Below are 57051 nucleotides of genomic sequence, written 5' to 3' on the forward strand. Positions count from 1 at the left end.
CAACTGCGCGCGGCGGGCACCAAGGGCCCGGACCTGATGGCGCTTCTCGATCTGGTGGCGCTGGCGACCGTTGCCGATGTGGCGTCGCTTTCGGGGGTCAACCGTGCCTTCGTGCGTCAGGGCCTGCGTGTAATGGCCCGGCGCGAACGGCCCGGCCTTGCCGCGCTGGCCGATGTGGCACGAATGGATACCACGCCCGCAGCCTATCACCTTGGCTTTCTTCTGGGCCCTCGCATCAACGCAGGCGGGCGCGTGGGCAAGGCGGACCTCGGCGCGCGCCTGCTGGCCACCGATGATCCGCACGAAGCCGCCGCGCTGGCCGAGCGGCTGGACACACTCAACAGCGAACGCCGCGAAGTGGAAAACGCGGTGCGCGCCGCCGCACTGGCGCAGGCCGAAGAGCGCGGCTTTGACCGCCCGTTGGTCTGGGCGGCGGGCGCGGGCTGGCATCCCGGCGTGGTTGGCATCGTCGCCTCGCGCCTGAAAGAAGCGTCCGGCCGCCCCGCAATCGTGATCGGCCTCGAAGACGGCATCGGCAAGGGGTCCGGCCGCTCGGTCAGCGGAATCGACCTCGGCGCCCCGATCCAGAGGCTGGCGCGCGAGGGGCTGTTGGTAAAGGGCGGCGGCCACAAGATGGCGGCGGGGCTGACGGTCGACGAGGCAAAACTCGACGCCGCGATGGCACGGCTGTCCGAATTGCTGGAGAAACAGGGCGCACATCTGCTGGGCCCTTCCGATCTTCGGGTAGAGGGGCTGTTGATGCCCGGTGCCGCCAGCGTCGAGTTGACCGAGCAGATCGAGGCCGCAGGCCCATTCGGCGCCGGTGCCGCCGCGCCCCGCTATGTTTTTTCCGACATGCGCCTTTTCTCTGCCCGCCGCGTCGGGGAAAGCCATCTCAAGATCAGCTTTGGCGACGGGATTGGCCCCAAGCTCGATGCGATCTGCTTCGGCGCCTTCGATACCGCCCTCGGACCGGCGCTGGAATCGCACGGCGGCGCACGGTTTCACCTTGCCGGGCGGCTCGACATCAACACGTGGCAGGGCCGGCAAAGCGTGCAGCTGCGGCTCGAAGACGCAGCTCCTGTCTGACGAAAAGAAATTCTGAAAAAACCGCAAAAAGCTTCTTGCGCCCGCCGGTCGGATTATTTAGAGAAGCGCTCACGACAGAGTGGCCCGTTCGTCTATCGGTTAGGACGTCAGGTTTTCAACCTGAAAAGAGGGGTTCGACTCCCCTACGGGCTGCCACTTCTCTCCAGACCATTTCGCCTTATCCGTGAAACGCCTGAAGCGTATACTCTCCCCAAATACATCCAACGCAGAGCTGATCGGCCCGACCCGAAGGTCAAGCCCGCTCACGCCCTACCTATGCTTTCCAACAGATCGTTCGGGAACGCGGGAAAGCCGTGAGTGGATCCGCAGGCACGGCAACGGCTGTCGATGAAGTGACGCAGTTGCGGGGAAAATTCCACGGTAGCGGCGAAACGCCGGTATCGGATGACGGGCGAGTTGGCCTCCGCCGGTGCGGGCACTGGCGATTATTCATCTCTGTGGAAATGACGCTGCGTCAACGATCCTCCGGATGCGCTGCGACTGTCTGACTTCAATTGACAATTTGGCCGAAATAAGGCATCAAAAAGAACAGCTTGATGTTCCTTTTCTAGCGATCTTTACGCGCTGAGTATTCCCCAAAAAACAAACCAAGCCTTTGAAACTATAGAAAATGTAAAACGTGCCTTGCGTATGGGCCGGAACGGTCGAAACAGTTTGTTTCGAAAATTCCCCCTCAATTGTGACCAAATTCTGTTATTCAGAAGGCGTGGCAGAGGCAGCGCTCGCATCTGCAACATTCTCCCGGACCAGAGGACCGGAACGAACGAGAAGAACGGCGTCTCATGTGAGGCGCCGAAAAGTAACGAGTTGGCCGCCTGATCCCGACTGCCATCAGGAAACAGCGGCTTTTTGAGTATGGCGCACCCGTTGGTGTGACCGAGTAAAAGCAGAGCCCCGGGGGGTTTGAGAAATGATGAAGTCCGATCCGGACCAGACAGGTTTCGTCGTGAGCCGCGCACTGTCTTTGCCGCTTGACCTGGAGGGCCGCCTTGCAATGGTGCGCACTGCCGAAGCCCTGCTCGAACCTGTCGGACAAGCCGGGCGGGCGTCTGCCTACCGTCTTTTCGGCAAGCGCGTTTTCGAGACGGTTCTGGTCCTTCTTGCGCTGCCGTTCTTCGTGCCTGTCATGGCGCTGTGCGCCATCGCCTTGTGGCTGGAGGGCGGCAATCCTTTCTACCGTCAGATCCGGCTGGGCCGGGGGGGCGATCGTTTCGCGATCCTCAAACTGCGCACGATGACACGCGATGCCGATGCGGTTCTGGAACAGTATCTGGCCGCGAACCCGGAAATGCGCCGCGAATGGGACGAGAAGCAAAAGCTTATCAACGATCCGCGTGTGACGCGGATCGGATCGATCCTGCGCAAGACGTCTCTGGACGAGCTGCCGCAGCTGTGGAACGTGCTGACCGGCGAGATGAGCCTGATCGGCCCGCGCCCCATGATGCCCGACCAGCTGCCGATGTACGGCGACCCGACCCATTATTTCGCGCTGCGCCCCGGCATCACCGGTCTGTGGCAGGTGTCGGCCCGCAACGAAAACAGTTTTGGCTACCGCAACGAGGTCGACGCCGCCTACAGCCGCAGCCTGTCGCTGCGCAATGACATTGTCCTGATCTTCAAAACCGTGTGGGTGATGGCCCGCCGCACCGGATGTTGATGGCCCGATCTTTGATAAACCCCTTGCATTGCCTATATTCCGGTTATGCCCAAGACCCGAAAGCCTGAGCCCATGAAGGACACCTTCACATCTTCGCTGTCACAGGCGACGGACAGGATGCTGCCCTCTGACGGCAGCTTTACGCGGCCGCGCCGGTTTTCCGACCTGGCAGAATCCGACTTGGCAGAAGAGGTCACGGATGCAGATATCGTGATCGAGGATCTGGCAGAGCCCTTTCCGAGCCCCGCAACAACGCGCGGCCGTGCCCTGCCACAGGTTCAGACCGATCTGTGGCCCCTGCTGCACCAGCAGGAACCGGGCAAGGACCAGCATATTCTGCCCGGAAGCCAGGCCGAGGAGGATTTCCGCGAAACTGACGTATCGCGGGCCTTCGATCTGCTTCGCACGCGGTTGCGCCAGACGGTCAAGCAGCACGGCTGGACCAATATCGGTGTGGTATCGCCCACCGGCGGATGCGGAAACACCTTCACCGCCGCCAATCTTGCGGCCAGCCTTGCGCGGATCCCGTCCTCGCGGATCGTGCTGATGGATATGAACATGCGCGCGCCCGGCCTTGCAGCGGCGCTGGACATGGATGCGTCGGCGGCGGCGGACCTGTGCGATTTTCTGGCCGGTGACGTGGCGATCAGCGACTACCTCTTGCGCGCGTCGGACAGTCTTGCGGTTGGCCTGAACGCCCAGGTCCAGCCCGATGCCGCGGAGATCCTTCAGGATCCAGCGACACTGGACAGCATTGCGCATATGCAGTCGGCGCTGAAGCCCGACATGGTCATCTACGACCTGCCGCCCCTGCTCTGCCACGACGACGCGTCGGCGTTCCTGCCCCAACTCGACGGCGTGTTGCTGGTGTCGGACGGGACGCAGACCATGGCAAAACACCTCAAGGAATGCGAACGTATCCTCGAAGGCCAGACCGCGCTGCTCGGCGTCATCCTGAACCGCGCGCGTGCGTCGAGCATTGAACGTTTCTAGGCGTCTGTTGCCGCTTTGTCGCGGTTGTGGTTTGCAGTCATAGTATCGCCTGATTTCCACGGTATCCGCCCATTCTGCCGCACGGACGCAGATCCGTAGAACGGCAAGGGCAGGACGGAGCGAGGCACCTTATGGGTCCGATTTACACATGGCAGGATTTCCTGGACATGATCCGGCGTCGGCTGGGTCTGATCGCGTTCGTGGTTATCGCGGGATGTATCGCGTCGCTCTATTGGGCGTCCAGCTATGTGCATGTCTACAGATCGTCCGAGGTTATTCAGGTCGAACAGCCTAAGATCGACGACGAACTGGCCCCCTCGACCGTGGGCGCCTCTTCGGCGCGGCGCCTGCAACTGATCGAACAGAAGCTGATGGCGCGCGCAAACCTTCAGAACATGATCGACAAATACGGCCTGTTCTCCAACCTCGAAGCGCTGCGCCCCAGTGAAAAGGTCAATCTGCTGCGGCAATCGGTTTCGATCACCGGCGTGGCTGCCGCGCGCGAGGGATTTGCCGACGATGGCACCATTTCGGTCCTGACCATCACGGTCGATCTTGAGGATCCGGTCATCGCCCGTGATGTGGCCCATGACTTCGCCGAAAGAACCCGCGCGCTGATGCGCGAACAGCGTCAGGAACAGACCGCCGCCACCCTTGCCTTTTTCGAACGGCAGGAAGAACAGATCCTCACGGCACTCGCAGCCCTCGAAAACGAGATCGAAACCTTCCGCAAGGACAACGACATCACCGTCGAGGGCGGGCTGCAATTTCGCCTGACCGAGATCGGCCAGCTCAACGAAAGCATTCTGGAACTCGACCGCGGGATCATCGCGGCCCAGCTTGCGCGCACGCAAATCGACCGCAGCGCGCGCCAGTCCACGATCGAACGCGCCGAGCGTGATATCGACACGCAGCTTGCCACGCTGACAGAACAGCGCAGCCTTCTGACCGAACGCCGCGACGCGCTGCGCGCCAGCGTCCAGAGCTCGCCCGAAACGCAGCGACAGCTTGACGCCTTCGAGCGCCGCCGCGAGCAGCTTCAGGCGCAGCTCGAAACGATCTCGGCGCGTCGGAGCGACGCCGAAGTAGGCGCGACGCTGGAAGCGGCATCGCAGGGCGAGCGGCTGACGACGCTGGAAGAGGCGCAGGTGCCCGATTATCCGATCACCATGAGCCGCAAGAAGCGCGCGATACTGGGCGGCGGCGCATCTGTGGCGCTGGCGATCATGCTGGCGTGGCTGCTGGAATTGCGCCGCCCCGTGATCCGCTCTGCCCGCCAGATGGAGCGGGAGACCGGCGTGACGCCGGTGGTATCCATCCCCGAACTCGAAGCGAAATTCGGCAGTTCGAAATGGCGCCAGCGCCGCGAGAAGCGCCGTGCGGCAGGCAAGGCCGGACGCGCAGCGCGCATCGCCCGGCAGACGTCCTAGACCGCCGTCAAGTCCATCAAGGCATCAACAGCACCAGGGCGTCGCGGTTGATCCACAGCGCCAGCGCAATCAGGGCCGCACCCGCGCCCGCGGCAACCGCGTCATGGCGCATGTCCCAGACGCCGTGGCACCGCGCGAGCCAGATCACCGCCGCATGCGTCACGACCTGGGCGATCCCGATCCCCACAATCGCGCCCACGATTCCGTAGGCGCTGACACCGGCGATCAGCAGCGAAACCTGAAGCACCGCCCGCACGGCCGTTAGAACAAAGAACCGTCTGGAATCGCCAGCGGCAAGGGCGGCCTGATCGTAGGTAATTCCGATCACCTGAGGCACCAAGGCGACGGCCAGCAGCGTGACGATCCCCCCCGCCTGCGCATAGCGCGCATCGTAGAGCACATCGACGAGCCAGGGGCCGAAGATCGCCATCCCCGCCAGCAAGGCGATGATCCCCCCGCTCAACCCGTATCTGAGCCGCGCGATCTTGGCCCGCTGCTCCTTGGCGTCGCGGTAGACCGGGATCATCACCCGGCCCGTCACCGCAGAGCCGAGGAGCAGCGGAAAGCTCGCAAGGAAATACCCGATGTTGTAGATGCCCAGACTTTCGAGGCTCAGGAACTTGCCCAGAACGGCCTTGTCGCCCTGGCTGGCGAAGAACCAGCAGACGGTGCTCATGAAGATCCACTTCCCGAAACTGACCAGTTCGCGCACCGCGGCAGGCTCCCAGCGAAAGCGGTTGGCCTGCCCCGGCAGGAACGCCCAAGTCAGCACCAGCTTTGCCAGTGCCGAGATCACGCCACCCACCACCAGTGCTGCCACCGATTGCCAGACCAGTGCCAGCCCGATCATCGCTGCGATGCCTATAGCCTGCGACAGAAGGTCAAGCACCGTGAGGCGGCCCATCAGAAGATGCCTGTGCGCGGTTTCGATACGGGTCGGGTTGAAGCCCGCGATCACCAGCATCAGTGCAGCGACCGGCAGATAGACCTGCAAGTCCGGCGCATCGTAGAACCACGCCATCGGCACGGCCAGCGCCACCGCGATCCCCCACAGGATGATCCCGCGGATCACCTGTATAGACCACGCGGTGTTCAGGAAGTCTGGATCGTCACCGCGCTTGCTCTGGGCGATGGAGGGCGCGATGCCCACGTCCGAGAACAGCGTCAGCCCCACCGTCACAAGGCTGATCAGCGCCATCAGGCCGAAGGCTTCGGGAAACAAAAGCCGCGTCAGGATCAGGTTCGACGCCAGCCGCAGGATCTGGCTGCCGCCATAGCCCAACACGATCCATGCCCCGCTGCGCATCACCCGCGCCATCAGCGCGCCACCACGCAGACGCTGCAAAAGACCATTCATTTGCCGCATTGTTCTCCGGATCAGACCCTAAGTCCTACCTAGCCGCCGAACCGCAGTTGTGCCAGCATCCACAGCACTTGCACGAAGGCCGTGACTGGAAGGACACGACGTTGAACCTCGCCTATATCCTCAACAGCTACCCGCAGCCTTCGCACAGTTTCATCCGTCGCGAGATCCGCAGCCTCGAACGTCAGGGCCACAGCGTGACCCGCCTTGCCATGCGCGCGGGCGATGCGCCGCTGGTGGACACGCAGGATGTGGAGGAGGCCGCCGCCACCACATATGTGCTCAAGGCGGGCGGCCTGGCCCTGCTGCGGTCGGTGGTGCAGCGCCTTTCGGCGGATCCGCGGGGTTTCGGCAAAGCGCTGGGTCTGGCCCTGTCGTGCGGCAAACGTTCCGAAGCGGGGATAGTGAAACACCTGATCTATCTGGCCGAGGCCGCTCATGTGGCGCAGATCTGCGCTGCCGCAGGGGTGACGCACGCGCACGCGCATTTCGGCACGAACGCGGCCGCCGTCGCGATGCTGTGCAATGCGCTGGGCGGCCCGTCCTACAGTTTCACCGTCCACGGTCCCGAAGAATACGACGCGCCCCGCGCCCTGTCGCTGGGCGAAAAGGTCACCCGCTCGAAATTCACGGTGGCGATCAGCAGTTTCGGTCGCAGCCAACTGGCGCGCTGGGCGGGGCCCGCGCATTGGGACAGGATCGAGGTCGTCCATTGCGGGATCGACCCTGCCCGCTTTCCCGATCCCTCTCCGTTGCCGGAGGGCCCGCCGCGTTTCGTGGCCATCGGGCGGTTCGTCGAACAGAAAGGCCAGTTGATCGCGCTGGACGCGCTGGAGGCGTTGAACCGCGCGGTCCCCGGCGCCCATCTGACCCTGATCGGGGACGGCGAAATGCGCCCCGAGATCGAGGCCCGTATCGACGCGCTGGGCCTGACGGCGCAGGTCACCCTGACCGGCTGGGTGGACGAGGCGCGCATCCTCGAAGAACTCGGCGCCGCGCATGCGCTCTTGATGCCCAGTTTTGCCGAAGGGCTTCCGATGGTGATCATGGAGGCGATGGCTGCGGGTCGGCTGGTCATCGCGACCTATATCGCGGGCATCCCCGAGCTTGTGCAGACGGGCGAAACGGGCTGGCTCGTTCCCGCCGGAGACGCCGCAGCGCTTGCTACGGCGATGCAGGAGCTGGCCGATCTGGCCCCGGCCAGACGCGACGAAATGGCCAAAGCGGCGCGCGCCCGCGCCCTCGCCCGTCACGACATCGACCGCGAGGCCGCCAAGCTTGCCGCGCTGATGGCCCGCTAGCGTCCGCGCGCCCAGCGCTCTTCGCCCGGTCTGGGCAAGCGAACGGCGAGGGCCACCACTGCAAAGGCTGCAAATCCGAGCGGGTCGCGCAACGCGCGCCGCCACAGCGGCACCTGATCGGGTGCGGGCGCATCGTGATTGGCCCAGAGCGCCGGAAACAGCGCCTTGACCTCGGCCACACCGATGTCCTGACGCCTACGCACCCGCACCAGCGGACCGAAGCCCTCGATCATCGGCCAGTCGTAGCGCGCGGGAACGCTGTGGCGCTCGCCCGGCCTGAACTGAAGCCGGACAAAGGTGTCGTCCGAAATAATGTCGGGAAACGCGCCCCAGCGCTGGCGCCCCGCCGCATTCACCGCAAAGACGCCAAAGCCCGGCACACCGTGGGTCAGAAACGGGATGCCCACCCAAAAGCGGGTATAGACAGCCGAAAACCCGCCGTCGCTGACCGTTACGTTGGGGATACCGCTGGCATAGCGCGGCGCGTCACTGTCCAGAACCTGCGCAAGCTGCGCAAGCAGCGGCGGGCTCACCACCACATCGGCGTCGATGAAGGCCTTCGCGCCGTAGGTGGCCGCGGTGTCTCCTGCATTGAGCGCCCCGATCTTGCCTCCCTCCGGCAGATCGATCACCCGCAGAGCCCATCCCCGGGTCTCTGCCCGGCCGGCATAGCCGCGCGCGATTTCTGCGGTGGCGTCGGTGCAGCCGTTCGCCATCACGATCACTTCGACAGCGGCGCCGGTGTCTTCGCTTGACAGCAGCGCCTCGAGGCACGGTTCGATGTATCCCACTTCGTTATGCGCGGGGATCAGGACAGACAGATCGACGGTCATTGTGCGGCCACCAGCGCGTCCCAGCGCGGATTGGCATCGTCCAGATGCCGAAGCGTGCCCCAACTGCCCCATTTCGTCGGCGCGTAGACATCCGCGTAGGCGTTGAACAGCCGCCCGCCCACCTCGCGCCATCCCGTCAGCAACGCGGCATAGAGCGCGCCCATTTCCGGGGAGTAGTTGAAGTGGTGAAAGAATTCCGTCAGGCGGGCGTCATCGACCTGCGGTCCGATACCCACAACGTGGGTGCCGCCCTCGTACATTATCAATTCCAGGCCCTCGCGGGCGGCCACGGCGGCGTGGTAGGGCCAGACCCGGCTGACCAGATCGTCCACGGTATCGATGTTCTGCCCGCTGACCGATCCGTTGCTCAGCTCCTGCGCAGCCAGCGTGCTGGCATAGTCGTGGCGCGTGGCCGTGATGGCGTCCGCGCGTGCCTGACCTGTCAGGCCCTGCGCATCGGCGCGGCGCGTCGCGCGAGCAAGGCTTTCGTCCAGCCAGCCGTGCATCTCGTCGCGCCGCGCCTCCAGCCCCAGAACACCGCCGAAATACCCCGTTACGGCATAGGCATCGAACGACAGCGCGGGGCGCGCCCGGCCTTCTGCCACGACAAGCGGCGCCTCCAGAATGGTCTCCTCCAGTCCCAGCCAGCCTGTCTGCGTCGAGATCACATTGACCAGCCTGTCCCTCTGGCCTGCGAATGCGTCCGAAAACATCTCGGCGATCTCGGCCGCGCGCAGAGCGTAGAATTGCGTGCCCGTCTCGGCCTGCTGCCACCGCGCTTCGGCTTGTTCCTGTGCCCAGCGGGCCTGCGCGAACTGGAAGTTCCAGACTTCGTTGGAATACTCCACATAGGCCCGCCGTGATGGCGGCAGCTCCTCCGCAACCATTCTGGCGAACGCGCGGACATACCCGTCGTCGGCGAGGTGCGGAATGTTGAACCACGGATCGGCCTCCAGCTGCGCCACGAGATCGAGCATGACTTCGAGCGGCACTCCCTTCACCGCCCAGCTTGCATCCTCGCGCCTGGGCCTGTCGCCCCATGCGGACTGGGTGGAATCATTGGTATCCATCCAGTCCATGAAGCGCAGGGCGTCAAACCCTTCCATCCGGCGCAGCCAGTCCGGATTGAAGACGGCACCGCCTTGCCAAAGCGCGAGCCTGTCCTCGCGCACCACGCTGATCCGGCGCACCGGGTCGCTGGCCGAAGTCCGCTGGATGCGGATCTCGACCGGACCGGGCCCGGGGGTATAGTCGAACCGCACCTCGTTCGTTCCGTAACGGATATTCGTGGCGCGGCCCAAAGGCTCTACGATGCCCTTGCCCTCGAACCGCAGCACATAGCGGCCCGCAAGCGATTGCGCCTGTGGTGGCATGTCAGTCAGGATCAGCGTGCCGACCGATGCCGCGTCTCGCGGCAAGGTGGTGACCCACCCGTCGGCGTCGATATGCCCTCCGGCCACCAGCGCGTCATGGTCGATCCCCCCGAACTGCCCGGCGCGGTGCCCGATCCACGGGCGCGCGGTTTTCATCACGTCGAGGAACGGCTGCTGCGTGCTCCAGTCGGTGACCGGTGCCAAGCCGATGGCAACCGGGCCGGCACCCGCCGAGGCCCCTTGAACGGCAGCCGGTTGTGCGCCCTGCCCCGCAGGCGGTGCGCGCGGCTGGCGCGGCTGCGCCTTCACCGCAGCCGGTGCATCGGCCAGCGTACGGCCCCGGTACTGCTGGACGGTGTCGCGGGCTACGGCTTGAAGGCTGGCGGCAAGGGCGGCATCCGGCGTGTCGAACGCTGCGCCGAACCGGTCCTTGACTTCATGCGGCAGGCCGACCGGATCAGCCCCCGTGAGGGTCGCGAACTGCACCATCGAGACAAAATAATGGCCGATGTCGTTCAGGTGGATGTCGTCGGCAAACACATCCTCGATGCTATCCAAACTGGGAATATCCCCCGAAGCGATCGCATCTGACAGCGCCCCAAGGCCCTGACCTGCGGGGATCAGCTGGACCTGATCCATCCCCGCGCCCGCGCCGCTGCGCAACTGCGCCACGATCTGCTCCCACTCGGAGAGGTCGGTTTGCAGGCGCACGCGCCATTGTTGATCCGCCCCGTCGTCGTATTCGACCTCTGCACCGGTGCCGCTCTTTAGGCTGTGCCAACCTTCCTGAACGAAGATCCGGGCCTCGGGATTTGCACCCAGCGCCAGTCCGGCAAAGGCCTGTGCGTAGACTTCGGTCTCGCTCCAGCGAAGGTGGTTTGCCAGCGGGATCGCCTCGGTCAGGATCAGGTCCGTCACGCCGCCGCGCGGCAGGATGCGGCGCGCATCGATGCCTTCGGCGGCGGCTGAATTGTCCCAGTTGTACTTCAGCGGTGCGCCGTTGATGATCTGCGCCTGCACCGTGGCCTCGGCCGCACGGGGCTGAAGGGCTGCTTGCAGCATGTCCGGTCCGGTTTTGCCGAACAGGCTGTGGCCGATCATCACGACCGACAGGACCGCACTGGCCAGATCCATCATGCGGCAACCCCTGTAAAGGCCGTTGCGCGGACCACATCCCAGACAATGCGCTGCATCACCTCAGCCGCGGCGGGATCAGGTGCCAGCGCGGGCGTGCCATCCGCGCGCGACAGGCTGTGCGGCAGACCCAGAGGGCTGGCATGGTAGAGGACCGCGTAATGGGTCAGCGCAACAAGGTATGCCCCCAGATCGCCAAGGTGGATGGTATCCACCTCTCCTTCCGGCGTGCGGGCGAAAAGCGCGTCGCGGTCCGGCACATTCCCGACGCCGCCCGCGGCCTCGACCCTGCGGACGAAAGCCGCGAGCACCTGACCGGCTGGTATCAGATGGATGGCCGCGCCGGTGTCGGCGACGGCCGGAAGCGACAGCTGCCGCAGCCACAGGTCATCCAGATCGCTGTCGATCCGTGACAACCACCCGTCCGGATCGTCCGTCCGGTGCCAAGTCTCGTAGAGGTAAAGCTTTATGTCCGGTCGCCCCTGTCGGGCCAATGCCGCCCAGTTGGCCAGATAATCGGCGCTGTCGTGGTAGTGGATCGCATCGCGCAGCTCGACCATCTCGGTCATCACCAGCGCCTCGAAAGCACCGCTTTGCAGCGCTTCGCGCGCAGGCAGAAACCTTGGGTGGTCGTTTTCAACCTCGAATCCGTTGATCGCCACATCGGGATACCAATGCGCGCGCAGGCTGGTCCCCCATCCCAGCTGGCTGGCGTAGTCATGGCCTGCGGGCGCGAGTTGCGCCAGCATCGCGGGCATATCGCGCCCGACTAGCGAATGGCCGAGGTGAAAGACCGACATCCCACCCTCCGGCGCCGCAAGCGACTGGTCCAGAAGTGCTGCGGCCTCGTCAAGCCTGCCGGCGCGCCACAGCGCTTGGCCCGCAAGCCCCGCCCCGGCGGCCAGCCCTGCGCCTCCTGCCAGCAAAAGGGCCTTGCGCCGCGAATACATGCCGTCACCTCCTGCTTGCGGCGTAGACCGTGCCATCAGATTGCCCAATGGCCACCGCGGTGACAAGAACGCCTGCGGCGTGGCAATAGGAACCGGTCAAAATCCGCCCCGCGTCGAAGGGCCCCTGCGCACTTTGGAACGTCGCTTCGAACCGGCTGTCCTCGCGTTCGATGCGCAATTCGATCACTTCGAAGCCGAACAAGGCGCGGCTGAGGGGGTATTGCGCCTTGAAGACGGCTTCCTTGGCGGAAAAAATAAGTCGGGCGAGCAGGCCACGCGAGGCGGGATCCTCGCTGTCGAGCCACGCGCGTTCCGCCGTTGTGCAAATCTCGTGTTCCAGCCCGCGCTCGAGCGGGGCCGCGGTTTCGAGATCGACGCCGATCCCCGCCCAGTCGTCGGAATTGCCGACTGCCGCAACACAGGCATCGGCGGTGTGCGAAATGCTGCCGGTCAGGCCGCGCGGCCAGATCGGCGCCCTGTCGGGCCCCATGGGAACCGGTTCGGGCCGTGCGCCGAGCGCGATCATGGCTTCGCGTGCCGCCGCACGGCCAGCGAGGAACTCAATCTGACGCGCCGGGACCGCAACGGCAACGGCCCCCGCCTCGTCCTTGTGGACCGCTTCCGGCCGTTCCGTCGGATCGCTGGCCGCAACGGCAATGCCATCGGGCAGAACCGATTGCGTCAGCGCCTGGATCAGCTCGCGGTCCGGCGTCACGTTCCCGCTTTCGTGCGGCCCGCGCGCATTGCACGGCGCTTCGACATCGTCTCGCGCCGCTCTTCGGCTGCGGGAGAGGTTTCTTCGGGCGCCGCGGCGGCGGGTGCCCCGCCCTCGTCGATGTGGCGCGCCAGCGCTTCGAGCGTGGGGAAGCGGAAGATGTCGGTGATCGACAAACGGTCCGTCCCCAACGCCGCCCTGATGTCGCGGTGCGCCTGCACGGCCAGCAGCGAATGCCCGCCCAGCGCGAAGAAGTTGTCCGACGCGCGCACCTGCGCGACCCCGAGGATTGCAGACCAAACAGCCGCAATCGCCGCCTGGGTTTCATTTTGCGCAGGCGCTGCGGAAGCCTGTTCAGCCGCATGTTTCGGCTGCGGCTCGGGCAGCGCCTTGCGGTCGATCTTCTTGTTGGGGGTCAGCGGCATCCGGTCGATCGTCACGATCCGCGCGGGCACCATGATCTCGGGCAGGCGCGCCTTCAACGCGTCCAGCAAGGCATCCTCGCCAGCCGGAGAGCCTGTCACATATCCCACAAGCTGCGCCCCGCCCTGCCCCTGTCGCGCGATGACGACCGATTGCGTCACGCCGGGCTGGTTGGACAGAACCGCCTCGATCTCGCCCAGCTCGATCCGGTGGCCACGGATTTTCACCTGATCATCGGCACGGCCCATGAAGGACAGCGTGCCGTCGGGCCGCCACGCCGCCAGATCGCCGGTGCGGTAAAGCCGCCCCTCCCCGAAAGGATTGGGGACGAAACGGTCGGCAGTCATCTCCGGCCGGTTCCAGTAGCCTTGGGTCACCCCGTCACCACCGATCAGCAATTCCCCCGCGACGCCGACAGGTTGGGGCGCCATCCCAGCGTCCAGAACGTAGACCTGCGTGTTGGCGATGGGTGTGCCCACGGCGGCCACCGGATCGGCCCGCGTCACCATCTGCGTGGTCGACCAGATCGTTGTCTCGGTCGGGCCGTACATGTTCTGCACCGTCCCGCCGGTGGCCTGCATCAGATCGTCGGCCAAGGCGCCCGGCAGCGCCTCTCCGCCCACCATCAGCGCCTTGACGCCGGACAGGGCGTGCCGCGTTTCGTCGTTCATCACCAGCATCTGCGCCATCGACGGCGTACATTGCAGATGGCTCACCCGGTGGCGCACCAGCTGCGCGGCGAGCGAGAAATCGTCGTCTTCAAGGCTGCTGCCCGCGTTGGTCCTTTGCAACACCTCGGCAAGCGGCTTCAGCCCTTCCATCACCTGAGGAACGGAAATGCCGTAGTCGATCAGACAGGCGATTTCATCGACCCCGATACGCTTGAGCTCTTCCGCGCGGGCCACGCCGTCCGCGACCGTGCCGAACATGCCGCTGTCGTTGAAATAGCGCTGGAACGCGAATTCGAGGATCGCTTCCATCTCCTCGTCCCCGAGGCTGCCCAGATCGACCTCGAAGGGGTTCTTGACCCCCTCGGGACGCTTGAACGCCGGAAAGGCCCAGGCGTATTGCTTGATCAGGCCGGCGGCAGAGCGCAGGTAGTCCTTCATCGGGCCGCGCGCGATTTCCTCGGCGCGCGCGCGCGTCTGGTCAAGATAGGTGTGCAGCATGACCGTGACAGTGAAATCCGCCGGATCATGTCCGGCCTCGCGCAGCGCCGCATGGTAGAGTTTGATCTTGTCACCCACCTCGGCCACCGATTGTCCCAGAAGGTGGGTCAGCACGTTTGCACCGATCTGGCCCGCTTCTTTCCACGTTTCGGGATTGCCCGCCGTCGTAACCCAAACGGGCAGTTCGGCCGAGACCGGGCGCGGCTGGGTCACCACCGCAAAGGGGCTGCCGTCCTTGGTCGGGAACTCCACCGCCTCGCCGCGCCACAGACGGCGCAGCTGGTCGATGGCGTCATACATCGCGGGCTTGTTCTGGGGCGGCGTGTTTTCGGGGCGCAGGATGAAATCATCCGGCTGCCAGCCCGACGCGATGGCAAGACCCGCTCGTCCGTTCGTCAGGTTGTCGATCACCGCCCATTCCTCGGCGATGCGCGCGGGGTGATGAAGCGGCGCCACGCAAGAGCCCGCCCGCACCGAAAGGGTCTTGGTGACCGCAGCCACCGCCGCGCCGGTTACGGACGGATTGGGATAAGGCCCGCCGAAGGCATGGAAATGCCGCTCCGGTGTCCAGACCGCGTTGAAGCCGTTCGCGTCTGCGAATTTGGCACCTTCGAGCAGCAATTCGTATTTTGCCGGCCCCGCTCCGTCGTCATTTCCCCAGTAAAACAGGTTGAAGTCGATCTTGCGATCCGACACCGCGATCGGACCCCGGCTGAGCTCGGTCCGGCTGTCGTCGCCCGCCAGCACCAGCTTGAACCCGCGCGAGAGCGTCCAGAACAGTTCGAGCACCGAGATATCAAAGCTGAGCGACGTGACCGCCAGCCACGCATCGCCCGCGTCATAAGCGATCCGCTGGTCCATGCCCGCAAAGAAGTTGGCCACATTACCATGACCGACCATCACGCCCTTGGGCGTTCCGGTCGAACCGGAGGTATAGATCAGATAGGCCAGCGTATCCGCCGTTGCCCCCGCCGAAGGGTTGGCATCGGATGCGGTGGCAATGTCGGGATCCGTGTCGATCAACAGGTGCTGCGCATCGCTTTCCGGCAGCGATGCGGCCAGCGCGGATTGCGTGACGATCACGGGAGCGCCGCTGTCCGAGATATAATGCGCGATGCGGTTTTCGGGATAGGCCGGATCCAGCGGCACATAGGCTCCGCCCGCCTTCAGAATGCCCAGCGCGCCCACCAGCAGATCGGGGCCGCGCGCCACGCAGAGCCCCACGGGCGTGCCGACCGTGACACCGCGCGCGCGCAGGACATGCGCCAGCCGGTTCGCCGCCGCATTGAGCGCCGCATAGCTCATGCTGCGGTCCTCGAAAACAAGGGCCGTCGCATCCGGCGTGCGCGCGACCTGCGCCTCGAAAGCGGCGTGGATCGGGGTCGCGTCGTATTCTGTCGCGGTGGCATTCCACTGCTCGGTGGCAAGACTGCGTTCGGACGCAGGCATCCCGTCGTTGCCCGCCAGAAGATGGTCGAGCCGCGCCGCCAGAAGATCCATCGCCTGCGCCGACAGCAGCCCGTTGTCGCCGTGCAGAACGATCTCGCTTCCCGCCACGACTGCGGTCAGCGTGGCCCCGTCGACAGGCGCCTGAGCGATGCAGAATGCGGGACGCGCGGCGGGGATCGCGGGGTCGCGCGCCGGCAGGTCGGTCGGGAAACCGGCAGTAGCCTCGATGCGCGACAGCTGCGCCGGAAGATCCCCCCCGCATCGCAGTGGCACCCAGTCGCTCCCATGGCCCGCAGCAATGGGCGTCACCGCATAGGCCACATCACCATCACCCTGCCCTGCGCCCAAAAGCGCGAGCCGGGTCAGCGCCGCAATCGCGTCGGCGCCCGCCGGAATGGCACAGCGACGCTCGCTCCGGATGCCCGAAGCACTGCCCTGCGCCAGCGGCACCGGCAGCGGATCCATGGCAAGAAGCCGGCTGCGCCAGTATCCTTCGTCCGCCGACAGCCGATCCTGCAAGACACCGGCATCTTCCGCGACCGGATCAAGCACCGCGCCGCTTTGCGGCAGGGGCTGACCGTGGCCCAGCGCCGCCACCCCGCCAAGACGCACGGCCCCGTCGGCGCAGGCCACAACCAACGCATCGGCTTCAGATGACAGCACCTGCCCTGCGGGTCCGGCGCCATCCGCCACCTCGGCGCGCGCAACCGTGTAAAGCGCCCCGTCCAAGGCGATTTTCGCGATCCCGAGCGGGTTCCAGTATCCGCCGAAATCAAGGCCCCGCACCAGCGCGTCGATCGCGGCGGCACTCTGTGTGAAATCGATCAGCCCCAGCGGCGCGGGCCGGTCGTCCCGCGCGAAATAGCTGCGCTGGCTCAGGTCCTGCGGCGTCCGTTCAAGCGTGCCGGTTTCAAGCTGCGCCAGAACACGGCCGAAGCTTTCCATGCCCGCCGCATAGCATTTCGAGTTCAGCGAAAACGCGGTCTCGCCGTCGGCAATGTCGATCAGTTCCTGCGCCAGCAGGTCGCCCTCGTCCACGCCGCCCTCAATCATGTGCCAGCTGACGCCGTGCCGGCGTTCGCGGTTGACGATGGCCCATGCCGGGGTGTTCAGACCCGCATACCGTGGCAACGGACCATCGTGGAAGTTGACCGCGCCCTTGGTGGCAAGGGCCAGAACATCGCCGGGGATGATCCGCAGGTTCGCGATGCTGAGCAGCCAGTCGAACCGGTCCGCCCCTGCCAGATCGGCAAAGCGCGCGAAGACAGGCACCGATTGCCCTTCGGCCCAGGCGCGCACATCGGCGTCACGGGTGACGACCGCCGCAACATGATGCCCGCCCGCCACGATCATGTCGGCACAGGCAATCGTGAGCGATTCGTCCCCCGCGATGACGCAGGAAAAAGCGGACGGATTGAAAAGTGCAGTCATGGTCGGTCCTCCCGATTGAGGCGATAGGGCGTTGTAGCGTGGGCAAGCAGATCACGCAAAAACCACGCCGGATCCTGCGGACGGCGGCCTGCCAGCCCCGTACGCAGACGGTGGAGTATTCCGCCCGCCAGATGCGCAAGCAATGCCATGGCCGCATACAGGCGCCCGTGGTTCTTGATGAAATAGTGGCGGCGCGAATCGTACCAGAACCCGGGCATGCGGCTGCGCGTCTTCATGCCGGTCGACACCGACCCGATATGCACCACGCGTGCCTCTGTCACATACCAGCACCGCCATCCCGCGCGCGCCGCGCGCAGGCACAGATCCGTTTCCTCGAAATAGAGGAAGAAGGCTTCGTCAAAGAGGCCGATCCGGTCCAGCATCTCGCGGCGCAGCATCATGCTGGCCCCGGCGCTCCAGTCGACCTCGCGGGTGGCCGCGATGTCGAGGATCGGCACCCGCGCATCCGCCAGCAGCCGCGAGACGACGCCAAGACGCGCCGCGCCCTCGAACTCGCCCGCGATGCTGGGAAAGCGGAACGCGGTGGTGTGGGTCATCCCGTCCTCGCCGCGCACGTGGCTGCACGCGATCCCCGCATCGGGGTGGTTTTCTAGGTGGCTGACCAGCGTTGCAATGCAGCCGGGATCCGGAAACGCGTCCGAATTCAGCAGGTAGACATAGTCGGGGCTGCTCCCGTCACGCATCCCTGCCCGGATGCCGATGTTGTTGCCCGCGCCGAAGCCGCCGTTGACGGAGGATTCTATTACCCGCACCAGACCTTCCGCGCCCCAGCCGCGCGCCGCGACCTCGCGGTGGAACATCTCGGCCGATCCGTCACCGGAGGCATTGTCGACGATCACCATCTCCGCGCCCAGACCGCGCAGATCCCCCAGCGCCGCCTCGGCCGCGCGCAATGTCATCTGCGGCGTCCGGTAGTTCAGCAGGACGCAAAGAACCCGTGGTGATGCCATTGCCTCTACTCCGCCGCCGTTGCCTGCGGCACGCCCTCTTCGCCTGCCAGCGCCTCTGCGATGATCTCTCGCAGCTCGGCCCCCAGCACGACGACGTTGGGCGACAGGACCATGCTGACGTGATCGCCCGGCACTTCGACCACCTGAAGGTTGGGGGCATGTTTGCGCCAGTCATTGTCCTCAAGCACATACTCGCGTTCGGAACTGACCCACGCTCCGGCGGAGACCTTCCAATGCAGATCGAGCGGCGGGCGGAACAGCGTCATCGGACCGTCCCACTGCGGCGTCTCATAGGCACCGACCGCGCCCAGAAATGCTTCCTGCACCTTGAGATTGTTGAACTCCGCCCCCGGCGCCGTGCCTTGCGGGGTGCCTGCACCGGCGCGTTTCTCACGCTCCCACGCGATGCGGTTGCGCGCCCATTCGGCCAGATACCGCGGCCCCTTGCTGCGCAATTCCGCCAGCTTGATGATCGCCTTGTCGCGCCGCGTGAGCGCGGGCCGCACCGGCAGCGGCGTGTCGAGCAGCGCCAGAACGCCGACACGCTCTCCGGCGCGGTGCAGTTGTTGCGCCATTTCGTAGGCGGTGATCCCGCCCCCGGAATAGCCCGACAGCAGATAGGGGCCCTCGGGCTGGACGCGTTTGATTTCCTTCAGATAATCCGCAGCGGCATCCGCAACCGTCGTATGCGGCGCGCGGCTGCCGACAAGGCCGCGGGCCTGCACGCCGTAAACCGCGCGGTCCCCACCGAATTGCAGCGCCAGATGGCGCAGGTTCAGGACGTTGCCGAACATGCCCGCCACGATGAACATGGGCGGTGCACGGCCGGGATCCACGGCATTGAGGGCGACCAGATGCTCGAACGTGCCGGTAGTCTCATCCTTGGCGCCATCGGTGGTCTGCGCGGCATCACCCGTGCCGATCCGCGCCGCGATCTGGGCAATCGTCGGTGCCTCGAACAGGATCGACAGCGGGAATTCGACACCGAACTCGCGTTTGACGGCGGCGAACAGCCGGACCGCGATCAGCGAATGCCCACCGAGATCGAAGAAACTGTCCTCGACCCCGACGGGCGAGACGCCAAGCAGCTGCGACCACATCGCCGCCAGCTTTTCCTCGACCGCATTGCGCGGGGCGACAAAACCTTCAAGGTCGCTCCGCTCGAAACCCTGACCCGCTTGCGCGACACGGGGCGGCTGGTTGGCCTGCGCGATCAACCCCTCCAGCGGCAGCGACGACACGAAGATCTGCGGCGCACCGACCGCGATCGCGCGCTCCAGCGCCTGCGGCCCTTCGCGGGCAGTGATCCCCTGGGCCACCGTATAGGCCAGCCGCTCCTCCGCCTCGCTGCGCGGGCGGTCGAGATCGTCGCCGGCCTCGTCGAACAGCACTTCGGCGGCGGTCAACGGCGCGGCCTGCGCCGAAAACCCACCCGACAGGCGCGTCATGGCAAAGTCGCGCACTTCGGCCAGAACGCGGCCATCGGTGTCGGTAATCGTGACGTCGAAACGGGCTTCTCCGGTGCTGCCGCACAGCCGGACGTGGCTGAAGATTTCGGATTCGAGCGGTGCGTAGACGACGATCTCTCCGTAGGAGACGGGAACCCAGAGGTCCTTTGCATCGTAATCGCGCGCCAGTGCTACGGCCCAGCCGGTTGCCAGATCCAGCAGGCCGGGGTGCAGGACGTGCCCGTCGTCCGCCGCGCCGTCCAGACGCAGATGGGCCAGCCCCTCGGCATCGCCGAACTGGCGCGCGCGCAGGACGTGCCACTGCGGCCCGAAGGCCAGATGCGCCTCTTGCGGGGTGGTCAGGCGGTCGTCCGACCGCTCGACCGGCCCGAGGCGCGCGCGGATCGCGTCCAGATCGACCGGCCCGGGCGCGGCCTGTGCTCCCTGAGCGATGCGCGCCTCCGCATGGATTTGCCAGCCCGCCTTGCCGCCAAGCGTGCAGTCGCTGCGCAGCTGTGCGTCATAGCCGCCAGCTGCATCCCGCCGCAGGCTGATCCGCAGGTGCCTGTCCTGCCCTTCGGGCGCGGTAAGCGGGCGCAGAAAATACAGATCATTCAGCGCCAGCGGGAAACCCGCGCCAGCGCCGCGCGCGGCCTCGGCAAGGGCTTCGACCATGCCCGTGCCGGGCATCACCGCCAGGCCGTCGGTCATACGGTGCTGGTCCAGCACCCAGTCCCGCGATGTCAGCGTCGCGGCGAACCGGGTTTCGCCCTCGAGCGACTGCTGCGTCTGCAAGAGCGGCGCCGAAATCTGGCGGGGCGGGAGCACATCGACATTCGCCGCCCCCACCGCTTCGGCAGCCATGCCCACATCTGACCAGACACCCCAGTTCACCGCCGTGACGCGCGTCTGCCCGCCCTGCCGCGCCTTGGCAAAGGCGTTGAAGTATTCGTTCGCGGCCACGTAATCCACCTGCCCCGCGGCCCGGACAGCCGTCGAGGTGGACGAGAACAGCACCATCAGATCGACAGCACCGTCCGGCAGCAACTGCTCCAGCACCCGCAGGCCCAGAACCTTCGGCGCGAGCACGGCATCGACCTGCTCTTGGGTCTTTGCCAGAAGCGGCTGGTCATCCAGCGCACCGGCGGCGTGGATGACACCGTTGATCCGGCCTTCGGACTGCAATCCGTCGATGACACGGCGCATCTGCGCGACGTTGATGACATCCGCCGTGCGCACATCGACGCGCCCCTTGCCGATGCTTTCGAGGCGTTCGATGGCGCGGATGCGCCGTGCGGTCGGATCGCTTGCCGGTCTGTTCTGCAAGATATCCGTCCACGCCTCCCGCGCGGGAATGGGCGTGCGGCTGAGCAGCACGACGCGCGCGTCGAAACGTGCAAGCAAATCGGCTGCGACCGTCCGGCCAATGCCGCCGAACCCCCCGGTGATCAGATAGGTGCCGCCACGCTCGAATACCGGTGTCTCGACCGTGCCCAGCCGACGGGAACCGAGGCGTTCGACATAGCGTTTCGCCCCGCGCAGCGCGGCCTTGTCCGACGAAGGCGCGGCAAGAAGCTCTTCGAGCACCGGTGCGACCAGCGGCTCGAGACTGACCGGTTCGCTGCGCGCGAAAAAGCCCCGTTGCACAGGCGGCTCCGGCAGCACGAGGTCCAGCGTGCTCGCCGTCAGGCCCGCGATTTCGCGCGGCATCACGCCCAAGGGGCCGCTAATCATCGTTTTTTCGGGACGCGCCAGACCTTCGTCGCCGACACGGGCAGCACCATTGGTCAGCACCGTCAGATGGCACTCAGGCATATCGTCGAGATCGGCCAGCGCCTTTCCAAGCCACAGAAGGCTCAGGAAGCCCTGTTCGACGTTACGTTCAAAGAAATTGCTGCCGGGTCGGAAATCCTGCGATTGAGTGACCAGCCAGAAATGGGCGATCCGCTCGGGCAGCGCACCGCGCGCGGCCAGGGCCCCCAGCAGCGCGACATAACCATCGCCCCCCTGTTCGGGCGCAAGCGTATAGCGCCCCTCGCCCAGATCGGCGTAGCCGTCGCCCGCGTGCACAGTGCTGAGCCGCGCACCGGCGGCGCGCAGACGTGCGATCACCGGATCCGCCAGACCGTCCGCATCCGCGAACACAAGCCAGTTCTGCCCCGCCACCGACTGCATCGCGGCCTCGAGATCCGCGTCCACATCGGCGTAGGCGGGGCGCCACGCGGGCACCATGCCCCAATCGGCGATATCGTCGATCCGCGCCAGCGCGGTTTTGGGTGCCTCGGCAACCGAAACCGAGGGTTCGATGAAATAGGCGCTGCGCTGGAAACGGTAGGTCGGCAGCACCACGCGGTTGCGGCGCGCCTCGCCCCAGATCTGCGCCCAGTCCGCCTCCACCCCGCAGGCCCAGAGCCTGCCGATGATCCCCATGAAATAGACATCGTCCGCGATGCTCTGGTCCGGGTGGCGCAGCGTGCTGAGCACCTGCGCGGGCTTGACCGTGGGTGACATCTGCGCCAGCGACGACAGCGCCTTGCCCGGCCCGACCTCGAGGAACACCCGGGCGCTGTCGCGCGACAGGCTGTCGATGCAATCGGCGAAATGCACGGTATGGCGCAGCTGTTCGACCCAGTAGTCGGGATCGGTCGCCTGCTCGGATGTAATCCGCTCTCCCGTCCGGTTGGACCAGAACGGCATCTGCGGGGCCTTCAGATCGAGGGCAGCCAGAAAACCGCGGTACTCAGCGAGGATCGGATCCAGCATCCGGCTGTGCGCGGCGATGTCGATGGCGATGCGCTGGCTGTCGATCCCGTCCGCCGCAAGGCGGGCGGCCAGCGCGGTCAGTGCGGCATCGGGACCGGACACGGCGGTCAGTTCGGGACCGTTCACCGACGCGATGTCCAGATCCTCTGCAAGGTAGGGTTCGATCGCGGCCCGCGACACCGGCACGCTGAGCATACCGCCCGCCGGCACGCTGTCGAACAGCAGCCCGCGCAGGAGAACCAAATCGATCAGATCCTCGAACCGCATCACGCCCGCCAGACAGGCGGCGACGTTCTCGCCCATCGAGTGCCCGACCATCGCCGCGGGCTGCACGCCCCAGGACATCCACAGCTGCGCCAGAGCATATTCGGTGATCGCGATCAGCGGCAGCTGCACCGAGGGCGTCTTGAGCTTTTCGGCCGCCGCTGGCGCGTCCGCCTCCTCGGGCAGCCAGAGCGCGCGGATGTCATACTCAAGCTGCGGTGCCAGATGATCGAGCCCGCGGTCCATAGCATCGGCAAAGACCGGTTCGGTCTCGTAAAGATCGCGGGCCATGCCGGGGTACTGCGCCCCGCCGCCGGGGAACATGAACACGACTTCGGGGTCATCGCCCAGAACGTCGTGGGTAAAGACGCGGCGGGTATCGCCTGCCTCCAGCAGATCGGCGGCTTCGAGGGCGGTTTCGGCAACCACCACACGACGCCGCGCGAAACCGCGACGCCCCTGTTTCAGGGTATAGGCCACATCCGCCAGATCGACGTCGGGATTGGCGCGCAGATAGGCTGCGAGCGCTGCGGTATTCGCGTCGAGCGCCGCCTTCGACCGGCCCGAGATCACCAGCGGATGGAAGGGAAAATCGCTTTCTTCCGATGCGGCCCGCTTGGGCGCTTCGGCGAGGATCATATGCGCGTTGGTTCCGCCCACCCCTAGCGCGTTGATGGCCGCATGGCGCGGCGTGTCCCGCCGGGGCCAGGGCGACAGGCGGTCATTTACCCGAAACGGGCTGCCGTCGAAAGCGATGGCAGGGTTCGGCGCCTCGAACCCCAGCGAGGGCGGCATCGCCTCGTGGTGCAGCGCCAGACCCGCCTTGACCAGGCCCGCCACACCAGCGGCGGTATCAAGGTGGCCGATGTTGGTCTTCACCGAGCCGATGCGACAGAAACCGGTGCGATCGGTCTGCTTGCGGTAGGCTTCGGTCAGCGCCGCGACCTCGATCGGGTCGCCCAGATAGGTGCCGGTGCCGTGGCATTCGACAAGCTCGATCTGGTCGGCGGAAACCTCCGCAGCGGCCAGCGCCAGCCCGATCGCCTGCGCCTGACCGTCGACCGAGGGCGCAAGGTATCCCGCCTTGGCCGCGCCGTCATTGTTGATCGCGGAGCCCTTGATGACCGCCCAGATGTGATCGCCGTCCGCCTGCGCATCCGACAAACGCTTCAGCGCGACACACCCCGCGCCCGAGCCGAAAACGGTTCCCTGTGCGCGGTGATCGAACGCATGGCATTCACCGTCGGGCGACAGGATCTCGTTTTCCTTGAACAGATACCCCCGACCCTGCGGCAGTTCGATCGTCACCCCTCCCGCCAGCGCCATATCGACCTCGCCCGCGCGCAGGGCAGCGGCGGCATAGTGGATCGCGACAAGCGATGTGGAACAGGCCGTCTGGAGGTTTACCGACGGTCCCTTGAGATCGAACACATGGCTGACCCGCGTTGACAGGAAATCCTTGTCGTTGCCGGTGTGGCGCAGCAGGAACATGCCGACATCGTCGACCAGATCGGGGTTCGAGCAGATATTGAAATAGAAATAGCTGCCCATGCCGCAGCCCGCATAGACGCCGATCGGGCCCGGCACGGTCTCGGGCACGTGGCCGGCCTGTTCCATCGCCTCCCACGCGACTTCGAGGAACTTGCGATGCTGGGGATCGAGGATCGCCGCGTCCTTGGGCGAGAAGCCGAAGAAATCGGCGTCGAAAGTCTCGAACCCTTCGAGATCGGCGGCAGCGCGAACGTAGTTGCGCCGCGCGATGGCTTCGGGCGTTTCACCGTTCGCAAGAAGCTCCTGCTCGCTCAATTTCCGGATCGAGGAGATACCGCTGCGCAGATTTTCCCAGTAGGCGTCGAGAGACCCCGCGCCGGGCACGTTCACGGCCATTCCGACGATGGCAATATCTTCATCCGCGCGACTGCTCTCGCGACCCGTGTTGATCATGCTGTATCACCCCGTCGTCCACAATTGCTCAGACTGGAGCCCCCATCGTTACCTACCAAACAAGCGGCTGTTTCCCTACAGTTTTCCGCAACCCGGAAACCAGGAACAGCCCGCTACACCCTTTATTTCATTGACACATCATTCATTTTCAAGGGCTGTCCTGCGACCACAGTAGCACAACAGTCCCACGCATCCACGTTCATTGGCGCCGCATTGATTACAATCCTGCCATATTTTCCAGAATCGACCCATTCTGCGGACCGCGCCGCAGCCCGGTGCAGACGGCTACAGCAGCGTGCGCTGGCTCAGCTTGCGGGGCGCGCCGATGACAGGATCGGCGGAAAAAGCGTATTTGCGGGTCCGCACCGGTCGCGGGCTCAGACGTTCCACATGGCCCAGAATCGCCCCCGCCACCAGCCAGATGAAAGGCGTCAGCGTGGCATTGAGCAGCATATCCGTCATTGTCACACCCAGAACCAGCGACACCGCGCCGATGTAGGGCGAAACCGCCGCCTTGCGGTCGCGCAGCATGCGCCAGGTCAGCAGCAAAAGAGGCAGGGCAAGCAATCCGAACTCGGCCAGATATCCCAACCAGCCGAAGGTCCCGAAAACGATAATCCAGCGCCCGTCGGGGATCGTCATGATCTCGCCGGTTTCGGAATCGCGCACGAGGCTACGGCCCCATCCCGACCATCCGAAGGCCGGTTTTTCCGCCGCGCGCTCAAGCAATTGCGCCTCGTTGTTGAACCTGTATTCCAGCGATTCCGCCCGCGCGGGATTAAGCTGCTGCACCTCGGCCACGATCTCGTCCGTGGGGATCACGCCAAAGTTGCGCAGCATCGGGTAGGTCACCGCGACGATGGCCATGGCCGTCGCCAGATAGATCATCCAGCGGCGCGGGAAAAATAGGACGACGGGCAGCAGGACCAAACCATAGGCAATGGACGCGGCACTTTTGCACAACAGCAGGAACACCAGCATGAATACCGTCACCAGCACCAACTTCCACCGGTCTATCGCAGGCGCAAGACGTGTCAGCGCCGCCGAAGCGATAAGCGCGGTGCATACGAAGATCGCCAGCCACAGACCGTGGGGCAGAAACACGATGGGGCGAAAGCCGCCCGCGCGCATGGTCTGTTCAAAGCTGTGCTGGAAAAACCCGTAGACCAGAATGTTCGTCTGCGGTGACACCATGATCTCGAAGAAGGAGGGCACCGAATAGAACAGCGCCCCCGCCACCAGCGCCACGAGCAATTCGCGCAATCCTGTCTCGCTGCTCAGGAACTGTCGCGCGATCAGGAAGGGCACGACCGTCAGCGTCTGTGCGATCAGGACCGACCCGATGTCGCGCACCGACTGGCCCGGCAAAGCGTCGACCAGAAATAGGATCGGATCGGCGTCGCGCAATACCTCGAACAGGATGGGTTCGCGGTTGGTCAGCACCGTTGGCACCGCGCAGAGCACCAGCAAAAGCACCAGAATCCGCGCAAGCCAGCTTTCGGGGACCAGCCTGACCCGATGCGCAGTGGCAAACAGCAGGATCGCCAGAACGCTGATGTTGGGGATCGACACCTTGTCCAGCGCGGGCACCAGCGGCAGATTGAATTCCGCAAGCGGTGGCAAAAGCAGATACCCGCCGAGGATCGACCAGATGATCGCCCGCTCGACGCGAAGGTTGCGGAACAGCACAAGGCAGACCGCAGGCCAGATCGCCAGCATCAGATATGCAATCGCGTTGGGCATCGTTTTCCTGTGACGGCGTGAGTTCCTTCAAATACACTCTTGGCCGGTTCAAGTCATCAGGCTAGTTTCCCCCAAACGCAGACGCGCGCCGCCCAAAGAGAACCCGCAAACATCAGATATGATTGAACTTTTATCCAATTCAACACCCTGCGGCGGGGCCTTTCTGTGGCATCCGTGCACGGTGCGGCGGTGAAATTCGGACAGGGCCGTTCAGCGGTCGAGGTCAATATCGCGTCAGCCACGCGATTGTTTCAGGTGATCCGCGACCGCTTTGCCCGGAAAGAGGGATTCGCGCTGGCCACGCTGAACCTAGATCACCTCACAAAACTGCCTGTCGATCAGGCCTTTGCCGACGCCTACCGCGCCCACGATCTGGTGGTGGCCGACGGGCGGCCGGTTGTCTGGCTGTCGCGGCTGGCGCGCCGCCCTGTGGCGTTGATGCCGGGGTCCGATCTGGTCATCCCGCTGTGCAATACCGCCGCCGAGATGGATGTGCCTGTCGCGCTGATCGGAAGCACGCAGGATGCGCTGGAGGGCGCGCAGGCGGCATTGCAGCAGTCCGTGCCGGGGCTGGTGGTGTCCTATATCCACGCGCCCGCCTTCGGCTTCGATCCCGTGTCGGACGCGGCGGGCGCGATCTGCGATGCGCTCGACGCCAGCGGTGCGCGGTTGTGCTTCATCGCACTTGGCGCCCCGAAACAGGAGATATTCGCAGCCTTCGCACGCGGTCGCTGCCCGCAGGTCGGCTTCGCTTCCGTGGGGGCCGGGCTGGATTTTCTGTCCGGTCATCAGGTGCGCGCACCGCGGATCATGCGTGCGGTTTCGCTGGAGTGGTTTTGGCGCGCCTTGCAAAGCCCGCGCCGCATGGTGCCGCGCTACGCAAGATGTTTCGCGATCCTGCCGCGCCTGACAGTACAGGCGCTGCGGCAGCGCTGATCACTTGTATTCGATGATCCCGCGCCGCCTGTTCCGCATCTGATCGGTAAGATAGCCCAGCGCGCCGCGCGCCTCGGCAAACTTGCCCAGAACGGTGAAAAAGGCCCACGCCCAGCCGCCGTGCCGTGCAAGGCGCAAGACCTGAACCGGATAGACCAGCAGCCCCAGCAACGCGACCGGACCAGCCACAAGCACGGCACCAGCGATGACGAGCGGCACGCCCGCCCCCCAGACAAGCGCCCTGCGCCTTTCGCGCACCCAGTGCCGTTCGGGCGCTGCACCATGAAGCGCTGCCCCTTCGGCAAAGGCGTAGCCCGCGCGCACCGTCCGGCGCCACCACTGGCCGAATTTCGTGACCTGCGCATCATGCGCCGTCATTTCCGCATCGAGCCGCCAGATGCCCCACCCCGCCTGACGCAGCCTAACGCACAGTTCCGGCTCCTCCCCCGCGATCAGGCTTTCGCGGTAGCCGCCGACACCGCGCAACGGCGCAACCCGCATCAGCGCGTCCCCACCGCAGGCCTTTGCGGCGCCTGGGGGCGTATCCCATTCGCGGTCGATCAGCCGGTTGTAGACGGAGGCATCCGGCGCGATCTCGCGCCGGCGTCCGCAGACGACCGCCACCTCGGGATGCCCCTGAAGGAACTGCCGCGCCGTGGCGATCCAGCCTGCGTCGAGCACACAGTCCCCGTCCAGAAATTGCACCAGATCGGTGCTGTCCGGCAGTGCGGACAGACCCGCGTTTCGCGCCCGCGCCGCGGTAAAGGGCTGGGTCATGTCCAGCTCAACCACGGTCGCGCCAAGCCGCCTGGCCGCTGCGACCGACCCGTCGGTCGATCCGCTGTCGACGTAGATCACGGGCGACAGGCCGCGCAGGCTTTGCAGGCAGGCAATCAGCCGTGCGCCTTCGTTGCGGCCGATCACCACCGCTGCAACGCTCATTGCGACACTTGGGCGATGTGGCGGGTAAAGCTGTCCGAGCGGACCAGAAACCCGCCCTCGTAAAGCGCGTCGATGCCTGTCCAGCGCGCCGCGCTGTCGGCATATAGCGACACATCGGGTGTCTCCTCCAGCACGGCAAGGCGCGCGCGGTCCTCGCCATGGGCAAGGCCGGCGGCCTGTGCGCGATCGCGCGCGGCGCTGTTGCCCGCGAACTTGTAGTGCCGGATCACCGCGCTGAAATCAGCGAGCTTCACCCCCTGTGACAGATGCGGATGCGGCGCGGGCCGGACCTGCGGCCCGTTGAAGATCAGCGGGTGTTTGGTCAGGCAGCACGCCTCTGCGAACACCCGCCCGCGCACCCCGCCAAAGTAGAACTGCAAGGACGCCGACGGCACGGTATTGTCGCGCAACAGCGCTTCGAAGGGGATATCCGGACTGTGATAATCGAAGCGGTCGATCGTCGTGGTGTCGTAGAACCGGAACCGTTCCAGCGATTGCGCAAAGTCGAGGTGCGCCGTTTCGGACAGCGGCGCGTCGGGAAACATCTCGAGCATTTGCGCCATCAGGGCGGTGTCGCCCCGGCCCTCGAGATAGCCGATCAGGCCGGACAGGCCGATCCGGTCACGCCCCTCGAAATCGAACTGCTCGTCCATATCGACATAAAGACACCACCGGTCCGCCCCGTAGGTCTGCGCGGGATAGGCGCGCATCAGATCCTCGAACTGCGCCAGTGGCAGCGCCACGCGGTCGATCACCGTCCCCGGCTCCCGCGCGATCCGCGCACAGGTGCCGTCGGTTGATCCGTTGTCGACAAAAGCAAAGGATTTGATCCCCAGCCGCCGGTAATAGTCGAAAAATGCGTCCAGATGGTACATGCCGTTCCGCACGAGCACGATGGCCAGCACGTCACCTGAGCCAACATCGGATGGATCGCCGTGCACATGTTCCAGCGCACGCGCAAAGCGGCGTCTTCGCTTCCGCTCGGAGATCCGGCGGCGCAGCCGGGTAAGAAGAGAGGGCCGATTGCTCATCCCTTCGGCATTACGGAATTCCGCCGAACCGGTCCAGTGCGGGCAGCGCGGGAGAAGGATTTCCGCAGCACAGGATGTATTTGGGTCGCAGGCCCTAGTGGCGCTTGATGCCCGTCTCCAACGGCGGCTCGGCGATGCCTGCGCCGCGCCTCAGGTCGGGGGTGTAGAATGTCTGCTGCGCCCTGCCCTTCTTTTTGGAGGCGTAAAGCGCGATATCCGCGTCTTCCAGCACGCTCTCGCGGGTGGCGCCAAGGCTGCCCTGTATCCAGACCGTGCCAATACTGGCCGAGATTTTGCAATCGGTCCCGTTGAACGGGATCGGCCTTTCGATGCGCGCGATGATCCGCTCGCCCACGCGCTCCAGCACGTCCAGATCGCCCACGTCCGGCAGAACGACGGTGAATTCGTCACCACCGAGACGCGCCACCACATCCGTCTTGCGGGTCTCTTCCAGCATCACCTTCGCGACCTCCCGCAGCACATGGTCGCCCGCCGCATGCCCCAGCGTGTCGTTCACCGCCTTGAAGTGATCGAGATCGATATGCATCACCGCAAAGGCTCCCCTGGCGTGGATCAGGCGCTCCAGCGTCTGGTCGAGCGCGCGGCGGTTGCGCAAGCCCGTCAGCGTATCGGTAAAGGCCTGCTCCTCCGCCGCAGCCTTGGCGCCCTGCAGGCGCTCGTTCAGCTTCTGGGACGCCTCCATCGCGGCGGTTTTCGCCTCGACCAGATAGAGCATTTCGATCGCCAGATCGGTGGCCGCGAAATCGGCGTTCGTCAGCGCGTAATCCCGCACCGCCTGAAGGATCGAGATCCCGAAAGACAGGTTCACGATATGGCGGCCATGGCCACCGCAGACCATGACCCCTTTCAGCTTGGCGGGCGGGTGGCCCTCAAGTTCCAGATGCAGCTTGTTGTGGCGCAGATTGAGCAGGCTTTTCATCGAGGTCGTGCCGCGCGGGCGCAGCACGTCGAAAGTGTCGAGAAACGGCCGCCCCACAAGCGGCAGGTCCGGGCGCAGCTTCTGGATGGTGGGGCCTGTGTGTACGATCACGCCCTGCGCATCCAGCACCAGATGCATCGGACACAGGATATCCAATACCCTCGTATTCGCAGCCCACGACATCATGAGACACGCTTGCCCAGTTCGAAAATACGACCGTCCGCATATTCCGCCTCGACCAGCTGGATACACACGGTTTCCTGACCGGCGACCGTGCTGTCGATGTCGATCAATGCCAAGGCGCCGTAGTCGTCCGCTATGGCCCGCAGAACACCGGCCATCAGATGCCCGAACCCCGCCACGGGGCAGGCGCAAATCAGCCTGAAGCGCCCCGCGCCATGGGCGTGCAATTCGATCGCCGGAAGATGCAGATCGGCCACCGCCATGCGCGCGCGGTCGGGAAGGTCGTCCAGCGAATGCAGGAAATCCTCGAAGGTGACCCCGCCAAAGCGTAACAATCTGCGCACCGCCTCGGTGTTCGGGTGGGTGACCAGATAGATGCCGATATCTTCCATCAGATCGGCCCGCGATCTGTCCAGCAGCGTGGCCATCGCGTCCAGCACCTTGGGGGTCAGCGCATCATCGTAGGTCAGCATCGCTTCGAAGTCGGGCGGGCTTACCCCTGCCCGTGCCGCCGCTTCGAGCCACTTTTCGCGCCCGTAGCTATCGCGCATGAAGTTCTGGAAACTGCGGTTGATAAGCCCGTGCATGGTTCACCCCTACTCTCACCCACATTTCGTATGGCGCGACAGAGATTAACAGCGCCCTAAACAGGGCCGGCGCAGCGGAAAACTGGTTAAAAATCCGTTGGCGCGCCACCCTCGTCCTTGCGCCGGGCTACGAAGGCACAAAGCTCTTCGCGGATCGCCTCGTCCATCGGCGGCGGTTCGAAAGAGGCGACGATCTCGCGGAACATGTGGTGCGCGCGTTCCTGCGTCCAGACGCCCCCCGCGACCTCCCAGCCCTCGTAGTTGGTCCAGTCGCTCAGAAACGGCTGGTAGAAGGCGGTGGTATAGCGGTCCTGCGTGTGCTGGATGCCAAAGAAATGGCCCTGATTGCCGACCGATTTGATCGCGTCGAGCGCAATCTCATCGGGGCCGGTGGCGCAGATTTCCGGCTGCATGTACCGCTGGATCTGCTGGAGCACCTCGCAATCCATGATGAACTTTTCGGGGCTGGCGATCAGGCCGCCCTCAAGCCATCCCGCCGCGTGATAGACCATGTTGGTCCCCGATTGCACAGCGGCCCAGAGGCTGTTGGATGTCTCCCACATCGCCTGTCCGTCCGGGACATTCGCCGCGCAGACCCCCGACGAGCGCATTGGCAATCCGTAGAAGCGGCACAACTGGCCCGTCATCTGGGTGGCGCGCATGTATTCCGGTGTCCCGAAGGCCGGTGCTCCGGTTTTCATGTCCACGTTCGACGTGAATGTCCCGATGGCCACCGGGCATCCGGGGCGGATGATCTGCGCCAGAACGACGGCGATCAGCGCCTCGGCCAGCGATTGCGCGACGGCGCCCGCCATGGTCACCGGTGCCATCGCCCCGGCCAGGGTGAACGGTGTCACCACCAGCCCCTGACCGCGCCGCGCCAGCCGCATCCAGCCATCCAGCATCGGCTGGTCGTGTTTCAGCGGCGAGGTGGAGTTGATGTTTGTGTACATGCGCGGGGTGGCGTCGAATTCCTCGTGCGTCAGACCTCCCGCGATCCGCACCATTTCCATCACGTCCTCGACCCGCTCCGCACCGAGGCTATAGGCATGCATCGCCTTGTCGGTCAGTGTCAGCTTGTCGAACAGAACATCGAGGTGACGCACCGACGCGTGGATATCGACCGGCTCGACCGGATAGCCGCCCGCGAAGTGGATGCAGTTGAAATACTGGGTCAGCCGCAGCAGATCCTGACATTGCGCCCGCGTGCCCGGCACCTTGCGCCCGAGCGACATATCCCAGTAGTTCGGCGGCGAGGACACGTTGCCGAAAACGAGGTTCCTGCCCCCGATCGTAATCCTGCGGTCCGCGTTGCGTGGGGTCAGCGTGAATTCATGCGGGGCCAGCGCCACGTATTCCATGACCATGTCCCGGCCCATGCGCACATTCTCGCCCGACGTAGCGCAGCCCGCGTCCTTGAGGATTTTCAGGGCTTCGGGGTTCAGGATCTCGATCCCGATTTCCTCGAGAATACGCATGGCCCCGTCGTGGATCGCGGCCACGCCTTCCGGGCCCAGAGGCTCGGTCGGACGGTCGGTGTTGACCGGAGGGCACCATGGCATCTGCTCGATCACCGCGGTTCCGCGCCGTGTGCGGGCGCCTTCACGGCCGCCGCTGCGAGTCTTGCGTCTGGTGTCCACGGTCATGGTCGCGTCCTTGCTGTTTTACACAGCAGGCCCGATCATCCCGCTTTCATCCGCGCCAATCACGACAGAGCTTGTCGTATTTGTGCCCGCCCCGCTGTCAGAGCGTATCCAGCCACGCGGGGATCTGGCCGATGTCATCGAGAACCAGATCGGCCAGGGGGCGCAGCACATCTGCCGTGGCGGCACCGGTCAGCACGGCGACCGTGCGCATTCCCGCCGCGCGCCCCGCCCGCAGGTCGTGGGTGCTGTCGCCGACCATGACAACCGACGCCGGATCCAGATCCATCCGCGCGGCAAAGGCCAGAAGCTGGCCGGGCGCGGGTTTGCCCCCGTGGCCGCTGTCGTATCCGACAATGAAATCGAACAGGGCTGTCACGCCCGCCTCGGCCAGATGGGCGCGCGCGGGTGCTTCGCTGTCGTTGGTGGCGACGCCCAGCTTCAGGCCGCGCTCCCGCAGCCCTGTCAGGAAAGGTTTGAGCGGGATGGCAGGCACCTGCGGCGCCTTGATCGCCTCTTCGTCCAGCATCGCCAGCAGCGCGTCATGGGAGAGGTCGGGAAAGGAGGGCAGCAAGGCCGCGCAGACCTCTCCGGGCGTGCCCGCGATGACGATGCTGTCGCGGGCGAATTTTTCTGCGGCGAGGTCGAACCCGATGGTCTCTCCTATGGCCTGCGCGCGTTCCCGGTCGTTTTGGGTCGCCCTGAGCAGAAAGGATTTCGCCCAGCTTTCCCATGTCGCTGCGAAATCGAAAAGCGTGCCGTCCTTGTCGAAACAGATCCCCGCGACGGGGTGCGCGGTGGTCGTCTGCGCACTCATGTCCAGTGCACTCCTTCGCCGCCCGGAAGGGCGCGGCGCGCTTCGGCCAGCCGCTCTGGCGCGATCGCGATGTCATCGGCGCAGGCAATGATCCATGCATCGTCCATCAGCAGAAAATCGAGCACTGCGGCAAGGAAGGCCGGTGACCCGGCCGAGCTGCGCAGATCGGCCTCGCTTGCGCCCGTGGCACCCAGAAAAACCGGCAGAAGATCGTCATTGGCGACAAGCCAGCCAAGTGCCTGCAAAGCAATCGTTTCCGCGCCCTGATCCTGTTTCGCCATGGGTCTCTCCGACTCCGATACATATCTCAACGCTTTGTTAACCAAATCAGCGCAGAACTAAAGCATTCTCATGATCGCGTTACGAAAGGGGCTGAGGTGCTGGGTAAGATACTCGTGGTCGACGCGATAAGCACAAATCGTATTGTGCTGAAGGTCAAGCTCGCCGGCGCCTTCTACGATGTCCTGCAGGCCGCCTCGGTAGAAGAAGCGATCCTGTGCGCCAGATCGACCCCGCTGGATCTGATCGTGACCGCCCTGTCGCTGCCCGATGGCAGCTCAATCGACCTGTGCAGGCGCATCCGGCAACAACCCCGGCTTGCGCAGATCCCGGTGCTTGCGGTCGGCAACGCGGGCGACGCGGCGACGCGGCTCGATATTCTGGCGGGCGGTGCTTCGGACGTGATGCAGCGCCCGCTGGATGAAACACTGCTGTTGGGACGCGTGCGCAGCCTGATCCGCGCGAACAACACGCTGGCCGAATTTCAGGTCCGCGACGAAACCACTTGCGCGCTCGGCCTCGCCGAGCCGACGGCGGAATTCGTGCGTCCCGGCCATGTGATGCTGGTGGGGGAGGATGCGCGCACGCTCAAATGCTGGGTACGCGACCTGCACCACAACATGAAAAGCAGCTTCACCATCACCCCCCTGAAAGAAGCGATGGCGGTCCTGCACGCGGGGGCGCCTACGGACGCGATCGTCCTCGCCCTGCCCGCCAATGGCGGATCGGGCGACGACTGCCTGCGCCTGATCTCGGCCCTGCGGGCCAGCACGGTGACCCGACACATCGGCGTTCTGACCGTGCAGCAGAAAGAGGACGTGCAGCGCGCGACAACGGCGCTGGACCTCGGGGCCGATGACGTGATGGTCAACGGCTTCGAAAGCCGCGAACTGGCCTTGCGGCTGAAGGTGCTGTTGCGGCACAAGGCGCAGATGGAACGCGTCCACCAGAACGTGCGCACCGGCCTTCAGGAAGTCGTGCACGACCCGCTGACCGGGCTCTACAACCGCCGCTTCGCGATGCCTCATCTGGCGCGCATCCGCGACATGAGCCTGCGTTCGGAACGTGCCTTTGCGGTCATTCTGGGGGATATGGATCACTTCAAACAGATCAACGATGCCTATGGTCATGCCTCCGGCGACGCCGTGCTGGTCGAAACCGCGCAGCGGCTGCGCGACACGCTGAGGGGGGTCGACATGATCGCCCGCATCGGCGGAGAAGAGTTCCTCATGGTCCTGCCCGGATCAGAGCCTGAAACCGCGCACCGGATCGCCGAACGGCTGCGCGCGCAGATCGGCAACCGCAGCTTTGCGATTCCCGGCGCACGCGCGCCCATTACCGTCACGATGAGCATGGGCCTGTCGACGCATACCTTCGACGGAAAGACCGCGCGCTGTCCGGCCGTGGACGAAATCCTCGACAGTGCGGACAAGGCGCTTTACGCGGCAAAGGTGAACGGCCGCAACCAGATCGCGCTCAGCGCACCGCTGCGACGGCCCGCGGCCTGAAGCGCCTGAGGCCGATGCGGCACATACGGGCACCACGGTCGCGATGAACCGGCGGGTCCGCCAGAAAACCGCCGCACCGGCACCTGCCCCAAAATGACGCGCAGCGTGCGCGCCGAACCTAGCGGTCGTCGATCTTTCTGCGGTTTGCGCGCAGCTCCATCATCTCCTCCAGCCGCTGGACATAGGCCCGCCTTTCGTCATCGCTCATGCGGGAAATGCGGGCCAGCCATGCCGCGCTCGTCAGATCCTGGCGCTGGAGCAATGATTCACGCTGGCGCTCAAGCAGAGCGCGCACCGGGGCAGGATCGAAAGGCTCCGCCCGCAGCAGGGAAAACATTTCCTGCATCTGCGCGCGGCGGTCACCGGGGGCTTGCCTGATCGCGCGACGGATCTCGCGGCGGTCCTCACGCCCCAGCGCCGACAGATAGGGCGCCTCGCCGCGCAGCGGTCTGCCGTGCGGCCCGCCACCCTCGTGGAACCGCCACATCGCACCACCCACGGCGGCGGCAACCGCGAGGTTGAGCGCCAGTGAAAGGCCCAGCGCAATCGGCATCCAGCGCCACCTTGTTTTGCCTGTTTGCATCCGCCTAACCCTCTTCCAAATCCCAGGACAGGCTGTAGAGCCCCGTCAATTCCTGATCCTGCGCCAAAACCCCCGCCCTATCCAGCAACGCCAGCGGGTCGAGCCTATCGGCCGGCGGCGCGATCCCGATCCACGCGCCCGCGACCGTTGCCGCGACCAACCCGCCAAGGCCCACCGGCCCGCCGATGGCACGCAGCAGCCGTGGCCAGAGCGCCGCACGCGGCTGGTGGGCAAGCGCAGAATCCAGAACCCGCGCGGCTGCGGCATCGGACAGGCGCGGCGGTGCCGCGCGGGCCGCCGCCAAAAGGTCTTCCAGATCGAATGGGTCAGGTCCTGTCATCTTCATACCCCAATGCTTCGCGTTGTTGCGCCAGATCGGCGGACAACGCCCTTTTTCCACGCGCGGTCAGGCTCTCGACGGCCTCGGTCCCGATCCCGAGTATTTCGGCGATCTCGGTATTCGCCAAGCCTTCGAGATGGCGCAGGACCACCGCCTGTCTCTGCCGTTCGGGCAGTCGCATGAGCGCCGCCTGCAAGGCATCCTCGCGCGCCGCCGCCTGCAACCGGTCGACCGCCGAGGGCGCGGGATCCTCGGGGGCGGCGATGGTGTCCAGAGGCGTGTCGGGGACACGGCGCAAACGATCCGTACACAGATTGGCTGTGACACGGTACAGCCATGTCGATGCCTGCGCGCGCCCGGCCTCCCAGCGCGGTGCCTGTTTCCACAGCCTCACCATCGCCTCTTGGGTGACGTCTTCGGCTTCGGCCACGTTGCCCAGAACCCGATGCGCGTGGGCATACACCCGTGGCGCGAACCGCGCCGACAGAATCCGCGCCGCCGCCACGTCGCCCGCCGCGTAGCGCGCGAGCAAGGCGGCGTCCGCCGATCGTGCCTCTTCGGTTTCGTTCAACGTGTCCACAGGGTATTCCGTCAGCCCGAAGCGTGCGATGCGCAGCCGGATCTGCGCATCCCCTTTTCAATGCGACGGTTCAGTCGCGCGGTTTATGGTTGCCGCGCTCTTTGCCATGGCCGCGCATCTTGGCGAATTCCTCGGCACTTACCGTTCCGTTCCCATCGGTGTCGAGCCGCGAGATCAGCTTGGCGGGATCGCGCCGGCCCTGCATCTCTCCTGCGGTCAACGTACCGTTCTGGTCGGCATCAAGATGGCCGAACATCTTCGCCGCACGGTCCGCGCGGCGCTCGTTTCCCTGCGCGATCATCCGGTCAATCTCGGCAGCGCTCAGGGCGCCATCCCCGTCGGTGTCGAACCGCTCCAGAAGGTGTGCCTTGCGCATCGCCTGCGCGGCAGCGGACAGTTCTTCGGGGGTGACCTGACCGTCGCCGTTTGCGTCCGCCTTGGCGAATCGCTCTGCCGCTGCGGCTGTCAGCTCTTCCGCCGTGATCTGACCGTCGGCGTTGGTATCGAGCCGTTCGAAACGCGCCTGCGCACGGTCGTCGCCTTCGCGGGCATCGGCGGGCATCGCTGTCGCGACAAGACCCGCGGTGATCGCCAGTGCGGTGATGGATTCCTTGAGCATGGTATTCTCCGTTTTCTGGTTGCGCTCCGGGGATGTTCCGCCCCGTTTGCCCTTGTTCTACGACCCGCCGGGCAGTTTCCGTCGCAGAAAATGCACCCGCCGTGGCGTCATCCGTCCCGAGACATTTCGCCACCTTACTTTTCAACACCGCGCACGCCATGTAGATGATACCCAGTGCATCGCAGGATCCTAAAATGACGCAGACCGCAACAGACCCACGCGAAGATGACGCAAGCCGCGCCGCCGACGACGAACGTCAGCGGCTGCCCGCGATGCTGCGCGGATGGCGCAGCCGGTGTCCCAATTGCGGTGCCGGCCCGCTTTTGCACGGTTATCTGAAGGTGCACGACCATTGCGCCGTCTGCGAACAGGAATTCCATCATCACCGTGCCGATGACGGCCCCGCCTATCTGACGATTCTGCTGGTCGGCCACCTCATGGCGCCGCTGCTGCATTTCGTCTTTGTCCAGTGGCGTCCCGAACCGATCACGCTGTTTACGATCTTTGCGGTTGGCACTGCCGGTTTGTCCCTCTACCTTCTTCCCAGACTGAAAGGAGCCCTGATCGGCTTCCAATGGGCCAAGGGCATGGGGGGCTTTGCACCCTCTCCCTGAGACCGAGACCGGCGAGAGGCGCGCATGAGCATCGACAAATCAGCAATCCGCAACGCGGCGACCGTTATCGTGATCCGCAACCGGATGGATGCCCCTGAGATCCTGATGGGTCAGCGCGGCGCCAAAGCCGCCTTCATGCCCAACAAGTTTGTCTTTCCGGGCGGCGCGGTAGACGCCGAAGACGCCGATATCCCGCTTGCCTCGTCGCTTCCCGATGTCTGCGCCGAACGCCTGCGCGAAGACGCCGATTCCGAACTGGCCCATGCGATCAGCGTGGCCGCGATCCGCGAGCTCTGGGAAGAGACCGGCCTGATCCTCGGCGTGCCCGGCACGTGGGAGGGCGATGTGCCGCTGGACTGGCAGACCTTCGCCGCCACCGGCCATGTGCCCCACGCCGCGCCGCTTCAGTTCGTATTCCGCGCGATCACACCGCCCGGGCGCCCGCGCCGGTTCGACGCGCGTTTCTTTCTGGTCGATGTGGATGAGATCGCCACCGACCCCGACGATTTCTCGGCCGCCTGCGACGAGCTGAGCCATTTGCAATGGGTTGCGCTGTCGCGTGCGCGGTCCTTTGACATGCCTTTCATCACCGAAGTCGTTCTGGCCGAGGTCGAAGCCCGCGCGCGGGATTTCAACCCGCCCGAGGCGGTTCCGTTCTTTCGCAACAGCGACGAGGAAAGCCTGTTCCTGCACCTGAAAGGCCATCGCGGCCCCTACGCGCGAAAAGGCTAGATCACGAGGATCAACAGCAGGATCGACGCGACCAGGATCGCCATGCCCAGCCCCTCGCGCAGGGAGATGGTTTCGCGGAAGAACAGTGTCGAGGCCAGAACGCTCAGGATCAGTTCTACCTGCCCCAGAGCCTTGACGTAGGCCGCATTCTGCAGGGTAAAGGCGATGAACCAGCACAGCGATCCGCCCATCGACGTGATGCCGATCCAGAAGGCGACCCGCCGCGCCGCCCAGACGCGGCCGATTTCCCCACGCTGGCGCAGATGCAGCCAGGTGCCCAGGATGACGGTCTGCATCGCGACGACGGCCATCAGCGTGATGCCCGCGCGCAGCAGCGGATCGTCCGACGCCAGCGCCAGTGTCGCGGCACGGTAGCTGACCGCCGAGAAGGCAAACAGCACGCCCGACGCAATCCCCAGCCCCGCGGCGCGGTTGTTGAAATCGCGCCAGTGGACTCCGCGCGCCTGCTGTCCGCCGGACAACAGCAACAGCCCTGCCATCCCCAGCATGATCGCCACCAGCCCCGCACCGCTGACCGTTTCACCCAGCAGCAGAATACCGACCAGCACGGTCTGGATCACTTCCGTCTTCTTGAAGGTGATGCCGACTGCGAAATTGCGTTCCTTGAACAGGGCAACGACGCAAACGGTGGCGAGAATCTGCGAGACTCCGCCCAGTAGACCGAAGGCCCAGAAGCGCAGACCCAGATCCGGCAGGGCGGCACCGGATGAGGTCATGTAGACCGCCAGCAGCACGGCGATGAAGGGCCCGGAATACAAGAACCGCGAGAATGTCGCCCCCGCCGCGGTCAGGGTCGCTGTCGCCAGCACCTTTTGCAGCATGAAGCGCACCGTCTGGAAAATCGCGGCGGCAAGGGTGACAAGGATCCACAGATCGGGCTCGGGCAGGGTCATGGCCGTTCAGTGCCGCAAAACCGGCGCTTGCGCCAGAGCGCAGATGCGCGGCCTTGACTCCGCAGCATCCGAAGAGATCGGCGTGCCGGTGTTGCCCACTGCGGCGGCATGCGCATGGCCGCCGCGCCGCGCCCGCGGCAGAATCACCGGCATTCTGGCATCACCCCATTCCAGACGTCGCGACCCTCAGTCACCTCGGCGCGCCGATGGCGCGGCCCAGCCCGTCGGGCAGAGGAAGGGCTGCGTGTCCTTCCGCGAAACGCACAAGCGCGGCTTCGATTGCCGGGCTCGGTGGCGTGGGTTTGCGTGTCTCCAGACTGACGTGCAAAAGGAAATGCTCGCCGGTTGCCAGCAGGCGATCCCCCTCGAACATCTCGTGCCACAGGTGCATCTTCTTGCCCTGCCCCAGAATGACCCGCGTGCGGATCGTGATCACCGCCCCTGCGAGCACTTCGTCCACGTGGCGGATGTGGGTTTCGGCGGTGAAATAGCTGCCGCCGGAGCGGATATAGTCGGCATCGCAGCCGATGATCGCCATGAACCGGTCCGTGGCATCGGCAAAGGCCTGCAAATACCGCGCTTCGGTCATGTGGCCGTTATAGTCGGTCCAGTCGAGCGGGACCGTGCGGCGGGCGGTCTCGACCGGCGCATCCGCTGGCAGATCGGCGGCGACGGCGCCGTGGACCGTCCCGGCGCGCATCCGCGATTCCTGTTCGTTCAGCAGCGCGCCCGCGCCCCAGTTCTGCGCCTTGAGCCCGCGCATCATCGCCACGAGATTGTTGTCGCGGATACGCTCCAGCGCGCGGATGGAATAGGCGCCCGATTGCGCATCGGACTGTCCCGCGATCAGATCCACCAATTCCTCGGTAAATTCGGGCACATCCATCAACTTGGTCCATGGCCATTTCAGCGCCGGACCGAATTGCGCCATGAAATGCTTCATGCCCGCCTCTCCGCCCGCAACGCGGTAGGTCTCGAACAGGCCCATCTGCGCCCAGCGGATGCCAAAGCCGTAGCGGATGGCGTTGTCGATTTCCTCGGTGGTGGCGATGCCGTCCTTGACCAGCCACAGCGCCTCGCGCCAGACCGCTTCGAGGAAGCGGTCGGCCACATGGGCGTCGATCTCTTTCTTCAGGTGCAGCGGGTACATGCCGATGCCGGTCAGGATCTCCTTGGCGGTGTCGACGAGGCCAGCGTCGACCGCATCGGTCGCAACCAGTTCAACCAGCGGCAGAAGATAGACGGGGTTGAACGGATGCGCGACCATGATCTGGCCCGGCCGTGTGGCGTTCTGCTGCAATTCCGAGGGCTTGAACCCCGAGGTCGACGATCCGATCACCGCCCCCTCGCCGCAGGCGGCCTGTATCTGCGCAAAAGTGCCATGTTTCAGATCCAGCCGCTCCGGCACGCTTTCCTGTATCCAGTCGGCGCCTGCGACGGCTTCTGCAATCGTGGCGTGAAAGCTGATCGCCCCCTCGGCGGGCAGCGCGAGATCCGTGAGCCCCGGCAGCGACCTGCGGGCGTTGGCCATCACCTCGCCCACCTTGCGTTCCGCCTGCGGGTCGGGGTCGTAGATCCGCACCTGCCAGCCATTGAGAGCGAAGCGCGCGGCCCAGCCGCCGCCGATCACGCCACCGCCGATAATCGCAGCCGTTTTCGTCATTTCACCACCTTCAGATCTGTCGTCTTGTATCCGTTGAAATCGAGGATCTCGCGCGCCGCGGCGATGCGGTCCGCGCCGCCCGTGCGACCACGGTCGATGATCCACGCGAATGTCCCGTCGGGATTGCCCAGAACCGCAGTGCGGAACCCTTCGTCAACCCACAGGACCCATATCGCACGCTGGCGGCCATCGGGCATCCGGACGATGTATTGCCCCGGTCCGACAGCACGTGTCTCGAGGGTTTGTGCAACCGAGGTACATACACCCGCCGCATCGCAGGCCTGCGCCCCGAGCCGCAGCGCGGGCCCCGCCGGAGTCTGGCGCAGGGAAAGCTGTTCGAACGCCTCGCGCGCCGGCAATACGGCGCGGACGTACCAAAGGCCCGCAAACCGTGCCTCGTCGTAGCGCGAGGTGATGCCGATGGGCACGGACCGGTCGCGGTATCCCGGACCGGTCTCGACCGCGCTGTCCGGCGGCGCGTTGCACGCGGCCAGCAAAAGTGCCGCGCACACCGCCGCTGCCCTCACTTCGGGGCCCGTTTTTGCAGACCCAGACGCGCGCGCACCTCTTCGGGGCCGATCAGCGTCGCCCCCAGCCCCTCGATGATCCCCCGTGCCTTTTCCACAAGCTGCCAGTTCTCGGCAAGCACACCCTTTTCGAGCCAGAGGTTATCCTCGAGCCCCACGCGCACGTGGCCGCCCGCCAGAACCGATGCCGCGACATATGCCATCTGGTTGCGCCCCAGACCAAAGGCCGAGAAGGTCCAGTCCTCGGGGACGTTGTTGACCATCGCCATGAAGGTATTCAGATCGTCCGGCGCGCCCCACGGCACCCCCATGCACAGCTGCACAAGTGCCGGACTGTCGAGCACGCCGTCCTTGACCAGTTGCTTGGCGTACCACAGATGGCCGGTATCGAAGGCTTCGATCTCGGGCTTCACGCCAAGGTCGGTCATCATCCGGCCCATGGCCGTCAGCATCCCCGGCGTATTCGTCATCACATAGTCGGCTTCGGCAAAGTTCATCGTGCCGCAATCGAGCGTGCAGATTTCCGGCAGGCACTCGGCGATGTGGACCAGACGCTCGGTCGCGCCGATCATATCCGTGGCGTCCTCTTTCAACGCCATCGGGTTCTCGACATCCCCGAACACGATATCTCCGCCCATGCCAGCGGTCAGGTTCAGAACCACGTCGGTGTCGCTGTCGCGGATGCGCTCGGTCACTTCGCGGTAGAGCGCGGGATCGCGGCTGGGCGTGCCCGTTTCGGGGTCACGCACGTGGCAATGCACCACCGCCGCACCGGCCTTGGCCGCTGCGATGGCGCTCTCGGCGATCTGTTGCGGCGAGCGCGGAACATGGTGGCTGCGGTCTTGCGTGGCCCCCGATCCGGTTACGGCACAGGTGATGAACACCTCGCGGTTCATGGCAAGTGGCATATCGGTCTTCCCTTCCTGTTTCGCCGCAGCATGGGGGAGGACCGCGCAGGTTTCTATCCCCCAGAGGCGCTTTTTTTCCGGCCCGTTTCATGCGCGGGCGCGCGTGGATCAGTAGGGCATGGGATGGGCGCGATGGGCCTTATCGAGGTCGGCCAGCACGTCATCATCGAGGTCCAGATCGAGCCCCTTCAGAATACGCTCAAGCTGGTCGAGTGTCGTCGCCCCGAAAATCACCGATGCCATGAAGGGCCGGTCACGCACAAAGGCCAGCGCCATATGCACCGGATCCAGCCCGTGCTTTTGGGCCACGGCGACATAGGCCGCTGCCGCAGGCCCCGCGCGGTCGGTCATCCGCCCACCGAGGTCGTTGTTCAGCGACAGGCGCGACCCTTCCGGCACCGCACCGTCGAGGTACTTGCCCGTCAGCAGTCCCGCTGCCAGCGGCGAGAAGCTCAGCATGCCGATGTCCTCGTTGCAGCACGCCTCGGCCACGTCGGTATCGGCCAGTCGGCACATCAGCGAGTATTCGTTCTGCACCGTCGCCACGCGCGGCCCCGCGCCGCGTTCGGCCGCCTCGGCCCATTGCGTCAGGCCCCAGGCGGATTCGTTGCTCATCCCGAAGGCGCGGATGCGGCCCTTGTCGACTTCGCGCTGCAACGCGCCAAGGCAATCGTGCATGTTCTGGACCGTCTCGGCGCGGTTCTGGGCGGAGGGATCATATGTCCAGTTCTTGCGGAACATATAGCTGCCCCGGTTTGGCCAGTGGAACTGGTAGAGATCGATGTAGTCGGTCTTGAGCCGCCGCAGGGAGCCTTCGATCGCTTCCGGTATCGTATCGGCGGTGATCGGGGCCCCGTTCCTTACGGCCTCCAGCCCCTCGCCGGAATGTTTGGTCGCTAGAACGACGCTGTCGCGTTTGCCGACGCGGGCGAACCAGTCGCCGATGATCTCTTCGGTGCCGCCGATGGTTTCCGCGCTGACCGGGTTGACCGGATACATCTCTGCGGTATCGATGAAATTGATGCCTGCCGCCAGCGCGCGGTCGATCTGCGCGTGCCCTTCCGAAGCATCGGTCTGCGTGCCGAATGTCATCGACCCCAGGCAATACGCGGAAACCTCTATGCCAGTACGGCCCAATGTGTTCATCTTCATTCTGGCACTCCTTTGAATTTGCGGCGCCAACCTAACCACGCGCGCCCGCGCGACAAGCGGAATTGGCCCCGCCGCGAAGATTTTCGATAATCTTGCAGCCAATGCGACAAATCGGGTCGGTTTTGGCTATATTTCCGGATCACTTCGGCGCATTCAGAGAAGATGCGCATGTTGATTTCCTTCGGGGCCCTTTTCCTATCGGTCGCCCTATTGCAGCTCAGTTCAGGCGGTGTCGGGCCGCTTGACGTTCTGTCGGGCGGGGCGCTGGGATTTTCACGGCAAGAGATCGGCTTTCTCGGGTCGGCGCATTTCTTCGGCTTTTTCATCGGTTGCTGGATCGCGCCGCGCCTTCTGGGCAGCGTCGGACACAGCCGCGCCTTCGCCGCGTTCACCGCATCGGGCAGCATCGGGCTGATCGGGCATATGATGATCGTGGATCCCTACGCCTGGGCGCTGATGCGGATGGCTTCGGGGCTGTGCGTGGCGGGCTGCTACACCGTTGTCGAGGCTTGGCTGCAATCCAAGGTCACCAACGAGACGCGGGGCCGGGCCATGGGCACCTACCGTATGGTCGACATGACCGGCAGCCTCGGGGCGCAACTGCTGATCGGGTTTCTGGCACCCGCGAGCTATATCTCCTACAACCTACTCGCCATCCTGTGCTGTGCGGCGCTTTTGCCGATCACCATGACAAAGGTCGAGCAGCCGCAGACGCCCGCCTCGCCGCGGCTGCGTCCGGCGCTGGCCTATACCCGGTCGCCCCTTGCGGTGGCGGGCGTGATCGTTGCCGCGCTGTCGAGCGCGTCTTTCCGCATGGTCGGGCCGATCTACGGACAGGAAGTCGGGCTGAGCGCGGGCCAGATCGCGTGGTTTCTGGGGGCATTCGTCATCGGCGGGGCCTGCGCGCAGGTGCCCGTGGGCTGGCTCGCCGACAAGTTCGATCGCCGCTGGGTGCTGATCTGGCTGTCGGTCGCGGCGATCGCCAGCTGTGCGGTGACGGTCACCGCGTCGGACAGCGGTTATTGGGGGGTGATGCTGGCGTCGGGGCTGTTCGGCCTGACGACGTTCCCGATCTATTCGGTAGCCGCCGCCCACGCCCATGATTTCGCCAGTTCCGAAGAACGGGTCGAGCTCTCCGCGGCTCTGATGTTCTGGTTCGCGATGGGCGCAATCGCCGCGCCCTATGTGGCATCGGTGCTGATTGAACTTTATGGCCCGCCTGCCCTCTTCGCGATGCTGGCGGCAGGCCACGCGGTGCTGATCGTCTTTGGCCTGATCCGCATGCGTGCCCGGCGCGGTGGCGCCCCGCGCACCCGCTATATCCCCGGCCTGCGCACCACCTTCGTCATCGGGCGGCTGACCGGCCGCCTGCGCGAGGACGCGCGGCGGGACTAGCCACTGCCCCGACCCCCTGCTAAACCGCGCCCAGACAAGCAAAGGCGCGGAATATGGCACGGCACCTCATCACTTCGGCGATCCCCTACATCAACGGGATCAAGCATCTGGGCAACCTCGTCGGCAGCCAGCTGCCCGCCGATCTCTATGCGCGGTTCCAGCGCCTGCGCGGCAACGAGGTTCTGTTTCTGTGTGCAACGGACGAACACGGCACGCCCGCCGAACTGGCTGCCGCCAAGGCGGGCAAGCCCGTGGCCGACTATTGCGCCGAAATGTATGCGGTACAGGCCGACATCGCCGACCGCTTCGGGCTGAGTTTCGATCACTTCGGGCGCTCCTCGTCGGAGCAGAACAAGAAGCTGACCCAGCATTTCGCGGGCGCGCTGGCCGATCAGGGCCTGATCGAGGAAGTCGAGCAGCGCCAGATCTACAGCCAGACCGACGGCCGCTTCCTGCCCGACCGCTATGTCGAGGGCACCTGCCCCAACTGCGGGTTCGAGGATGCGCGCGGCGACCAGTGCGACAACTGCACCAAGCAGCTTGATCCCGAGGATCTGATCAATCCGCGCTCGACCATTTCCGGCGCGACCGATCTGGAGATGCGCGAAACCAAGCACCTGATGCTGCGCCAGAGCCAGATGAAGGACCAGCTGTCGGACTGGATCGCGTCCAAGGCCGACTGGCCGGTGCTGACCACCTCGATCGCCAAGAAATGGCTGACCGACGGCGACGGCCTGCAAGACCGGGGCATCACCCGTGACCTCAACTGGGGTGTGCCGGTGAAACGCGGAGACGCCCAGTGGCCCGGCATGGAGGGCAAGGTGTTCTACGTCTGGTTCGACGCACCCATCGAATATATCGCCTGTGCGCAGGAATGGGTCGATGCGGGCAAGGGCACCGACTGGGCCCGCTGGTGGCGCACCGACAAGGGCGCGGACGATGTGCGCTACACCCAGTTCATGGGCAAGGACAACGTGCCGTTCCACACGCTGAGCTTTCCGGCCACGATCATGGGCTCCGGCGAGCCGTGGAAGCTGGTCGACTACATCAAGTCGTTCAACTACCTGAACTACGACGGTGGCCAGTTTTCAACCTCGCGCGGGCGCGGGGTTTTCATGGATCAGGCGCTGGACATCCTGCCCGCCGACTACTGGCGCTGGTGGCTGTTGTCGCACGCGCCGGAAACGCAGGACGCCGAATTCACATGGGAGAATTTTCAGGCTTCGGTGAACAAGGATCTGGCCGACGTGCTGGGCAATTTCGTCAGCCGGATCACCAAATTCTGCCGCTCGAAATTCGGTGAAGCAGTGCCCGAGGCCGGAGAATTCGGGCCCGCCGAAGAAGCGCTGATCGCCGATCTGGCGGAACGGGTGAAACGCTACGGTGCAGCCATGGAAGCGATGGAAGTGCGCAAATCCGCCGCCGAATTGCGCGCGATCTGGGCTGCGGGCAACGAATACCTGCAAGCCGAAGCGCCATGGACAACCTTCAAGACCGACCCCGACCGCGCAGCGGCACAGGTGCGTCTGGCCCTGAACCTCATCCCGCTTTACGCCACCTTGGCAGCGCCCTTCATCCCCGAAGCCTCCGCAAAAATGCTGACGGCCATGGGGGTCGAGAACGAAGGATGGCCCGAAGACGTCCCCGCCGGCCTCGCCCGTCTTGCGCCCGGCCACGCGTTCGAGGTACCGGAGGTTCTCTTCGCCAAGATCACGGACGAGCAGCGCGAAGACTGGCAGGAGCGGTTCGCGGGCAAGCGGGACTAGACCAGCGGCCATCAACGCGACCGCTATTTCCAAACTGCGGGACCGCGCCGGGGGCAATCGTTCCCGGCAGGTGCGCCCCCTTTGCCTGCGCAGGCCAGCGGGCCAGAATTCGCACACCCGCGCCCGTTCAATTTACAAAAGCGGTGGCGCCGGAAGGCTCGTCAGATTTCGGCGTGCCAAAGCTCGATAAACACCCTCTTGTCATCCGCTACGGGGGAATATGCGGTTCCGAAAAGAACCATGTCGCCGTATCCGGCGTGCGCGCCGGCGGGCACTTCAAGCTCCGCGCGGGTCCGTCCGAAATAGCCGCCTTCGGGCTGTGGCACCATGCGTCCGGCGTTATGCACCATCATCACGGTCCCGTCTTCGAGTTCGAGGAAATAACGCGCCTCGACCTCATATGTGCCATCGACGAGGCGGCGGGCAAAATCGGCCCCGCCGGGCAGGATCCTCGCCCGCCATGTCGCGGATACCGCCTCGCCCCCGGTGATCGGAAACAGGGCGCGTCCGGTTCCCCGGGTCGTGTCGAATTCGGTCGCGGGGCCGATCTCGGCCCGGATGGAGCAAACCCGCGTCAGGCGCGGATGGCCGGGTGACATGGACGCACCAAGCGTCGTCATGTCCGGGCAGTCGTCTTGCATGTGTCTCGTCTCCTTCAGGAAGCGCGGGAACCCCTCGCCACGCGGTGGCGGATGCCGGACCGCAGCGATGTTTCCGCAACTGATTGCGCCCCCTGAGCAGATGCGATGCGCCAGGGTCGCGTCATCGAAAATATGGTGCAGGATGAGCGAGATGCGCAAGCGCCACGTTTCCGCTGCGGATCGTGCAGCGCCCCGAGATCAGGGTAAACGACGGTTGCGTCGCCAGATACCGGTGCGCCGGCATCCCGTCGAACGCCACGTTCCGCAGGGCGCCGCCCCCGCGGCGAAGGCGCCCCGCAAACGGTTTCGGACGGCCCAGTCTGCCCTTGCCGCACGCCTTTTCCCTGTCCAAATGCGCGCCCGCGGCTTATACCTAGCGAAAAACCGAAAGAGGCCGCGCATGACCCCAAAAACCATTTCTATGCTGGCAGTTCTTTGCCTGACGGCCACCTGCGGCAGCATCGCCACCGACCGCGTCTTTGTCGAGCGGACGGGCCCGGACGAGCTTCTGAAACTGCGCGCGGGGCCAAGCCTTCAGTTCAACGTCATTCTCGGCTTGCCGGACGGCACCGCCCTCAACCAAAAGAGCTGCGTCACCGAGCTGGGACAACGCTGGTGTCTGGTGTCGCTTGCGGACGCGCCGGGGATCTCGGGCTATGTCTCAGCGGATTATCTGTCGGGCGGCTGAGACCCGCAAAAGGCTCGCACGACCGGTTTCTTCGGGCTGGTACCTGCGGCCGGACTCGAACCGGCACGGCCCCTTCGGGCCTAGAGATTTTAAGTCTCCTGTGTCTACCATTCCACCACGCAGGCATGGGCGCACCATACCCGTCCGCGGTGCGGTGTAAATGTCAGATATCTTCGCCTTCGGGGCCCAGCGGCTGGCCCGGTTCCAGCAAAGCCGCCTCTCCCAGCCACGGGTTGTTGTCGACCGCTTCCAGCATCTGCTTGCGCGCTTCGGCAAGGCGGCCCATCTGCATCAGCGTCAGCCCCCTGCCCGATTGCGCCCCCACATGGCGCGGCTGCAGCTCCAGGGCGCGGTCGAGATCGACAAGCGCCGCTGCGTAATCCTCGCGCAGATAGCTGACGAATGCGCGCTGGTTCCAGCCCTCGGCGTAATCCGGGCAGTAGTCGGTCAGCGCGGTGAAGTCGCCGTAGGCGCCCAGCAGATCGAACACATCGCGGCGGCGCATACCACGGTCCAGCAAATCCTGTGCGCCCTGGTCCGGCGCTCGAAGCCACAACCGCCACATGGCATCGGATGCCTCGCGCCCTTGGGTGAAATTTTCGGCACCGTTCGCCTGCGCGATCAGCGTATCCAGTTCCGCCTCCACGTCCGGAGCGGGCGGACAGTCCGCCGCGACGGCTTGTGCCGTCAGCAAAACAAGGGCCAGTGGGAATTTCTAGAATGGCGCGCGCTGACGCTTGGTCAAGAGCGGGCCGTCACATCGTGTCGGTGAGCATCACTTCCTTGACCGATTCCATCGCCACGTAGGTAGAGGTGGACGCGACATGTGGCAGGGTCGATATCCTGTCGCCCAGAACGCTTCGATAGTCGGTCATGTCGCGGCAGCGGACCTTCAGCAGATAGTCGAAATTCCCTGCGATCATATGCGCTTGCTCGATCTGCGGAACCCGTGCCACGGCAAGGTTGAAGGCCTGCAGGGCGGCCTCGCGCGTGTCGCTCAGCCGGACCTCGACAAAGGCGACGTGATCCAGCCCCAGACGGATGGGATTGAGCATCGCACGGTATCCGATGATCACCCCCTGCTCTTCAAGCCGCCGCAACCGCGCCTGTGTGGGCGATTTGGACAGACCGATGCGCTTGGCAAGGTCGGTGATACTGATTCTGCCGTCCTCGGCCAGAGTGGTGAGAATCGCTTGATCGAACCGATCCAGATCGGAAGCAACTTGCACTGCGAAATCCTCTCGACTCTGATCGGTTTGACTGGCCTCTGGCCCATGTTGAGGCAACATGACTGCAAACTTTCCGGTATGCTAGTAAAATCTCGTAACATGGAGACTTCTGATGGCGCGTGATACTGCGCGCACGCATTGATGCGAACGCTTACGCCGACCCCGATGAGGTGCTTGCGCGGCGGGTCGAAACAGCCGATCTGAGCAATACGGATCGCGCGGCCGGCATGGGCCTCAACGTGGATGCCAAGGAAGCAGACCGTCTGGGTCTGTCGCTCGATGTGATCGACGCGGTCATGGGCGAGGCCGCGCTGGCCGGTTGGGACGGCTTCGGCATCGTGGTGCAGGCCTACGGCCCCCGCGCGGCCGATGTGATCGACGCATTGTATGAAATGTCCGAGTGGATCCATGCCGGCAATATCTATATCAATCGCAACCAGATTGGCGCCATTGTCGCGTCCCAGCCTTTCGGCGGCGAAGGGCTGTCGGGCACAGGCCCCAAGGTCGGCGGCCCGTTCTACATGGAACGGTTCGAAGGCCCCGATACCCGCGAGGATGCGCCGGACGGGGCTGGTAAGACCGCAAGCCTGCCCGCCCTGCCCAATGAGGTGTCGCAGATCCTGCTGTAGACGACATCGCTGCCCGGCCCGACCGGGGAGAGCAACCGCCTGTCGACGCAGCGCCGCCCCGCGGTGCTGTGCCTTGGCCCCTCGGAAGAGGCAGCCTCGCGGCAGGCGCAGTTGATCCGCTATGGTCGGTGTCGCAGTCGAGGCCACCGCATCGGGGGGCAACGCGGCCCTTCTGGGGGCCAGCGCCTGATCGCAGGCGCGCCACGCTGAACACCCCAAGACCCGGTGTCCCGAAACGGATGTCGGGTCTTTTCGCGCGGTGCTGCAAACTGTCCCTGCGGCGTTGCAGCACTCTTGACCCTCGCGGGCGGATGCCCGACCTTCCGGCGCATGTTTCCGATCCGCGATCACAATCCTTCGGGGCGAATCCCTTTCGTCACCTATGCGCTGATGGCGCTGAACATCGCGGTATTTGTCTTCATGCTGCCGATCTCGGACAACGAGCGCGCCTTGGGGCAATTCTATTACGACTGGGCGCTTCTGCCGCGCCGCGTGATGGCGGGCGACGGCCTGTCCGGGCTTGTGACCTCCACGTTCCTGCACGGCGGGTTTCTGCATCTGGCGGGCAACATGCTGTTTCTCTGGATTTTCGGCGACAACGTCGAGGACGAGATGGGCCATCTGCGCTACTTTGGCTTCTACCTCGTCGCCGGGGTTGCGGCGGGTCTGTTCCACGTCGTCGCCGACCCTGCGTCCTATGTGCCCACGGTGGGGGCCTCCGGCGCGATCGCCGGGGTCATGGGGGCGTATCTGTTGCTGTTTCCGAAGGCGAAGGTCGATATCCTGATCATCTTCATCGTGTTTTTCCGTATCTTCCCGATCCCTGCATGGATCATGCTGGCCCTGTGGTTCGCGATGCAGTTCGTCGGCGGCATCGGATCGGTGCCCGGCACCGGCGGGGTTGCCTATTGGGCCCACGCGGGGGGCTTTGTTGCGGGGATGGCGCTGGCCGTTCCGCTCTGGCTGGCGCGCGGTGGCCCGCGCTTCTGGCAGGCCAACCACGGCCACCCCCCACACCCCGAGGCCAGCTATCCCGCCCTGCCCAGCCGCATTCCGAAGGTGAAGCGTAGATGAAGATCACCGCCACCTGCCACTGCGGTGCCTGCGCGCTGACCGCCGATCTGCCGCGCGGCCTGTCGGATGCCGCCCGCTGCACCTGTTCGTTCTGCAAACGCCGTCAGGCCGCCGCGGTCACCGCGACAACCGCCAGCCTTCGGGTGACCAGAGGCGCGGAGAACCTCACCCTCTATTCATGGGGCACCCACACCGCCAAACACTATTTCTGCAAGACCTGCGGCATCTACCTCTACCACCAGCGCCGGTCCGACCCTGCCCAATGCGGGGTGAACCTTGGCTGCATAGAGGGTGTAAAGACGTGGGAACACGACCCGGTCCGCTGGACGGACGGGATCAACCACATTGCGGACCGGACCTGATCAGCCGCGCACGGCCTTTGCGAAGCTGCGGAAAATAGCCTCGTTCGCGGCGATAACCTCGCCGTCCTCCAGAATATTGCCCTCGGGCTTGATCGCCTCGACCAGACCGCCTGCCTCGCGCACGATGATCAGGCCGGCGGCCATGTCCCACGGGTTCAACCGCCGCTCCCAGAACCCCTCGTAGCGGCCCGCCGCCACATAGGCGAGGTCCAGCGCCGCAGAGCCCCACCGCCGGATCCCCGCACAGGAAGGCGCAAGCCGCGCGATGTCCTGCAAGGTTGTCGGCAGATCGGCACGCCCGCCGAACGGGATCCCGGTGGAGAAGATCGATTCGATCATCTTCGACCGGCTCGACACCCGCAGACGGCTGTCGTTCATCCACGCGCCCGCGCCTTTTTCGGCAAAGAACATCTCGTCCTTGGCAGCGTCGTAGACGCATCCGGCAACGACCTGGCCCTTGTGTTCGAGGGCAATGGAAATCGCCCAGTGCGGCAGCCCGTGAAGAAAGTTCGTGGTCCCGTCCAGCGGATCGACGATCCAGCGCCGGGTGGGATCCTCCCCATCCTCACCGCCCCCTTCCTCGGCCAGCCAGCCGTAGGTCGGACGCGCGCCGCGCAGTTCTTCCTTGAGGATCTTCTCGGCGTTCAGATCGGCACGGCTGACGAAATCGCCAGCGCCCTTCATCGACACCTGCAGGTTTTCGACTTCCCGAAAATCCTTTACCAGCGCCCGCCCCGCCTTGCGCGCGGATTTCAGCATGATGTTGAGGTTTGCGCTACCAACCATGGCACGGGCCTTTCTGTTTCGTGAATATCGCCTCTTAGGCGCTTGACCAGCGAAAGCCAAGGGGGTGACGCAGCGTGTCGCCTGTGCGATGTCCGTTCTGCGGGAGGCTGTTCCGCAACCTGAAAATCGCGAGAGGAGACCCCATGTCCGACAAAATGAAACAGATCGTGCTCGCCAGCCGCCCCGACGGCGCGCCCCGGCCGGAGAACTTCCGCCTCGAAGAAGGCGATATCTCGACGCCGAAGGACGGCGAGGTTCTGGTGCGTGTTCATTACATGTCGCTCGACCCCTATATGCGCGGACGCATGGACGACGCGAAATCCTACGCCGCTCCGGTGCCGATCGACGGCAAGATGGAAGGCGCCGGCGTGGGCGAAGTGATCGCCTCCAAGGCCGATGGCCTCAAGGAAGGCGATTTCGTCATGGGCGGCATGGGCTGGGCCACACATGCGGCAATTTCCGCCAAGGCGGTTACGAAAATCGACCCCGACACCGCACCGATCACCTATGCGCTGGGGGTTCTGGGCATGCCGGGTCTCACAGGCTGGTTCGGCCTCACCGAACACGGCCGCCCGAAAGAGGGCGAAACGCTGGTCGTCGCCGCCGCCACCGGGCCGGTCGGCTCGATGGTCGGGCAGGTCGCTAAATCGATGGGCTTGCGCACCGTGGGCATCGCCGGCGGCGCGGACAAATGCAAACTTGCCAAGGACCACTTCGGCTTTGACGACTGCCTCGATCACCGCGCCTACGACGACGCGTCATCGTTGCAAGCGGCCCTCAAGGACGCCTGCCCGAAAGGCATCGACATCTACTTCGAAAACGTCGGCGGCAAAGTCCTCGAAGCCGTCCTGCCACTCATGAACCCGCACGGGCGCATCCCCGTCTGCGGCATGATCGCATGGTACAACGAAGGCGGCCTTGGCGCCAACGCCCGCGAAGGGGCGCTGACCGCGCCGAAACTCTGGCGGACCATCCTCGTCAACTTCCTCAGCGTGAACGGCTTCATCATCTCCAACCACTGGGACCGCATGGGCGACTTCCACAAGGCGGTAGCCCCGATGATCGCGGACGGCCGCATCAAGGTGCAGGAAGACATCACCGACGGGCTCGAAAACGCGCCCGAGGCCTTCATGAAGCTGCTGACAGGCGGCAACACCGGCAAGGCCATCGTCAAGCTGATCTGATACCGCACCGGGGACCGCTCCGCAGGAGGTGCGCGGCGGTCCTTTTCCATTTTGCCTTTAAACTCAATCCCGCACCCGCGGCGCTCACAGCGACTGCAATTTGCGGGCCTCGGTGCCCGCAAGTGCCAGAAATTCCTGCACGAAAGGCTTTTCGCGGTCCTCGCTGCGGATCGCGGCATAGAGCCTGCGGGTGATACCCTCAGCGGTCAGCGGTCGGGTCACGTAGTCGGACGAATATTTCACCTCCCGCACCACCCAGTCCGGCAGGACCGACACGCCGCGATTGGACGCCACCAGCAACAGGATCACCGCCGTCAGCTCAACCTGCCGGATCACGGCAGGCTCGACCTTGGCGGGGATCAGAAGCTGGCTGAACACATCCAGACGGGTCCGCTCCACCGGATAGGTAATCAGGGTCTCGCCGCGGAAATCATCGGCTTCGACAAAGGGTTTGGCCGCGAGCGGGTGGGTACTGGCGGCGACGAAAACCGCCCGATAATCGAACAGTTCGATGAACTCGACACCGGCGATCTCCTCGGGGTCGGAGGAGATCACCAGATCGACTTCCTCGCGCCGCAAGGCGGGAAGCGCGTCAAAGGCCAGCCCGGGCCGGATGTCCACGTCAACCTCCGCGAACCCGCGCCGGAACTGTTCGAGCACGGGAAACAGCCATTCGAAACAGGCGTGGCATTCGATGGCGATATGCATCCGCCCGGTGCTGCCATCGCGCAGTCCCTCGAATTCTTCCTGCAACGCCTCGACCTGCGGCAGCACCTGCTGCGCAAGCTTCAGCAGCCGCTGGCCCGCGGGCGACAGTTTCAGCGGTTTCGAACGCCGCACGAAAAGCTCCACCCCCGCCTGATCCTCAAGGCCTTTGACCTGATGGCTCAGCGCGGATTGGGTAATGTTCATCATTTCTGCGGCCCGTGCGAGCCCCCCGGCCTGATAAATGGCCTGAATGGTACGCAGATGACGGAACTCGATATGCATATGAGGTGGAACTCATGTTGAAGATGAAAGTTATGAATTTGTCTCACATCCCATCCTGTGCGACAAGGGATCAAATCAACGAGGGTTCATCATGACCGCACCGTCCGTCTCTTTCGAAGTCTTCCCGCCAAAAACCGTAAATGCGGCGTTCAACCTGTGGGATACGGCCCAGGCGCTTGCGCCGCTCAATCCGCGCTTTTTCTCTGTTACCTACGGCGCGGGCGGCTCGACACGCGATCTTACACAGGATGCAGCCCATACACTGCGCCGCACGTCGAAGCTGCCGGTTTCCGCACATCTGACCTGTGTGGGGGCCACGATGGAAGAGACCATCGAGGTCGCGGAAGGCTTCCACGAAGCGGGCGTGACCGAGATCGTCGCCCTGCGCGGCGATCCCCCGGCAGGCGAGAAACGCTTCACCCCGCATCCGGGCGGCTTTGCCCATTCGGTCGAACTGATCGAGGCGCTGGCGCTGATGGACAAGTTCACCATCCGCGTAGGTGCCTACCCCGACAGCCACCCCGACGCCGCCAGCCAGCACGCGAATATCCAGTACCTCAAGCGGAAATTCGACGCCGGCGCGGACGAGGCCATCACACAGTTCTTTTTCGAGACAGAAAGCTTTCTGCGCTTCCGCGACCAATGCGTGGCTGCCGGTATCGACAAGCCGATCGTGCCCGGCATCATGCCGATCGCGAACTGGAAATCCGCGCGTCGCTTCGCCGAGGGCTGCGGCACGAAGATCCCCGCGTGGATGGACGAGGCGTACCGCGCCGCCGAGCGCGACGGTCGTACCGATCTCCTCTCCACCTCCCTGTGCACCGAAATGTGCAGCGAACTGGTCGAGGAAGGCGTCGACAGCCTGCACTTCTACACGCTGAACAAACCCGACCTGACGCGCGATGTCTGCCGTGCCCTCGGGGTGACGCCCCAGACACAGCTTGAGAACGTGGCGTAACTGTTGGACTTCGCGGGGCGGCTTTTCTAGGGTGACCGAACACGTCAACCGGAGCCGCCCATGCCGTCTACAGCCCAATCGCCCGAAGATCTGCTCAGCCAGGAAGAGGCGCTTTCACTCTCCGGGCTGGAGTTCATGCAGCGCATCCTTGACGGCACCAATCCGGGCCCGCCGATTTCGGCAACTATGGGCTACCGGCTGTATTCTGTCGAAGAGGGGCGCTGCGTCTTCCGCGGCTCGCCCACATTCGAGATGACCAATCCGATGGGCACCGTACACGGCGGCTGGTACGGCACCCTTCTGGACAGCGCGATGGCCTGCGCGGTGATGACGAAAGTGCCCCGCGGATCCGTCTACACGACGCTGGAGTACAAGGTGAACATCCTGCGGCCGATTCCCATCGGGATGGAGATCGACTGTATCGGGACCTCCAACCACGTGGGCCGGTCGACCGGCGTCGCCCAGGGCGAGATCAGGGGCATCGAGGATGGCAAGCTTTACGCGACCGGCTCGACCACCTGTATCGTGATGAAGCTGCGCTGAGCGGCGACCGCCCTATTCACTCAAACATGCTGCGGTCGAATGTGATGTCGTAGGCGCGGCTGAGCGACTTGCAGTATCCCATCCAGTCATAGAAATCCTGCCGCAGAGGGAGTGTCAGACCCGAAATCCGCCACTCCTCCGCCTTGGCCGACCGCACCTGCGACAGCTCGGCGGGATCGCGCCCCTCGCTCAGCGACTGCGCCCGCGCCGCATCCATCAGCTGTTTCGAGGCCGCGCCCAGATAGGCAATCACGTCGCGGCGCGACACGTTGGCGGCCATCGCCTCCATCACGCCCGCGCATTGCGCCATCCCCCAGCTGATCGGTTGTGCCGCCGCAGGCGCGCCCGCAAGGCAAAAGGCTGCGCAAAGCACCTTCGTCGTGATAAACCTGCGCATGGGATCCTTCCCCTGTTGGAGAAGGCCAGCCTTGCCGGAAAATTCGCCCGAATTAGGGCCCGACGCGGACCAATTGCGGCAAATGCGACGACGTCACACCAACCGTGTAGTGCAACCGCTCCGACGGATCGCGGCCGACAACACGGCGTCTGCGGGTGACGAACAGCCTGCCCCAGCCCGCCCATGTTCCGATCGAGCGCGCGTGCGGATCCTGCGGAAACCGGCTCTGCCAGCCATCGGGCAGCGGCAGTCCCGCGTCCTGAGCGCGCTCCAGCATATAGACGAGCGGGATGTTGGACAGCGGACGCGCGTATTCGCGCCCGCCCAGCTGGCCGCCGATGTCGCCGTGGCTGCCCCGAAACCAGACCTGTTCCGTCCGGTCGAGTGTGGTCGCATCGGTTTCCCACAGGACCGGGCGATAGACGACGCGGGTTTCGTTCAGCGCCA

At 65.0% G+C, this 57051-nt stretch carries 50 protein-coding genes and 2 tRNA genes (2 of these 52 only partly in view); 19 read left to right on the forward strand and 33 right to left on the reverse strand.

What is annotated here, in order from left to right; all coding sequences use genetic code 11:
- The 5 genes from recJ to ABMC89_RS06495 form a co-directional block, all read left to right on the forward strand.
- Positions 1–1089: the 3' portion of a single-stranded-DNA-specific exonuclease RecJ gene (recJ, locus tag ABMC89_RS06475; protein WP_349566394.1), read on the forward strand. Its footprint begins 651 nt before the window's first position; only the last 1089 of its 1740 coding nucleotides appear in the window; the start codon falls outside the window, past its left edge; its stop codon occupies positions 1087–1089.
- 81 nt (positions 1090–1170) lie between these two features.
- Positions 1171–1245: transfer RNA gene (locus ABMC89_RS06480), tRNA-Glu, on the forward strand.
- An 859-nt stretch (positions 1246–2104) separates the two neighbouring features.
- Positions 2105–2767: a sugar transferase gene (locus tag ABMC89_RS06485; RefSeq protein ID WP_439655656.1), complete on the forward strand. Its 663-nt coding sequence runs from the start codon at positions 2105–2107 to the stop codon at positions 2765–2767.
- A gap of 45 nt (positions 2768–2812) precedes the next feature.
- Positions 2813–3760: a CpsD/CapB family tyrosine-protein kinase gene (locus tag ABMC89_RS06490; RefSeq protein WP_349566398.1), complete on the forward strand. Its 948-nt coding sequence runs from the start codon at positions 2813–2815 to the stop codon at positions 3758–3760.
- Between the two features lie 167 nt (positions 3761–3927).
- Positions 3928–5190, forward strand: coding sequence for a GumC family protein (locus tag ABMC89_RS06495; RefSeq protein ID WP_349566400.1), 1263 nt, complete (start codon positions 3928–3930; stop codon positions 5188–5190).
- A gap of 16 nt (positions 5191–5206) precedes the next feature.
- Here ABMC89_RS06495 and ABMC89_RS06500 read toward each other — a convergent pair whose 3' ends face one another.
- Positions 5207–6547 (reverse strand): oligosaccharide flippase family protein, encoded by a 1341-nt coding sequence (locus tag ABMC89_RS06500; RefSeq protein WP_349568533.1) that lies wholly within the window; start codon positions 6545–6547, stop codon positions 5207–5209.
- 110 nt (positions 6548–6657) lie between these two features.
- Between ABMC89_RS06500 and ABMC89_RS06505 the strand changes: the two genes are divergently transcribed.
- Positions 6658–7854, forward strand: coding sequence for a glycosyltransferase family 4 protein (locus ABMC89_RS06505; protein WP_349568535.1), 1197 nt, complete (start codon positions 6658–6660; stop codon positions 7852–7854).
- On the opposite strand, the gene ABMC89_RS06510 is transcribed toward ABMC89_RS06505, so the two are convergent.
- The 8 genes from ABMC89_RS06510 to ABMC89_RS06545 form a co-directional block, all read right to left on the reverse strand.
- Positions 7851–8687 carry a glycosyltransferase family 2 protein gene (locus tag ABMC89_RS06510; RefSeq protein ID WP_349566402.1) on the reverse strand — a complete coding sequence of 279 codons (837 nt, stop codon included), beginning with the start codon at positions 8685–8687 and terminating at the stop codon, positions 7851–7853. The two genes, ABMC89_RS06505 and ABMC89_RS06510, sit on opposite strands and share 4 nt — an antisense overlap.
- Entirely contained in the window at positions 8684–11197 is a 2514-nt protein-coding gene (locus ABMC89_RS06515) for a hypothetical protein (RefSeq protein ID WP_349566404.1), read from the reverse strand. Before ABMC89_RS06515 ends, ABMC89_RS06510 begins: the two co-directional genes overlap by 4 nt.
- Positions 11194–12144 carry a hypothetical protein gene (locus ABMC89_RS06520; protein WP_349566406.1) on the reverse strand — a complete coding sequence of 317 codons (951 nt, stop codon included), beginning with the start codon at positions 12142–12144 and terminating at the stop codon, positions 11194–11196. The genes ABMC89_RS06515 and ABMC89_RS06520 overlap by 4 nt, the downstream gene beginning before the upstream one ends.
- A 4-nt stretch (positions 12145–12148) precedes the next feature.
- Positions 12149–12859 (reverse strand): 4'-phosphopantetheinyl transferase family protein, encoded by a 711-nt coding sequence (locus ABMC89_RS06525; RefSeq protein WP_349566409.1) that lies wholly within the window; start codon positions 12857–12859, stop codon positions 12149–12151.
- Positions 12856–17331, reverse strand: coding sequence for a MupA/Atu3671 family FMN-dependent luciferase-like monooxygenase (locus tag ABMC89_RS06530; protein WP_349566411.1), 4476 nt, complete (start codon positions 17329–17331; stop codon positions 12856–12858). The genes ABMC89_RS06525 and ABMC89_RS06530 overlap by 4 nt, the downstream gene beginning before the upstream one ends.
- Positions 17328–18302, reverse strand: a complete 975-nt coding sequence (locus ABMC89_RS06535; RefSeq protein ID WP_349566413.1) for a glycosyltransferase family 2 protein — start codon at positions 18300–18302, stop codon at positions 17328–17330. The genes ABMC89_RS06530 and ABMC89_RS06535 overlap by 4 nt, the downstream gene beginning before the upstream one ends.
- Positions 18303–18307: 5 nt before the next feature.
- Positions 18308–24721 carry a type I polyketide synthase gene (locus ABMC89_RS06540; protein ID WP_349566415.1) on the reverse strand — a complete coding sequence of 2138 codons (6414 nt, stop codon included), beginning with the start codon at positions 24719–24721 and terminating at the stop codon, positions 18308–18310.
- A gap of 285 nt (positions 24722–25006) precedes the next feature.
- Entirely contained in the window at positions 25007–26464 is a 1458-nt protein-coding gene (locus tag ABMC89_RS06545) for a hypothetical protein (RefSeq protein WP_349566417.1), read from the reverse strand.
- Between the two features lie 165 nt (positions 26465–26629).
- Here ABMC89_RS06545 and ABMC89_RS06550 point away from each other — a divergent pair, with 165 nt between their 5' ends.
- A complete protein-coding gene (locus tag ABMC89_RS06550; RefSeq protein WP_349566419.1) occupies positions 26630–27400 on the forward strand; it encodes a WecB/TagA/CpsF family glycosyltransferase in 771 nt (256 codons plus the stop codon).
- Here the strand turns inward: ABMC89_RS06550 and ABMC89_RS06555 are convergent, their stop codons facing one another.
- From ABMC89_RS06555 to ABMC89_RS06585, 7 genes are all read right to left on the reverse strand, one after another.
- The gene (locus ABMC89_RS06555) at positions 27401–28342 is read right to left on the reverse strand and encodes a glycosyltransferase family 2 protein (RefSeq protein WP_349566421.1); all 942 of its coding nucleotides are present in this window, start codon (positions 28340–28342) and stop codon (positions 27401–27403) included.
- Positions 28339–29373 carry a glycosyltransferase family 2 protein gene (locus tag ABMC89_RS06560; RefSeq protein WP_349566423.1) on the reverse strand — a complete coding sequence of 345 codons (1035 nt, stop codon included), beginning with the start codon at positions 29371–29373 and terminating at the stop codon, positions 28339–28341. The genes ABMC89_RS06555 and ABMC89_RS06560 overlap by 4 nt, the downstream gene beginning before the upstream one ends.
- 94 nt (positions 29374–29467) lie before the next feature.
- Positions 29468–30499 carry a diguanylate cyclase domain-containing protein gene (locus tag ABMC89_RS06565; protein WP_349566425.1) on the reverse strand — a complete coding sequence of 344 codons (1032 nt, stop codon included), beginning with the start codon at positions 30497–30499 and terminating at the stop codon, positions 29468–29470.
- On the reverse strand, positions 30496–31083 hold the full coding sequence (locus ABMC89_RS06570) for a heme NO-binding domain-containing protein (protein WP_349566427.1): 588 nt from the start codon (positions 31081–31083) through the stop codon (positions 30496–30498). The genes ABMC89_RS06565 and ABMC89_RS06570 overlap by 4 nt, the downstream gene beginning before the upstream one ends.
- An 86-nt stretch (positions 31084–31169) precedes the next feature.
- The gene (locus tag ABMC89_RS06575; RefSeq protein ID WP_349566429.1) at positions 31170–32729 is read right to left on the reverse strand and encodes a trimethylamine methyltransferase family protein; all 1560 of its coding nucleotides are present in this window, start codon (positions 32727–32729) and stop codon (positions 31170–31172) included.
- Between the two features lie 97 nt (positions 32730–32826).
- Positions 32827–33543 carry an HAD family hydrolase gene (locus tag ABMC89_RS06580; RefSeq protein ID WP_349566431.1) on the reverse strand — a complete coding sequence of 239 codons (717 nt, stop codon included), beginning with the start codon at positions 33541–33543 and terminating at the stop codon, positions 32827–32829.
- Positions 33540–33824, reverse strand: a complete 285-nt coding sequence (locus tag ABMC89_RS06585) for a DUF3572 domain-containing protein (protein ID WP_349566433.1) — start codon at positions 33822–33824, stop codon at positions 33540–33542. The genes ABMC89_RS06580 and ABMC89_RS06585 overlap by 4 nt, the downstream gene beginning before the upstream one ends.
- A gap of 96 nt (positions 33825–33920) precedes the next feature.
- Between ABMC89_RS06585 and ABMC89_RS06590 the strand changes: the two genes are divergently transcribed.
- The gene (locus ABMC89_RS06590) at positions 33921–35330 is read left to right on the forward strand and encodes a diguanylate cyclase (protein WP_349566435.1); all 1410 of its coding nucleotides are present in this window, start codon (positions 33921–33923) and stop codon (positions 35328–35330) included.
- A 118-nt stretch (positions 35331–35448) separates the two neighbouring features.
- On the opposite strand, the gene ABMC89_RS06595 is transcribed toward ABMC89_RS06590, so the two are convergent.
- The 4 genes from ABMC89_RS06595 to ABMC89_RS06610 all read right to left on the reverse strand — a co-directional run bounded on the left by ABMC89_RS06595 (position 35449) and on the right by ABMC89_RS06610 (position 37452).
- Positions 35449–35883, reverse strand: coding sequence for a periplasmic heavy metal sensor (locus ABMC89_RS06595; RefSeq protein ID WP_349566437.1), 435 nt, complete (start codon positions 35881–35883; stop codon positions 35449–35451).
- A 34-nt stretch (positions 35884–35917) separates the two neighbouring features.
- Complete coding sequence (locus ABMC89_RS06600; protein WP_349566439.1) at positions 35918–36253, reverse strand: hypothetical protein; 336 nt, start codon at positions 36251–36253, stop codon at positions 35918–35920.
- On the reverse strand, positions 36240–36833 hold the full coding sequence (locus tag ABMC89_RS06605) for an RNA polymerase sigma factor (protein WP_349566441.1): 594 nt from the start codon (positions 36831–36833) through the stop codon (positions 36240–36242). The genes ABMC89_RS06600 and ABMC89_RS06605 overlap by 14 nt, the downstream gene beginning before the upstream one ends.
- A gap of 70 nt (positions 36834–36903) precedes the next feature.
- Positions 36904–37452: an EF-hand domain-containing protein gene (locus ABMC89_RS06610; protein WP_349566443.1), complete on the reverse strand. Its 549-nt coding sequence runs from the start codon at positions 37450–37452 to the stop codon at positions 36904–36906.
- Positions 37453–37646: 194 nt separating this feature from the next.
- Here ABMC89_RS06610 and ABMC89_RS06615 point away from each other — a divergent pair, with 194 nt between their 5' ends.
- Complete coding sequence (locus tag ABMC89_RS06615) at positions 37647–38066, forward strand: DUF983 domain-containing protein (protein WP_439655639.1); 420 nt, start codon at positions 37647–37649, stop codon at positions 38064–38066.
- A gap of 24 nt (positions 38067–38090) precedes the next feature.
- On the forward strand, positions 38091–38798 hold the full coding sequence (locus tag ABMC89_RS06620; RefSeq protein ID WP_349566445.1) for an NUDIX hydrolase: 708 nt from the start codon (positions 38091–38093) through the stop codon (positions 38796–38798).
- On the opposite strand, the gene ABMC89_RS06625 is transcribed toward ABMC89_RS06620, so the two are convergent.
- The 5 genes from ABMC89_RS06625 to ABMC89_RS06645 all read right to left on the reverse strand — a co-directional run bounded on the left by ABMC89_RS06625 (position 38795) and on the right by ABMC89_RS06645 (position 43962).
- Positions 38795–39712: an EamA family transporter gene (locus ABMC89_RS06625; RefSeq protein WP_349566447.1), complete on the reverse strand. Its 918-nt coding sequence runs from the start codon at positions 39710–39712 to the stop codon at positions 38795–38797. The two genes, ABMC89_RS06620 and ABMC89_RS06625, sit on opposite strands and share 4 nt — an antisense overlap.
- A 190-nt stretch (positions 39713–39902) precedes the next feature.
- Complete coding sequence (locus tag ABMC89_RS06630) at positions 39903–41375, reverse strand: carnitine 3-dehydrogenase (RefSeq protein WP_349566449.1); 1473 nt, start codon at positions 41373–41375, stop codon at positions 39903–39905.
- Entirely contained in the window at positions 41372–41887 is a 516-nt protein-coding gene (locus ABMC89_RS06635) for a lipocalin/fatty acid-binding family protein (protein ID WP_349566451.1), read from the reverse strand. The genes ABMC89_RS06630 and ABMC89_RS06635 overlap by 4 nt, the downstream gene beginning before the upstream one ends.
- 11 nt (positions 41888–41898) lie before the next feature.
- Positions 41899–42810 (reverse strand): 3-dehydrocarnitine:acetyl-CoA trimethylamine transferase BcoG, encoded by a 912-nt coding sequence (gene bcoG / locus ABMC89_RS06640; RefSeq protein WP_349566453.1) that lies wholly within the window; start codon positions 42808–42810, stop codon positions 41899–41901.
- A 108-nt stretch (positions 42811–42918) separates the two neighbouring features.
- Positions 42919–43962, reverse strand: a complete 1044-nt coding sequence (locus ABMC89_RS06645) for an aldo/keto reductase (RefSeq protein WP_349566455.1) — start codon at positions 43960–43962, stop codon at positions 42919–42921.
- 162 nt (positions 43963–44124) lie between these two features.
- Here ABMC89_RS06645 and ABMC89_RS06650 point away from each other — a divergent pair, with 162 nt between their 5' ends.
- Both ABMC89_RS06650 and metG read left to right on the forward strand, forming a co-directional pair.
- Positions 44125–45357, forward strand: coding sequence for an MFS transporter (locus ABMC89_RS06650; protein WP_349566457.1), 1233 nt, complete (start codon positions 44125–44127; stop codon positions 45355–45357).
- A 53-nt stretch (positions 45358–45410) separates the two neighbouring features.
- The gene (metG, locus tag ABMC89_RS06655; protein WP_349566459.1) at positions 45411–47123 is read left to right on the forward strand and encodes a methionine--tRNA ligase; all 1713 of its coding nucleotides are present in this window, start codon (positions 45411–45413) and stop codon (positions 47121–47123) included.
- Positions 47124–47284: 161 nt separating this feature from the next.
- On the opposite strand, the gene ABMC89_RS06660 is transcribed toward metG, so the two are convergent.
- On the reverse strand, positions 47285–47764 hold the full coding sequence (locus tag ABMC89_RS06660; RefSeq protein WP_349566461.1) for a DUF3237 family protein: 480 nt from the start codon (positions 47762–47764) through the stop codon (positions 47285–47287).
- Between the two features lie 421 nt (positions 47765–48185).
- Here ABMC89_RS06660 and ABMC89_RS06665 point away from each other — a divergent pair, with 421 nt between their 5' ends.
- Entirely contained in the window at positions 48186–48452 is a 267-nt protein-coding gene (locus ABMC89_RS06665) for an SH3 domain-containing protein (RefSeq protein ID WP_349566463.1), read from the forward strand.
- Between the two features lie 37 nt (positions 48453–48489).
- On the opposite strand, the gene ABMC89_RS06670 is transcribed toward ABMC89_RS06665, so the two are convergent.
- The 3 genes from ABMC89_RS06670 to ABMC89_RS06680 form a co-directional block, all read right to left on the reverse strand.
- Positions 48490–48577: transfer RNA gene (locus ABMC89_RS06670), tRNA-Leu, on the reverse strand.
- A 38-nt stretch (positions 48578–48615) separates the two neighbouring features.
- Positions 48616–49146, reverse strand: coding sequence for a tetratricopeptide repeat protein (locus ABMC89_RS06675; RefSeq protein ID WP_349566465.1), 531 nt, complete (start codon positions 49144–49146; stop codon positions 48616–48618).
- Between the two features lie 61 nt (positions 49147–49207).
- Positions 49208–49681, reverse strand: a complete 474-nt coding sequence (locus ABMC89_RS06680) for an Lrp/AsnC family transcriptional regulator (RefSeq protein WP_349566467.1) — start codon at positions 49679–49681, stop codon at positions 49208–49210.
- A gap of 119 nt (positions 49682–49800) precedes the next feature.
- Between ABMC89_RS06680 and ABMC89_RS19065 the strand changes: the two genes are divergently transcribed.
- From ABMC89_RS19065 to ABMC89_RS06700, 3 genes are all read left to right on the forward strand, one after another.
- The gene (locus ABMC89_RS19065) at positions 49801–50310 is read left to right on the forward strand and encodes a proline dehydrogenase family protein (protein ID WP_439655640.1); all 510 of its coding nucleotides are present in this window, start codon (positions 49801–49803) and stop codon (positions 50308–50310) included.
- 330 nt (positions 50311–50640) lie between these two features.
- Positions 50641–51384: a rhomboid family intramembrane serine protease gene (locus ABMC89_RS06695; RefSeq protein WP_349566469.1), complete on the forward strand. Its 744-nt coding sequence runs from the start codon at positions 50641–50643 to the stop codon at positions 51382–51384.
- Entirely contained in the window at positions 51381–51746 is a 366-nt protein-coding gene (locus tag ABMC89_RS06700) for a GFA family protein (RefSeq protein WP_349566471.1), read from the forward strand. Before ABMC89_RS06695 ends, ABMC89_RS06700 begins: the two co-directional genes overlap by 4 nt.
- On the opposite strand, the gene ABMC89_RS06705 is transcribed toward ABMC89_RS06700, so the two are convergent.
- On the reverse strand, positions 51747–52532 hold the full coding sequence (locus ABMC89_RS06705) for an inositol monophosphatase family protein (RefSeq protein ID WP_349566473.1): 786 nt from the start codon (positions 52530–52532) through the stop codon (positions 51747–51749). It abuts the gene before it with no gap.
- A 143-nt stretch (positions 52533–52675) separates the two neighbouring features.
- On the opposite strand from ABMC89_RS06705, the gene curA reads away from it, so the two are divergent.
- Positions 52676–53716 (forward strand): NADPH-dependent curcumin/dihydrocurcumin reductase, encoded by a 1041-nt coding sequence (curA, locus tag ABMC89_RS06710; protein ID WP_349566475.1) that lies wholly within the window; start codon positions 52676–52678, stop codon positions 53714–53716.
- A gap of 84 nt (positions 53717–53800) precedes the next feature.
- Here curA and ABMC89_RS06715 read toward each other — a convergent pair whose 3' ends face one another.
- The gene (locus ABMC89_RS06715; protein WP_349566477.1) at positions 53801–54706 is read right to left on the reverse strand and encodes a LysR family transcriptional regulator; all 906 of its coding nucleotides are present in this window, start codon (positions 54704–54706) and stop codon (positions 53801–53803) included.
- 91 nt (positions 54707–54797) lie between these two features.
- On the opposite strand from ABMC89_RS06715, the gene metF reads away from it, so the two are divergent.
- Positions 54798–55664 (forward strand): methylenetetrahydrofolate reductase [NAD(P)H], encoded by an 867-nt coding sequence (gene metF / locus ABMC89_RS06720; RefSeq protein WP_349566479.1) that lies wholly within the window; start codon positions 54798–54800, stop codon positions 55662–55664.
- 60 nt (positions 55665–55724) lie between these two features.
- Positions 55725–56207 carry a PaaI family thioesterase gene (locus tag ABMC89_RS06725; protein ID WP_349566481.1) on the forward strand — a complete coding sequence of 161 codons (483 nt, stop codon included), beginning with the start codon at positions 55725–55727 and terminating at the stop codon, positions 56205–56207.
- 16 nt (positions 56208–56223) lie between these two features.
- Here ABMC89_RS06725 and ABMC89_RS06730 read toward each other — a convergent pair whose 3' ends face one another.
- Complete coding sequence (locus ABMC89_RS06730) at positions 56224–56604, reverse strand: hypothetical protein (protein WP_349566483.1); 381 nt, start codon at positions 56602–56604, stop codon at positions 56224–56226.
- Positions 56605–56656: 52 nt separating this feature from the next.
- Positions 56657–57051 carry the 3' portion of a T6SS phospholipase effector Tle1-like catalytic domain-containing protein gene (locus tag ABMC89_RS06735; RefSeq protein ID WP_349566485.1) on the reverse strand. The gene runs 679 nt beyond the window's last position, so 395 of the gene's 1074 nt are visible here — the last part of the coding sequence; the start codon falls outside the window, past its right edge; it ends in the stop codon at positions 56657–56659.

The organism is Sulfitobacter sp. HNIBRBA3233 (assembly GCF_040149665.1).
Lineage (GTDB): Bacteria > Pseudomonadota > Alphaproteobacteria > Rhodobacterales > Rhodobacteraceae > Sulfitobacter > Sulfitobacter marinivivus.

What these genes read in the sequence shown, in the direction of transcription:
- ABMC89_RS06485 (WP_439655656.1), top strand. Translation starts at nt 2,105, where the DNA reads ATGGTGCGCACTGCCGAAGCCCTGCTCGAACCTGTCGGACAAGCCGGG.
- ABMC89_RS06490 (WP_349566398.1), top strand. Translation starts at nt 2,813, where the DNA reads ATGCCCAAGACCCGAAAGCCTGAGCCCATGAAGGACACCTTCACATCT.
- ABMC89_RS06495 (WP_349566400.1), top strand. Translation starts at nt 3,928, where the DNA reads ATGATCCGGCGTCGGCTGGGTCTGATCGCGTTCGTGGTTATCGCGGGA.
- ABMC89_RS06500 (WP_349568533.1), bottom strand. Translation starts at nt 6,547, where the DNA reads ATGAATGGTCTTTTGCAGCGTCTGCGTGGTGGCGCGCTGATGGCGCGG.
- ABMC89_RS06510 (WP_349566402.1), bottom strand. Translation starts at nt 8,687, where the DNA reads ATGACCGTCGATCTGTCTGTCCTGATCCCCGCGCATAACGAAGTGGGA.
- ABMC89_RS06515 (WP_349566404.1), bottom strand. Translation starts at nt 11,197, where the DNA reads ATGATGGATCTGGCCAGTGCGGTCCTGTCGGTCGTGATGATCGGCCAC.
- ABMC89_RS06520 (WP_349566406.1), bottom strand. Translation starts at nt 12,144, where the DNA reads ATGTATTCGCGGCGCAAGGCCCTTTTGCTGGCAGGAGGCGCAGGGCTG.
- ABMC89_RS06530 (WP_349566411.1), bottom strand. Translation starts at nt 17,331, where the DNA reads ATGACTGCACTTTTCAATCCGTCCGCTTTTTCCTGCGTCATCGCGGGG.
- ABMC89_RS06535 (WP_349566413.1), bottom strand. Translation starts at nt 18,302, where the DNA reads ATGGCATCACCACGGGTTCTTTGCGTCCTGCTGAACTACCGGACGCCG.
- ABMC89_RS06540 (WP_349566415.1), bottom strand. Translation starts at nt 24,721, where the DNA reads ATGATCAACACGGGTCGCGAGAGCAGTCGCGCGGATGAAGATATTGCC.
- ABMC89_RS06545 (WP_349566417.1), bottom strand. Translation starts at nt 26,464, where the DNA reads ATGCCCAACGCGATTGCATATCTGATGCTGGCGATCTGGCCTGCGGTC.
- ABMC89_RS06555 (WP_349566421.1), bottom strand. Translation starts at nt 28,342, where the DNA reads ATGAGCGTTGCAGCGGTGGTGATCGGCCGCAACGAAGGCGCACGGCTG.
- ABMC89_RS06560 (WP_349566423.1), bottom strand. Translation starts at nt 29,373, where the DNA reads ATGAGCAATCGGCCCTCTCTTCTTACCCGGCTGCGCCGCCGGATCTCC.
- ABMC89_RS06565 (WP_349566425.1), bottom strand. Translation starts at nt 30,499, where the DNA reads ATGATGTCGTGGGCTGCGAATACGAGGGTATTGGATATCCTGTGTCCG.
- ABMC89_RS06570 (WP_349566427.1), bottom strand. Translation starts at nt 31,083, where the DNA reads ATGCACGGGCTTATCAACCGCAGTTTCCAGAACTTCATGCGCGATAGC.
- ABMC89_RS06575 (WP_349566429.1), bottom strand. Translation starts at nt 32,729, where the DNA reads ATGACCGTGGACACCAGACGCAAGACTCGCAGCGGCGGCCGTGAAGGC.
- ABMC89_RS06580 (WP_349566431.1), bottom strand. Translation starts at nt 33,543, where the DNA reads ATGAGTGCGCAGACGACCACCGCGCACCCCGTCGCGGGGATCTGTTTC.
- ABMC89_RS06585 (WP_349566433.1), bottom strand. Translation starts at nt 33,824, where the DNA reads ATGGCGAAACAGGATCAGGGCGCGGAAACGATTGCTTTGCAGGCACTT.
- ABMC89_RS06595 (WP_349566437.1), bottom strand. Translation starts at nt 35,883, where the DNA reads ATGCCGATTGCGCTGGGCCTTTCACTGGCGCTCAACCTCGCGGTTGCC.
- ABMC89_RS06600 (WP_349566439.1), bottom strand. Translation starts at nt 36,253, where the DNA reads ATGACAGGACCTGACCCATTCGATCTGGAAGACCTTTTGGCGGCGGCC.
- ABMC89_RS06610 (WP_349566443.1), bottom strand. Translation starts at nt 37,452, where the DNA reads ATGCTCAAGGAATCCATCACCGCACTGGCGATCACCGCGGGTCTTGTC.
- ABMC89_RS06615 (WP_439655639.1), top strand. Translation starts at nt 37,647, where the DNA reads ATGACGCAGACCGCAACAGACCCACGCGAAGATGACGCAAGCCGCGCC.
- ABMC89_RS06620 (WP_349566445.1), top strand. Translation starts at nt 38,091, where the DNA reads ATGAGCATCGACAAATCAGCAATCCGCAACGCGGCGACCGTTATCGTG.
- ABMC89_RS06625 (WP_349566447.1), bottom strand. Translation starts at nt 39,712, where the DNA reads ATGACCCTGCCCGAGCCCGATCTGTGGATCCTTGTCACCCTTGCCGCC.
- ABMC89_RS06630 (WP_349566449.1), bottom strand. Translation starts at nt 41,375, where the DNA reads ATGACGAAAACGGCTGCGATTATCGGCGGTGGCGTGATCGGCGGCGGC.
- bcoG (WP_349566453.1), bottom strand. Translation starts at nt 42,810, where the DNA reads ATGCCACTTGCCATGAACCGCGAGGTGTTCATCACCTGTGCCGTAACC.
- ABMC89_RS06645 (WP_349566455.1), bottom strand. Translation starts at nt 43,962, where the DNA reads ATGAAGATGAACACATTGGGCCGTACTGGCATAGAGGTTTCCGCGTAT.
- ABMC89_RS06650 (WP_349566457.1), top strand. Translation starts at nt 44,125, where the DNA reads ATGCGCATGTTGATTTCCTTCGGGGCCCTTTTCCTATCGGTCGCCCTA.
- metG (WP_349566459.1), top strand. Translation starts at nt 45,411, where the DNA reads ATGGCACGGCACCTCATCACTTCGGCGATCCCCTACATCAACGGGATC.
- ABMC89_RS06660 (WP_349566461.1), bottom strand. Translation starts at nt 47,764, where the DNA reads ATGCAAGACGACTGCCCGGACATGACGACGCTTGGTGCGTCCATGTCA.
- ABMC89_RS06665 (WP_349566463.1), top strand. Translation starts at nt 48,186, where the DNA reads ATGCTGGCAGTTCTTTGCCTGACGGCCACCTGCGGCAGCATCGCCACC.
- ABMC89_RS06695 (WP_349566469.1), top strand. Translation starts at nt 50,641, where the DNA reads ATGTTTCCGATCCGCGATCACAATCCTTCGGGGCGAATCCCTTTCGTC.
- ABMC89_RS06700 (WP_349566471.1), top strand. Translation starts at nt 51,381, where the DNA reads ATGAAGATCACCGCCACCTGCCACTGCGGTGCCTGCGCGCTGACCGCC.
- ABMC89_RS06705 (WP_349566473.1), bottom strand. Translation starts at nt 52,532, where the DNA reads ATGGTTGGTAGCGCAAACCTCAACATCATGCTGAAATCCGCGCGCAAG.
- curA (WP_349566475.1), top strand. Translation starts at nt 52,676, where the DNA reads ATGTCCGACAAAATGAAACAGATCGTGCTCGCCAGCCGCCCCGACGGC.
- ABMC89_RS06715 (WP_349566477.1), bottom strand. Translation starts at nt 54,706, where the DNA reads ATGCATATCGAGTTCCGTCATCTGCGTACCATTCAGGCCATTTATCAG.
- metF (WP_349566479.1), top strand. Translation starts at nt 54,798, where the DNA reads ATGACCGCACCGTCCGTCTCTTTCGAAGTCTTCCCGCCAAAAACCGTA.
- ABMC89_RS06725 (WP_349566481.1), top strand. Translation starts at nt 55,725, where the DNA reads ATGCCGTCTACAGCCCAATCGCCCGAAGATCTGCTCAGCCAGGAAGAG.
- ABMC89_RS06730 (WP_349566483.1), bottom strand. Translation starts at nt 56,604, where the DNA reads ATGCGCAGGTTTATCACGACGAAGGTGCTTTGCGCAGCCTTTTGCCTT.